Below are 45,845 nucleotides of genomic sequence, written 5' to 3'. Positions count from 1 at the left end.
TTTGTATGACTAAAGTAATAAATTATTTGTTACTTATCTCATCATCTTATTAGTTATTAGCTATTAATATTTTATTATGCAAAATATAAATTAAAAGGGATTTGTATATGAAAATTGAAAAAAAGATTATTTCTGTTTTTTGTTATCTTTAGTTTTAGTAATTTCAATAAGTTGTGTTACAGCTGATGATGAAAATGAAACTACAAAAGAAGAAATTAGTAAAGACCAAGGACAAATGTGGTCATCTAATTATGATTTGGTAACAGAAGAAGGCTCTGTAGCTAATGAAATTGATACAGCTTTTGGTGTAGGTGAGACAACTGGACATATAAAAGGTTATCCATCAGAAATTGAAGGTCCTATGACAAAGCATTTAAGAGCTGTTTCAGGGTATACATATGGTAGTGAATATACTTTTACTATTTCAGAAGATGGAGAAATGGATAATCAGAAAATAACAGCTACAATCAATAATACACTAATTGATAATGGAACTGTAACAGATTCATCAACAAGATTAATGTGGATGGCAGATGATGCTACTTATGCAATGGAATGGAAAGATGCTTTAGCTTATTGTGAAATTTTAGAATATGCTGGTTATGATGATTGGAAGTTGCCAGACATAAAAGAGCTTCAAAGTATAGTAGATTATACTGGAGTTTATCCTACAATTGATCATTCTTATTTTAATACAACTCAATTAGAAGAAAAAAACCCTAATTATTATTATTGGTCTAGTACCTCTGCATATTTTAGTACTGAAAATCCATTATATGGCTATGCTTGGTATGTTGCTTTTGGTTTTGCTATAGGGGATACAACAGATTCTCATGGAGCAGGAGCGGTTAGATTTTCTCCAAAAAGTTTAGATAGTAAATTTGTTGGAGAAGGTGGAGATAATGTTACTAATAGTGTTAGAGCTTGTAGAATTGATGAAAATTATTATGATGCAGCATTAAGCAAAGTAACAACAACAGCTCAAAAGTATTCATATAATGATGATGGAGAAATAATATATCCTAAAGAAGGCGAAGAATATTATGGTCAAGATGCAGTTTGTGATACACAAGAATTTAGTTTTACTGATAATGGAGATGGGACTATTACAGATAATGTTACAGGTTTAGTATGGCAACAAACTCCAACTGATGATCATTATTCTATTACTAGTGCATTAGAATTTTGCGAAAATTTAGAAATTGGGAATGTTAGTGATTGGAGACTTCCAACTTTAGAAGAACTATATACTATACAAGACTTTAGTGAAGGTTGGCCTTACGTAGATCAAACCTATTTTAATTTTCCATCAGCTCAATCAATGCCACCTCAAATGGATGGAAAAGGTGGCCCTCAAGGCTTAGATAAAATGGCTTCAACTTCTAATATAAATAAATATAAAAAAATATTTATAAAATTTATTTTCTTCTAAAGTAATTAATAAAGACTCTATATTCTTAATACTTTAGGAGTTTTTTTTATTAATAATCAAAAATATCTTGACAAAAAGTATAAATGGTTTAATACTTACTTAAGCGTTTAAGTAGGAGGTGCTAAATGATTTATGATTCATTCTTTTCAACTGGTAATGAATATATTTCATTAGATCATATAAATAAAAAAGATGCCTCGATTAATAATTTTACTTTATTGCATATGAACTCTAAAGGTTTGTTAGATTTTCGTGGCGAAAAAAAGCCTTTATTAGAAATCTTAATAAAATCTAATGATAAAATAATAGAAATAAATAATATAAAATGGGATATAATTAATTTTTGGATTCCCAAAGGCCTAATTGAAACTGACGAAGAAATAATTGAATTAACAATTTTAACTCCATTAAAACAAAAAGGTTTTGTATATAATATATCGATATATAATAAAACTGATAAAAATAAAGAATATGAAATTAGTTTTAGGGGTGAGTTAAGTTCAGTATATCATTGTGTTAATGAAGAAAAAGAATTTGATGGTAAATATGATGTAAAATATAGTGAATGGAATAAAGGTCCTGTTTTTTCAATTAGTAATGGGTTACCAATACTATCATATGCTCCTATTATAGATATAGCATCTAGCTGGGAATATAATAATGAATTACCAATAGGATATAACTCTGATTCAAAAATAATTATTGAGCCTATAAATAATAAATCTATTTCTTGTTTTATAGGGGTAGGTTTTGAAGAGGTTTCGTCAATAACTTCTGCGATACACATGAATAGACTTGGATTTAATTTCTTGTATGAAGAGATGATTGAATATTTAAATCAATTATTAGTTAAAACAAAAGATAATAAATTCAATAAAGTATTAAATAAGAATTTGATATATACTTTATTCTTTTCTACAGGTTTAACAATTGATACTGAAGAGAGAGTAATAGTAACAAGTAGATCACCAAAGTATTATGTATCTGCAGCTTATTGGGATAGAGATAGTTTATTATGGGCATTCCCTGCTATTGTGAAAGCAGATAAAGAAGTTGCAAGAGAAATAATAGAATATATAGTAACTGTTCAGTCTAAAAATATAGGTATACATAGTAGATTTATTGATGGTACAGTTTTAGAACCTGGGTTTGAATTAGATGAATTATGTTCTTTTATAATAGCCTTAGAGATATATATTGATGAAACAAAGGATTTAACAGTTATACAAGATTATAATGTAATTAAGTTGATTCAAAAAATTTTAAATATATTAGAAACTAAAAAATCTAAATATTTAGGATTGTATGAAACTTTTTTGCAACCTACAGATGATATGAGGGTATATCCTTATTTGACCTATAATAATGTTCTAGTTTATAAATGTTTTAAAATACTGGATAAGATTAAATTTAAAGAAAAAGATTATGATTTTAATATAATGTCAAAAGAATTATATTATTCTATATATAAGCATTGTGTTAAAACTGTAAATGGAGTAAAACAATTTGTTTGGTCTGTTGACGACAGTGCTAATTTTGATATATATGATGAGCCCCCTGGTAGTTTAATTTTATTGCCAATATTTGATTTTGTTTCAGTTGATGATGTAATATATCAGAATACAGTAAATGTAATTAAAGATGAGTCATATGAATATTCTTTTTCTAATAAACCTTTTGGAGCAATAGGTTGTCCACACGCACCTCATCCTTGGGTATTGAGTTTAGCTAATAATTTAAGAGTCTTTCACGATAAGGATTCATTAAATAAGTTGTTAAAAGCAAAAATGGACAATGGTATAGCATGTGAAAGTATTGATGAGGTAACAGGAGAATGTACAACTGGTGAAGCTTTTGCAACATGTGCAGGTTATTTAGCATATTCACTAATATTAGAAACAGATAGATTAAATTAAAGTAAGACATTTTTCTTGACAAGATGAAGAAAGAATAGTTACAATTACTTAAACGCTTAAGTTAAAGGTAGGATTTATGCCAAAAAGACGAATTAATATGAAAGATATAGCAATCGAAGCTAATGTATCAGTAGCAACGGTCTCTTATGTAATTAACAAAAGAAAAGATCAAACAATTGCTCCTTCTACAATAAAACGAGTAGAAGATGCTGTTAAAAAATTAGGTTATGTTCCTAATATGGCAGCAAAATCATTAGTGGAAAATAAATCTTATCTAATTGGCGTTGTCATTCCTCAAACAGAACCTGGAAAGCAATTTATGTTTTCTAATCCATTTTACGGTGAATTGTTATCGAGTATAGAATTTAGTGCTAGAGAAAAAGGATATCATGTATTAATTAGTGGTACTGACATAGATCAAAGTTATCTAGAAATAGCAAATAAAAGAAGTTTAGATGGAATAATAATTGTAGGAATTCATCCTGATGATTATTATGAAAATTTAAAAAATACATCAATTCCTGTGGTTTTAATTGATAGTTATTGTAATAATCTTCCATTTAACTCAATTTCTATAAAAGATAGAGAAAGTGCTAAGTTAGCTATTAAGTATTTCATTAAAAAGGGCCATAAAAAGATTGCTTTTGCTTCAGGCGTTATTAGTGATAATGGAGTTACTTATGAAAGATTTTTAGGTTACAAGGATGCACTAAAAGAAGCAAATATAAAATACAATGAAAATTATGTTTTTTCAGGAACTGTATCTCAAGAATATGGTAAAGAATTAGGTATTTCAATTTCTAGTTTAGAGGATAGACCAACGGCAATTTTTTCAACTGCAGATATTATTGCTTTTGGTTTAATTAATGGATTAAAAAAAGCAAAAGTTAATGTACCAGAAGATGTTTCAATTATCGGGTTTGATGATACTTGGATAGCTAGAGATTGTGATCCTTTACTAACAACTATTAAACAAGATGTTTTTACTAAGGGCAAGAAAGCCGTTGAATTAATTCTAAATAATGATGGAAATAATAAAGAAAATATCGTTTTAGATATTCAACTAATTGAAAGAGAGTCTGTTTTTGAAATAAGGAGGGATAATAAATAAGAAAAATCCCAGATTAGTTTTGAATGGTTTATCTGGGATTGTAGTTGTAAAATATTACTTTACTTATTTAAGTATAGTAAATTCGCTTTTATTTGTATATGGGAAAAAACTAAAAACAAAGAGGATGGTATGAAAAAAAATCGTATTTACAAAATTATAATAACAAGTTTTGTTGTGTTACTATTTAGTTCAATAGTATTTGCACAAGGAACAACAGAGAAAGATGATACAATCATTTTAAAAATGGAACAATATTCAGCTACAAATAGCAATGATTCAGGGCCTGCTTTAGATAAAATGATTGCTGAATTTGAAAAACAAAATCCTAATATTAAAGTTGAATTACAAACTATAGGCTATAATGACTATTTTACTCAGTTACAAAGTAAAGTTGTAGGTGGAAATGCTGCTGATGTGTTTGAGTTAAATTTTGAAAATTTTGTATCATATGCTTCGCAAGATACTTTAGCTGTTTTAGATGGTAAAATAGGGGATACTTCTGGATTTAATAAAACAGCATTAAATGCTTTTGTTTATGATGGTAAACAATATGGAATTCCTAATTCATTTTCTAATGTCTTATTATTCTACAATGAAGAATTGTTTGATAAAGCAAAAATTGAATATCCAAATTCTTCTTGGACCTGGGATGATATAGAAAAAGCTGGTGCAAAAATTTCTTCTTTAGATAAAAATACTTTTGGATTTTATAGACCACTAACTTTTCATGAATTCTATAAAGCTGCTGCTCAAAGTGGTAGTAGTTTGATGAATGAAGATTATACTAAATTTACTGTTTATACTTCTACAAATGTTCAAGTAGCTAAAAGAATGGCTGCTTGGCAAAATGAAAGCAATATCATGCCAACAGATGCACAAATGGGAGGTATGGGTGATTGGGATTTATTTAAAAGCGGTAGATTAGGTATGTTAGTTACTGGAATATGGGCATTCAATGACTTTAGTAATAATTGTTCATTCCCTTGGGATGTAGTTGTAGAACCAGGAAATACTCAAAAAGCTTCACACTTCTTCTCTAATGCATATGTTGTAAGTGAAAATAGTGAAAAAAAAGAGGCTGCTGCTAAGTTAGCATCTTTCTTAGCTGGATCAAAAGAAGCTGCACAAATAAGAGTAGAAGCTGCTTGGGAATTACCACCAGTAGAATATAGTGATGTATTAACACAATATTTAAATGCTACTCCACCTAATAACAAACAAGCCGTATTTGATAGTTTAAATTATTTAGTTACACCTCCTGTTGTTCAACAACAAGCTGAAATGACAGCAATTATTGGAGATTATTTAACTAAAATTGTTTATCAAAAAATGGATGCGAATACTGCATTAATGGAATGTCAAAAAGAATTAGAAGAAAAAATTTCTCTTCAATAAAATTTAATGCCGTTTCTGTTATTGGAAACGGCATTCTTAGGAGTTTATATGTTAACTAATGGAAGATCTGGATGGAAAAAGGCTTTGCCTTTTTTACTGCCAAGTCTTATAGGCCTTATATTATTTTCATTTTTGCCAATATTGATTTCTTTTTTGATAAGTTTGACTAATTGGACAGGCATGTCGAGGGTTAGTTTGACTAGTGGTTTTTTTTCCTTTATTAAAAATAATTTTATAGGATTAAGTAATTTTAAATCTATTGTGACTGATGATGAAGTTTGGAAAGTTATTTCACATAATTTCTACTTTATTATATTATATTTGCCTTTTATGTTGATTTTTTCACTCGGTGAGGCCTTAATAATTAATTCAAAATTTAAGGGTAGTAACACCTATAGAGTTATATTTTATATACCTGTATTAACTAGTTGGGTTGCAGGTTCACTCATTTGGAAATGGCTATTAAGTCCAACTTATGGTCCTATAAATAACGCTTTATTGGCTATAGGTTTGAAAGGATCTTTATGGTTACAAAGTGAAACTATGGCAATGCCTTCAATTGCTTTAGCTTCTATTTGGAAGGACTTAGGCTTTTATGCAATGATTTTTTTAGGTGGATTAAAATCCATTAATCATTCCTATTATGAAGCTGCAAATATAGATGGAGCTTCTGCTTTTCAGCGATTTAGAAAAATCACTTTACCTATGATCTCGCCAATTACTTTTTATGTAGTTATGCTTTCTTTAATAAATGCTTTTCAGTTATTTCCTCAAGTTATGGTAATGACTAAAAATGGTGATGCTGGTCCTAATGGGGCAACAATGGTAATGGTTGAAAGGATATATAAATATGCTTTTAGGTATGGAAAAATGGGATATGCAGCAGCTTTTTCTTGGATATTATTTGTAATTATTTTCATATTTACATATGTACAAAGAAGAGTTGAAAAGAAGTGGGTGAATTATGATGTCTAAAAATAATCGTGTAAATAAAATATTTTATCATATAATAGCAATTTTATTTTCATTTATTGCTTTACTTCCTTTTGTTTGGATGTTATCAACTTCTTTTAAAACTAGTGGTGCTTTATTAGCTATTCCAATTGAGTGGATTCCAAAGAAACCAACTTTTGATGCCTATTTTAGATTGTTCTCTAATGAAGGTATTTTAAGAGCAATGATTAATTCTATTTTAGTAACAGCTGGATCAATATGTGTTAGTCTTTTATCTTCTTCTATGGCAGCTTTTGCTTTTTCAAAGATTAAATTTAGAGGAAGTAATTTATTGTTTTTGATATTTTTATCATCAATGATGATTCCTTCTCAAGTAATATTTATTCCATTATATTTAATCATGAATGAAATTCATCTTACTAATACTTTATTTGCAGTAATCTTACCCTGTGTATTTCAAGCTTTTGCTGTATTTATGTTAAAACAACAAATGATGAGTATTAGTGATACCTATTTGGATGCAGCTTCTATTGATGGAGCAAGTTTAATGAAAATGTTCTTCAATATAATTTTACCAATGTGTAATACTGCATTAGTAACACTTGCAATAATTGTTGGTATGGGTGCATGGAATGATTATTTGCTTCCATTAGTCTTATTAACAACAAAAGATAATTACACTTTGCCAATAATATTGAATTCATTAAATGGACAGTTTTCAACTGAATATAATTTGTTAATGGCAGGAGCTTTAGTTACAATGTTACCTTTGTTAATTTTTTATGCAGTTGCACAAAAATATTTTTCTACTGGTTTACAAATGGGAGGAATAAAAGGTTAATGTTATATTTAGAAAAATCTATAGTCTCAAAAGAGACAGTTAATAGTCTCCAAATCTTAAAATTAGATATTTATGAGAAAAGCATAGCCTTTACAATAAATAAGGAAAAAGGATTATGGGGATTTGGGGAGAGATTTGATAAGCTTAATCAAAAAGGGCTTAATAGATCAAATCATGTATATGAAAAATTTACAAATCAAGGTGAAGAAACTTATTTGCCAATTCCTTTTTTTCTAACAAATGACTTTGGTGTTTTTATTAATACCGATAAAGTGTTTGAAATAGAATCTAAGTTATATGAAGGTTTTAATACAATAAATATCTTTATTAATATTAATCAAGAAGATGTATATATTCTTTTGGGAGACCCTAAAAAACAGCTTAATAAATTTCTTTCATTAAATGAAGAAGTAATATTGCCTCCTAAATGGAGTTTTGGGCCTTGGATGAGTGCAAATAGATGGAACTCACAAGATATTGTATTAGAAATGGCAAAAAAGAATAAAGAGCTTGGTTTCAATCATTCAGTTATTGTAGTAGAAGCTTGGAGTGATGAAGCTACTTTTTACAAGTTTAATGATAAAGAATTATGGCCGAATCCAAAAGAAATGATTAATAGTTTAAACAAAATGGGTTTAAATCTTGTTTTATGGCAAATCCCCGTATTGAAGAAATTAGAAAAAGGTCGTAAAAACTTTATACATGAAAAAGATTGTAAATATGCAATTGAAAATAATCTTGTTGTTAAAAATAATGATGGAACCCCTTATACTATCCCTAATGATAGATGGTTTGAAGGGAGTATGATTCCTGATTTTACAAATCCTAAAACTCAAAAATGGTGGTTTAAAAACAGACAATATTTATTGGATATGGGTGTAAAAGGTTTTAAAACTGATGGTGGTGAATTTATTTATAAAGATGATGTAGTTTTCTTTGATGGGTCAACTGGTAATGAAATGAAAAATAAATATCCATTATCTTATACAAAAGCGTATTATGATAATTTAGGAGAAGATAGGATATTGTTTTCACGGGCTGGATATACTAATTCATGGAGTACTCCACTATATTGGGGTGGCGATCAACTTTCTAAATGGTCTGAATTAAAGCATCAATTAATTGCAGGGTTAAATGCTAGTGTTTCTGGAATTTTTTATTGGGGATTTGATATAGCAGGATTTGCAGGAGAGATGCCTTCAAAAGATCTTTATTTAAGAGCTTTCTTGCTTGGGACTTTTTCTCCAGTAATGCAATGGCATTCAGAGCCGATAGGTGGTCAATTTTCAAAAATTATGAAAAGTAAAGATTCTGTAAATGATAGAAGCCCCTGGAATATAGCAGATTTATATAATGATGATTCAATTTTAACAATTACTAAAAATTGTTGTAATTTAAGAAATAAAATGCTTGATTATATTTATAGCGAAGCAGAATTTTCTAAAAAACATAAAGAACCATTAATGAGACCTTTGTTTTTTGAACATTCAAATGATAAGAAAGTGTTTGATATAGATGATGAATATTATTTTGGTAGGAGTTTGTTAGTGGCTCCAATTGTAGAAAAAGATATTTATAAAAGAAAAATATATTTACCTAAAGGAAATTGGTTCGATTGTCAGTTGAAAAAAGAAATAAAGGGTAATATATATATTGAAAGAGAATACAGTCTTTCTGAAATAGGGCTTTTTGTTAATCTTGATAGTGATTATTCAAAACTAAAGAATATTTTAATTAACTAACTCAAATTTTAGAAATCACAGATTGTCTTTCAATTAAATCAACATCAATTAAAATTTTATTTGGCAATTCATTTATTTTTTCAATTTTATCTAAAAGTAAAGTGATTGCCATTTCTCCTTTTTTAGCAATATTTTGGTTAATTGTAGTTAATTTTGGATAGCAGTAATTAGAAATAGTTAAATTATCAAACCCAATTAATGATATATCTTCAGGTATCCGAAGACCTGATAAACGAGTTCCCTCTATTATTCCGATTGCTACAATATCTGCTGTAGTGATTGCCGCTGTAATATTGTTGTGTTCGCTAATTTGTTTGCCAATATCTATTCCATCTACAAAAGAGATTTTCGTTTCAAAAATGTTAGATTTATTTAAAGTTAATCCATTTTCTAACATTGCATCTTTATAACCATTATATCTTAATTGAATTAATTTTGTATCTTTGCTAGCTGATACAAATGCTATTTCTTTATGACCTTTATTTATTAAGTATTTAGTTGCTAAATATGTTCCTTTGTAATCATTTATATTTATCATTAAGGCTTTTTCACAGGATTGATATGAATCAAAAAATACTATTTCGGTAGTAACTTTATCAAGAAGTTTATTAATATCTATATCTGATTTTGGAAAAATAAAAATAGCACCATCAACATTCCAACTATTTAAAAAATTAATAGTGTCCTCTATGGTATTAATACTTCTAATCATTGCATAGTAACCTTTTTTTCTTAAATTATTTTCTAAAATACCTACTAATTGAGCTGTATATGGATCAGAAAAAAAGCTTTCATTGTTATAAACTAAAGGAACAATTATTGCGATAATTTTAGATGATTGTGCGCTTAAATTTCTTGCTATCCTGTTTGGTATGTAATTTGTTTCTTTAATTATTTTATTAACTTTTTCTATAGTTTGCTTAGAAACTTTTGAATATCTTTTGTTAATTACATTAGATACCGTCATTTGACTTACGTTTGCTATTTTTGCTATTTCTTTTATAGTCATGATTGCCTCGTTTATCGATAATCTAATTATTTCTATAAATATTACATTTTGTCAATATTATAATATTTATAACTTTTTCTTGACGTTTATCGATAAACTAATTAGTATTAAAAAGAGGTATTATTATGGAAACACTAGTAAAGAAAGAGCGTAATTCAATTTATTATAAGAAGCAAAGAATTACTTTTTTAACAGATTCTTTAGTTAGAATTGAGTATTCTCCAAAAGCTGAATTTATAGATGAGAAAACTCAAATGGTTATAAATAGAGATTTTGATTTAGTTGATATTTCTATAATTGAAAAAAATGGGTATTTAGAGCTTTATTCATCATCTCTATTAGTAGAAACTAATGGCCTTGAATTTACTAATATTGGATTAAAAATATCATTAGTTCAATCTGAGGACCTATATTATAATTCTTACCGCTATGGAGATGAAATTGATAATCTAAAAGGTACAGCAAGAACGCTTGATGAAGCTGATGGCCGGATTGAACTTGAAGATGGTTTGTTATCAAAAAGAGGATTCTCATTAATTGATGATTCTTCTAGCATGTTATTTATAGATGAGTTTTATTCACCTAGGGATAAAACACACAAAGATATATACTTTTTTGGTTATAATCATAGATATTTACAATGTTTAAAGGACTTTTATAAATTATGTGGAAAGCAACCAATGATTCCTCGTTATGCACTAGGTAATTGGTGGAGTCGATATTATAAATATACAACTAAAAGTTATATTGATTTATTAAATCGATTTGAAAAAGAAGGTATTCCATTTTCTGTAGCTGTAATAGATATGGATTGGCACTTAGTCGATATTGATAAGAAATATGGGAGTGGATGGACAGGTTATACTTGGAATAAAGAACTGTTTCCAAATCCAAAAGCTTTTTTAGATGAATTACATAAAAGATCTTTAAAAGTAACATTAAATGACCATCCTGCAGATGGGGTTAGAGCTTTTGAAGATAATTATAACCAGATAGCTAAATCTCTAAATGTTAATAATGGACAAAATGTGTTATTTGATGCAAGTAATCCAAATTATTTGAAATCACTTCAAACTTTTATTCTCGAGCCCTTAGAGAATGAAGGTGTAGATTTTTGGTGGATAGATTGGCAACAAGGAAATGCTTCAAGAATTGAAGGCTTAGATCCTCTTTGGATATTAAATTATACAAGATTCATCGCAAATAAAAAAGATAATAAAAGGCCATTAATTTTTTCTCGTTATGGTGGAGTTGGTTCACACAGATATCCAATTGGTTTTTCTGGCGATACTCATATTACTTGGGAATCATTAGCCTTTCAACCTGAATTTAGTGCTTCTGCTTCAAATATCGGATATGGTTGGTGGTCTCATGATATTGGTGGACATATGCAAGGATACAAGGATAATGAGTTAATGGCTAGATGGACTCAATTTGGTGTATTTTCACCAATAATGAGATTACATAGTAGTAATGAAATGTTCAATGGAAAAGAGCCTTGGAGATATAATGCAGAAACACATAAAGTTATGAATTATTTCTTAAAACTAAGGCATCAATTAATTCCTTATTTATATACTATGAATTATATTGCTCATGAGCAGGATATTCCATTAATAAGACCGATGTATTATTTTAATAGTGAGGATGAAGGAGCTTATATTAATAAGAATCAATATTATTTTGGATCTTCAATGATTGTATCTCCAATTGTAAGTAAGCTTATTAAAAACTTATTAATGAGTGAAGTTGATATATGGTTACCTAAAGGGAAATATTATGATTTTTTTACAAATAGAAGATATAAAGGTGAAAGAAATATAAAAATGTATAGGCCTTTATCCTCTATTCCTGTGATGGTAAATGAAGGTTCTATCATTCCATTAACTGAAAATAAAAATGCTCTTCATAATCCTAGTTCTATATACTTAAAATGTTATATGGGCGCAAATGGATCTTTTACACTTTATGAAGACGATAATATCAGTGAAAAATATAAAATAGGAGATAATGTTTTTACTGAGTTTATTAATGATTTTGATAATAAAGAATTTAAAATTGGACAAAGCATCGGTAATTTATCATTAATTCCTAATCTAAGAGATTATAAAATTGAGTTTATAGGAATAGAAGATACTGATATCAACGTTTATAATGATAATTTAGAAATTGATTATATAAAAACGTATGATGAAATAAATAAAATAATTACTATTGAACTTAATAATGTAAATGTTTCATCAATGACAAAAATAGTATTTGAAAAAAATAAATTAGTTTCTATTTCTAAAAGAGAAACTTATATAGAAATTATTGATAGATTAGAAATTGAAATGAGAAAAAAAGATAAAATATTTAATATTCTTCAAAGTAAAGACAACAGTGAAATTATTTCTAATCTTATTTCCTTAGATTTGGATAAAGCTTTATTGAATTCATTACTTGAAATCATTCTCTCAGAATAGATTATACTAATTCCTTTATGTGTCTTAATTTATAATATAAAATATATTTTAAGACACATATCTAAACAAAATTTAATTACAATATTTTAAGTTAAATAAATTTAAGATATTTTAATCTTATTTTCTTAAAAAGTGAAAAATAAATAATAAATATGTTTATCGGTTGACATATATTTGAAATATGCTATTATCTATATATGTCAATCGGTTAACATATTGATGACATTTTGTAATTGTAAATAAAATAAAGGAGTCAATAATGAAAAAAATCTTATCATTATTTTTAGTCATTTCACTTGTAACAGCAAGTGTATTCGCAGGTGGACAGAGTGAAAGTGAATCTTCACAAAGTGATGTTACTGCAACGGGATCAAAAATTACTTTTTTAAATAGTAAAGGTGAAATTCAAGTAGCTTTAGAAGATATGGCAGTTGCTTATAAAGCTGAAACTGGAAATGAAGTTGAAATTTTAGCTTGTGGAGCAGGCGAAGTTCCATATACAAAAGTAACTACATTATATAATGCTGGTAATGCACCAACATTATCTATGTTAGACTCAACTGATGTTTATGCTTTATATGATACATATGCATTAAATTTAAGTGAAGAAAAATGGGTTAGTGAAGTTGGATCTAATGCACTTTCAATCGATGGTGAAGTATATGCTTATCCTTTCTGTGTAGAAGGTCGTGGTATTATTTATAATGGTGATGCAATAGATTCAGCATTAGGTAGACATGTTGATATGTCAACAATTAATTCAACTGAAATATTTGAAGCTTTATTATCTGAATTAAGAGATAATGGTATGGAGTATCCTGTATTCTTAGCAAAAGAAGACTGGTCTCTAGGTGCTCACCAATTAGGGTACTTGTATGATGCTTATGAAGGTGATGTAGATACATTGAATAAAGAATTAAGAGCTGGTTTTAATGCTAATGATAATGAAATGTTTAATCAATTAATTGATACTTTAGACTTATTAATTGAATTTAACTATTTCCACAATGATCCTCTTGGAGCAGATTATGATGAAGGCGCTATGTTATTAGCTGATGGAACAGTAGCTTTCTGGGCAAATGGTTCATGGGCATGGCCTAATATGGCAGAAGGTGGAGCTGAAGCAGACGATAATTTTGGGTTCTTACCTTTCTTCTTAGGAAATGATTCTTCATACTTTGCTAATACTAAAATGCAAGCATCTCCATCAAAATTTGTTATTATTGATGGTGCACAAGCAACAGCAGAAGACCAACAAGCAGCAAAAGATTTCTTAAATTGGTTAGTTTATAGTGAAACTGGACAAGAAATGTTTGTAAATGATGCAGCTCTTATCTCAGCAGCAAAAAATAATTCAGTTCCTCAATCAAATCCTTTAAGCCAAGATATTGTTGAAAAATTAGCAGAAAATAATACTTATTATATTGCAGGATTTGCAGCACCATCTGATCACTGGAGTGTTATGGGTGCAGCAATGCAAAAATATGTTGCTGGTTTATCTACAAGAGAAGAATTAGCATCTTCATTTGATGAATATTGGGTTAAACAACAATAGTTGAAATTATTGTTAATTCAAATATAGCGGAGGAGGTAACTCCTCCCTAATATTTAAGGGATATTTAATATGATAGAAAATAAAAGAGAACATATAAAAGCAGGCTTTATGTTTGCATCTCCTGGATTATTCTTCTTCGCTATGGTTGTACTTATTCCATTTATTTATGGATTCTATTTAACACTTACAAACTGGAATGGTGTAACTGCAGTTAAAACTTTTGTTGGTTTATCTAATTATAAAACAACAATTACAGATCCAGAATTCTGGAATTCAATGGTATTAACTCTCAAATATGTTTTTTGGGTAGTTGTATTAGTAAATGTATTAGGTTTTATATTAGGCTATTTATTAACTAATGGATTAAAAGGTCAAAATTTCTTTAGGTCTGGATTCTTTACTCCAAATTTAATTGGTGGAATAGTTTTAGGATTTATATGGGAGTTTTTATTCTCAAGAGTATTTGTTGCAATAGGAAGAACTACAGGTTTTCAAAATTTAGCAAGCTCTTGGTTATCTTCACCAAATACAGCATTTTGGGCTTTAGTTATAGTTACTGTATGGCAATTAGTAGGATATATGATGTTGATTTATATTTCAGGTTTCACATCGATGAGTCGTGATGTGTTAGAAGCTGCAAGTATAGATGGTGCAACAGGTCTTACTAGAGTAAAAAATATCATCTTTCCACTAATGATGCCATCAGTTGTAATTTGTACATTTTTAACTTTGTCTAGAGCATTTATGGTATATGATATTAACTTAACTTTGACTGATGGTGGACCTTTTATGAGTACTGTTTTAGTTGCAATGCATGTATATAATAAAGCATTTACAGAACGTTTATATGGAGTAGGGCAGGCGGAAGCATTATTCTTATTCTTAATTGTAGCGATTATATCAGTAATCCAAGTTAGAGCGGGACGCTCTAGGGAGGTAGAAGCATAATGGCAAAATCAAATCAAGTAAAAAGTACTAAAGAGAAAACTATATCAATAATCTCATCAATTATAGTTATAATATTATTTATAGGTGTTCTATTCCCCTTTATTATGGTAATTTTAAACTCATTTAAAGCTAAAATAGATATTATTAAAGCACCTTTATCTCTTTCTCCTACAAAAGGATATTCTCTTCAAAATTATATAGACGCTTTTGTTGGTATGCATTACATAAGATCTTTTGGTAATTCCTTATTTGTAACAGGGTTAGCTACAACTATTTCAGTATTATTTTCAAGTATGTTAGCTTATTATCTTGTAAGATATGTAAATCCTTTTAGTAAATTTATGTCTAACTGGATTGTTGCATCTATGATTATACCCTTTCAAGCTTTAATGATTCCTCTTGTTTCTATATATGGAGCTAGATTTGGAATTCTAAATAGTAGAGTTACTTTGATATTAATGCATGTAGGGTTTACAATGGCTTTAGGTACCTTTATTTATCAAGGTTTTATTAAATCTAATATTCCAAAAGCTTTAGAAGAAGCTGCATTAATAGATGGAGCTTCAAAATATGGAATATTTTTTAGAATAGTGTTTCCTCTTTTAGGACCCACTACCGCCACTTTAGTTATATTAAATGTATTAGCATTTTGGAACGATTATTTATTACCTTCCTTAGTCCTATCTAAAAAAGAATTATTAACATTGCCTTTAACCACTTATACCTTTTATGGAACTTATAGTGCTAATTATGGGGTTATTATGGCTGCATTAGTATTAACTGTACTACCTATATTAATTCTATACTTTATATTACAGAGAAAAATTATCGACGGTGTTGTAGCTGGTGCGGTAAAATAAAATAAAAAACAGAAGACAAACAAATTATTACAATAGGGGATATCTCCTATTGTAATTTATTAACAGAAAAATAATAAAGGGAAAGACAATTATGGAAAATCAAACTTGGTGGAAAGAGAGTGTTGTATATCAAATCTATCCAAAAAGTTTTCAAGATTCTACAGGAAATGGAATTGGTGATATTAGAGGAATTATTTCTAGATTAGATTACTTAGTTGATCTTGGGATTGATATTATTTGGTTATCACCAGTATATGAAAGTCCTCAAGATGATAACGGCTATGATATTTCTGATTACAAGAAAATATATAGTGTCTTTGGTAGTATGAAGGATTTTGATTCATTATTAGCTGAATGTCATAAAAGAAATATCAAATTAATTATGGATCTTGTTGTAAATCATACTAGTGATGAACATCCTTGGTTTATTGAAAGTAGAAAATCAAAAGATAATAAATACCGTGACTATTATATATGGAAAGAAAATAAAGGTAGTATTCCAAATAATTGGAGATCTTGTTTTTCAGGTAGTGCTTGGCAATATGATGAAAAAACAGATTCTTATTATTTGCATTTTTTCTCTCCAAAACAATGTGATTTAAATTGGAAAAATAAGAGTTTACGTGAAGATATATATGATATGATGAAATATTGGGGGGAAAAAGGCATCGATGGATTTAGAATGGATGTTATTACTCTTATAGGTAAAGAAAGTTATGAAAGTATAGATCAAATAGGATTAGATGGTTTTTCTGATGGAATTGGATTAACTGCTAATTCAAATAGCACTCATGAATATCTAAAAGAAATGCATCAAGAAGTTATTTCAAAATATGATTGGTTGATGGTGGGAGAAGCAGTAGCTGCGAATATTGAAGATGCTAAAAAATATGTAAGTCCAGATAGAAATGAGCTAAATATGATATTTCAATTTGAGCATGTTGATATGGGATGTGTAACTCCGTCAATAAAATGGGATAGATTACCTTTAGATTTAGTGGAATTCAAAACAATCTTTAATAATTGGATTGTAGGATTAGAAAAAAGTGGTTGGAATAGTTTATTTTTAAACAATCATGATCAACCTCGTTGTGTTTCTCGTTTTGGCAATGATAGTGATAAATATAGAATAAGTAGTGCTAAAATGTTAGCTTTAATTTTGCATATGATGAAAGGTACTCCTTTTATTTATCAAGGTGAAGAAATTGGTATGACTAATAATTATAATTTTAGTGATCTTTCACAATTTAGAGATGTAGAAACTTTAAAAGCTTATGATGATTTATTAAAAATGGGATATGGGCATGATCAAATTATGACTTTTTTTAATAATATCTCAAGAGATAATGCTAGAACCCCTATGCAATGGAATGATAGTGTAAATGCAGGTTTCTGTATGAAAGATATTAATCCATGGTTAGAAGTAAATCCCAATTATAAATTTATTAACGTTGAATCACAAATATATAATGAGGACTCAATTTATTCTTTTTATAAAAAATTAATTAAACTTAGACATGAAATAGAATGCATTGTTTACGGTGATTTTAAGATGATAGATATTAAAAATAAATCAATTTTTTCATATGAAAGAAAACTCAATGATACTTCAATATTAGTTGTTGGAAATTTTTTTGATAAACCTTTAAAATATAATATTCCTAAAAATTATTTAACTGATAAAACAATTGAACTGATTGCAAATATGTCTCATAAAAAGGGCGAATTGCAACCTTACGAAGCTTTTGCATTATTAAACAAATAGTGGTAGAATAAAATATAATTTGTTAAGGATAAAATAAATGGCAACAATAAAAGATATTGCAAAGAAATCTGGATTAGCTGTTGGGACAGTTTCTAGAATTTTAAACAATAGAGGTTATATTAGTGAAGCTAGTAAACAAAAAGTAGAAAAAGCAATGAAAGAGTTGAATTATCAACCTAATATCATGGCTCAAAATCTATCAAAGACTAGTAGTAACTTAATAGGTGTAATTGTTCCAAATATTGAGCATCCTTATTTTTCAACAATTGTAGCAGAAATAGAAAAACAATTTAGACTAAAAGGTTTTCAAACTATTGTTATGATTTCATATGAAGATGAAACTAATGAAGAAGAATTGATTATACAATGTCTTAAAAATAGGGTATTTGCAATAATCTTATGTAGTGGAAATGTGTCTTCAAAAACTTTTGAAACTAATAATATACCTGTAATTAGTATTGAAAGACATCATACTAATGGCATAGCTTCAATCGTTTGTGATAACTATTTAGGTGGAAAACTAGCTACAGAGCATTTAATTGATCAAGGTTGCAAAAATCTTTTATGCCTAAGTGGTCAAGGAAAAATTAATATGCCCGCAGATGATCGTGTAAATGGATTTAAAGATGTTGCTAAGAAAAATAATGTAAAGTTTTCTGTGGAAATTGCTGAATATAGTATTTTTCAAAATATGGATTATAATGATTTGATTAAAACATTATATGAAAAACATAAAGATATTGATGGTGTATTTTGCACATCTGATGTTCAAGCAATTCAATTTGTATCTTATTTATCTAGAGCTAAAGTACTTGTTCCAAAAGATATAAAAGTTATTGGTTATGATGATACATTTGTTTGCAATTGGGGAAATCCTAAAATTAGTTCTATTCGACAACCTTTAGATAAAATGGTTGAAGCAACGGTAAATAGCTTAATAGATTATAAAAATGGTGAGATAGTTAAAGAAACTCAAGTATTCCCTGTTAGTTTAATTAAAAGAGAAAGCACAAATTAATTTTATACTCTAATTTATAAAATTAGAAAAATAGCTACTAATCAAGAAGGTTATAATGTTATATCAAGAAAGAAAAAATAAATATAGAACTGAAATATATGAATTACTATATTCTTTATATGGTAGAACAGATCTTTATTCTGATTTAGAAAAGATAATAGATAATAGATATAAAGAAAGAGATTTATCATTAAAAGAATTAGATCTTCAAAGAGAGAAAACTCCAAATTGGTATATCGATAAGAATATGTTGGGCATTACTATGTATGCAGATTTATTTGCGGGGTCTTTACTAAATATTATAAATAAAATTCCTTATTTAAAGGAAATTGGAATTACTTATTTACATTTAATGCCTATCTTAAAAATGCCAAAGAATAATAATGATGGGGGATATGCTGTTGATAGCCTTCATGATATTGATCCAAAATTTGGTAGTAACGAAGATTTAGCAAAACTCTCAAAAGAATTAAGAGAGAATGATATCAGTTTATGTTTAGATTTTGTATTAAATCATACATCATCAACACATCCTTGGGCAATAAAAGCTAAAAATGGAGATCAAGAGGCAAAAGAGAGATATGTTTTTTATAATGATAGAAAAATACCTGATTATTATGATTCAATAGTTCCTGATGTATTTCCATCATCAGCACCTGGTAATTTCACTTACGTAGAAGATTTAAATGAGTGGGTATTAACTTCTTTTTATCCTTTTCAATGGGATTTAAATTATAAAAATCCAAAAGTATTATTTGATGTAATTGATAGTATGTTAATTTTAGCAAACCTTGGAAATGAAATATTTAGACTAGATGCAGTTCCTTATATTTGGAAAAAATTAGGTACTAAATGTCGTAATTTAGAAGAGGTTCATAAAATAGTTCGATTGATTCATATTGTTATGGATATAGTATGTCCTTCGATAATATTAAAAGGTGAAGTTGTAATGGCACCTAATGAATTAGCTGCATATTTTGGTACAAAAGAAAAACCAGAGTGTCATTTATTATATAATGCAGCTATCATGGCGAATTTATGGGATAGTTTGGCATCCCAAGATACTCGATTACTAGTAGAACAATTAAATAGTATTTTATCTTTGCCATCTCATTGTCATTTTGTAAATTATATAAGATGTCATGATGATATAGGTTGGGCTCTTGATATGAATTCACAATATAAAATTGGTCAAGATCCAATAGAACATAAAAAGTTTGTTTATAATTTTTTTAGTGGTAATTTTCCTTTTTCTTATAGTAAAGGAGAATTATATAATTATGATCCAATTACTCAAGATGCTAGAAGCTGTGGTACTGCTGCAAGTTTTTGTGGTATAGAAAAAGCCTTAAATAATGACAATATAGATGAAATGAATAAAGCTATAAATAGAGATTTATTAATGCATGCCATAATGTTTAGTATTGAAGGCTTTCCTCTTTTATCGAGTGGTGATGAAATTGGTCAACTAAATGATTATTCATATAAAGACAATATTTTAAAAGTAGAAGATCAAAGGAATTTGCACCGATCTAATTTTGATTGGGAGAAAGCTAAACTAAGAAATATTGAGGGAAGTTATCAACAAAGACTTTTTGATGGCATTAAACAGTTGGGTGAGTTAAAAAAATCTAATAATTGTTTTAGTAATGGTGCTACTGTTACTACTTGGGATTCTCATAATGATAAAGTATTAATTATTAGAAGGACTTTTGAAAATGAAGAATTGCTTTGTATTTTTTCCTATAGCGATGAAATTGAACAGTTTTATACTAATAATTTAGTAGGTGATTATATTGATTTATTTACTAATGAAAGACTAACTCCTGGTTGGGGGTACTCTATTAATTCGCATCAATATATTTGGGCTAAAAAAATAAAATAATCAAATTTTATAGTTTGTATAATTTATTTATGGTATATGTCAGTTATTTGTTCTATACTCTGTAGCTAGAGGAGTGGGGAATGAAAAATCGAAATTATATGGGCTTTTTATGGCATGCTATTTTTCTGTCATTGACAACAACATTTACTGAAGTAAATACTATTATTCCATCATTAATTCTCAAAATAGGTGGTAGTTCAATTCATGTGGGTATTGTTTCAGCTATTTTAATAGGATTACCTATGGTAACAAAGCTCTTTTTTTCAGGCTTTCTTTCTTCTCGTGAATCTAAAAAACCATATTTACTGTTGGGTATATATTTAAGAATCTTAGCCTTAGTTAGTATTGCAATAACTCTAGTTTGGTATGAAAATTTTGGTTTTTTTGCTTTAATTATTTTATTATATTTAGAATTATTATTATTTTCTGTTGGTGGTGCTTTTGCAAGTTTGCCTTATGTATATTTAGTTGGCGGTTCCTTAGAAAAAAATATAAGAATTCTATTTTTTACAAGAAAACAAATGATTTCAAGCATTGGAATGCTTCTTTCTGTAATTATTGCAAGGTATATATTGAAAACTTTTGAATATCCTAATCAATATATAATATTATTTTCCCTTTCTTCTATTTCTTTATTTATAGCATCTTTCGGTTTTGTAGCAATAAAGGAAAAGCCTGTTGAAATTAAAAATAAAGTATTAATAAGAGATGTATTTAAAGATATTCCATCTTTATATAAAGATGATAGAAATTTTTTCAAATTCTTAATTTATACAAATATAATGGGAGCAGCATTAGCTATTGTTCCATTTTATATAGGTTATGCCCAAAAATCTTTTGTAATTGATAGTAACTTATTAGGATATGTTTTAATTATTCAGATTTGTGGGATGTTTATTTCATCTTTAGTCTTTCCTAAAATTATAAAATCAAAAGGTTTTAAGGGAATTTTAAAATTAAGAATATATCTACATATTTCCTTATCTCTTTTAGCTATTATTTTTGTAAGAATGAACTCATTATATGGATATTTATTCTTATTCTTTATAATTGGTATTGCTCTTGGTGCAAGAGCTGTAAGTGAAGATGCTGCATTAATTGAGTTAACTAATTCAGAAAATAGAGTAATTTATTCAGCATTAGCAGGAACATTAAATATTGCTATTGTAATTTTCCCACTAATACTTGGATCTCTTATTTCTGTATTTGGATATGCTATTATTTTTAGTATTTCTGCATTTTTTACATTATTTGCATTCCCTGTTTTAAATTCATTAGTTTGTCCAATAGATATGGAAAAATAAAATAATTAATAATTAGGAATATTAATTGTAAAAATAATTGTGTTATTTATATCATCTAATTTAGAAGATATTTTCCATCCATGACTTGCTACTATAGATTTAACTGTTGCAAGTCCTAAGCCAAAACCATTACCTTTTCTGCTATTATCACCTCTATAAAAAGGTTCAAATAGATGAGAAATAGTGTCTTTAGAGATATTATTCTTATTAGAGTTAATTAAAGATATAAATATACCATCATAATTTTGTGTTGCATTTAATATTATAGGTTTTGTTGTATCTCCATATTTAGTAGCATTTTCTACCAAGTTTTCAAATATTCTATTTACTAATACTTTATCAAACTTTGTTTGATATTTTCTATTAAATTTAAGTTTATATGAAAAGTCGATGTTACGCAGACTTAATTCAGCTTCAGTTTGTTTACATAAATTATCAATAAAAGGATATAATTCCTTTTCTTCTAAATTTGTTACAAATTCTTGATTGTTTATTTTTATATAGTTGATTAAAGATGAGATCCTCTCTTCTAATACAGCACTCTTATTATAAATTATATCTAAGTATTTATCTTGATCTTCTTTGGTTTCAGCAAGTCCATCTTTTAATGCTTGTGAATATCCCATAATAGAGGATAAAGGTGTTTTTAAATCATGTGAAACACCAGCAAAAAATCTTGAGATTTGGTTGCGATCTTCTTTGATTTGTATTCGCATATTTTCTAATGATTCATCTAGAAATAAAAAGCTGTCTTTTTTGTTTGCTTTAATTGGAGTTTCATAATCACCTGAAGCTATATTTTCAGTAGCATCTCTTAAGTGAATTATATGTTTTCTAAGTCTGTTGATTGCAACAAATGATATAATACAAATCGCAAGTAATAAATATCTCATAATTAATACAAAATATACGATTTTATAAGTAAGTATTGGAGTTGAAATAGCTAGTTTATAATTTTCTTCTCCATTTATAGTAATTGTTTTTTCAATTGTTTTACTTGGTACGTTTTCAATTTCAATTTTATTGTAAATTAGATAATTATCTTTTATTAGAATAATATTTTTCTTAGTATCAAAAGAGTTCAAATCGTTAATTAATTGATCTTCACTATCTATAGCCTCTAAGTCATTTACATATTCAAATAAATCATTATGAAACATCTTTGTGAAATTGGTATTAAAGGTATTTGATGGAAATATATCACTTGAATAAGTTATGATAGGGATAATTACAAGTAAAATAAAAGCTAATAAAAGAGGGGTTAGTAATAAAAAAAAGAAATGGTTAGATTTTTTACATTTTTGATTACTTTTCATTTATTTTTTCCTTATTAAAGTAATAACCTTTACTTCTTATTGTTTTTATATATTGTGGATTACTATAATCAACTTCAATTTTCTTTCTTATTCTTTGGATATATACAGTAACTGCATTAATATCACCAAATTCTTGTTTCCATATGTTAGTATATAATTCTTGAGTTGAATAAACAGTTCCAGCATTTATAGCTAAAAAAGATAATATTTCAAATTCTTTTATAGGCAAGGCAATGATTTCGCCATTTTTTTTCAAACAATAATTATCATTTATTATTTCATAATCATCAAAGAAAATTGAATCATAATTTGATTTAGTGTCTTGTTTTTGACGTCTTAATATAGCTCTAACTCTTGCAACTAATACTTTTGGAGCAAATGGTTTTACTACAAACTCATCTGCTCCAATTCCAAGTCCCATAATAATGTCTTCATCCGCTTCACGTGCTGAGACAATTATTACAGGAATTTGAGAATCTCTTCTTATATTAGTTAAAAATTCAAAACCATCAATGCCAGGTAAGTTAATGTCTAATAAGATCAAGTCGAAGTTATTTTTTTTAAGTTGTTCTAATCCTTCTTCTGCAGATTCAACACTTATTGTTTCAATACCTTCTTTATTTAGATATAAAGTTTCAAGTTGTGAAAGTTCAACTTCATCTTCTATAATTAACACCTTTGCTTGCATTAAAAGTCTCCTTGTCCTAATGTGAATCCAATATATGGTTTAATAGTATTCATTAATCCATATATATATTGAGCTCCAAAATCTATAGAGATATCATCACTTACATCATAACCTATATTTCCAATTAAGAAACCTGTTGATTCATCTAATAAATTAATTGAAGTAATAGAAAAACTTAAATCATAAGCAGTGCTAAGTGATAATACAGCAGCAATTTGTTGGGTAGAATTTAATGTAACAAAATTGTCATCTATTTTGAAATAAGTTTCTCCATCTTGAGCATAATAATATTGTGCAATAAATGAGAGAGAAGTATCAGATAAATCTTCAAATTCTTTTAGAACAGAGATACCTGCGGTTCCTTCAAAAGTAAAGTCAGTTCCATCATAGGATTCTACTACTTCAGCAATTAAATCTATATCAGTAAAGAGTGGAGATGACATGGTAAAAGCAACTTTTGTTGGGTCTTCATCTATATCATAATTATAATAACCACTAAGTGTATATTCTGCACCACCAACTACTGTTTCATATCTAGCAGCATAACTGATATCTGATGGTGAATAATTTGTTTCTTCGGGTAATGTTACATATGCATATAAATTATCATTTCCTAATGGTTTGTTAACTTTTATAGCTAATGGGCCTTCTTGATCTGCTTCTGCATCTAATGGGTTTATAGTTGAAATATTTAATAAATTTGCTGGGCTATAGAAATATCCAACACCCATGTTTAGAGTTTGTTTACCAACTCTTACAAAGTAATCATCAATTACAAAATCATAGAATAATTCATTAATATTAATATTGTTATAAGTATCAACAATACTAACAGTTTCACTGTTTGAAGTTGTATATGTTGTTGTTTCTTCTACACTAAAAGGATATGTTATTGTTGCTTCAGCATAAAATCTAGTATCTGTTGATGGTCTAGCACTTAGTTGAATATCCGCTGATACATCAGAGGCTGAATAATAAGTTGGATCTGCTTGTGTGTCAAAATTATAATTTAAACCAGTTTCGAAATTAAAGTAGTAGGACCCTGTAATTTCAACATCACTAGTTAATAAATCATCAAAAAGAGAAACACTAGAAGTAGAGGTTTCACTAGATGATTCACTTGAGAAAACTGAATCATCTGAGAATAAATCATCACTACCGAATAAATCATCATCATTTGAGAATAATGAATCATCTTCTATTACGCTTGAATCTTCAAATAAAGAATCAAAATTATCTGCAAAAACAAAAGTAGGAACTAATGTAAAGATTAATAATAAAGTTAATATTTTTTTCATAAATTGCTTCCTCCTTAGTTATTTACTCTTTCAATATATGATTTAGTAAATATACTGTCTGGAATATCCTCAGTTGAGATATCACTTAATTGGATTGTTGTTTTTTTATCTGCAATCAATTCATCTTGGAAGATCATATATGTTGATACATATTGATTGTTCACAACTTTATATTTTGTATAATAGCTACTTCTTAATAATGTGTTAGATTTACTGTATTCTTCACTCTTTAAAATAACATTTGCATTTTTTTCTACATAAATAGTTTGGTAAGGATAAGTTACTTCATTATTTAATGCTTCAAGATATAAAATATTAACACTGTAGCTTCCAAGTTTACTTTCTTCTACTTTTACAACTTCATAATCTTCTGATAAATCAGATGCACCAAAGTCGGAGTTATTAGCGTCAGAATCATTAAATTGTTCTTTCATTGAAGTGTGTGAAAATTTTCTACTATCTGGATCATAGAACCATAAGTTATCATCTATTAATAAATAACCTTGTCCTTTATTAATAGTTGGTTCTTTAATTAATAATAAGAATTTATCATCATCGTCATCTCTAAATTGATATATAACATTTTTTTCAATCCCATCTTCAGGGTCTTCACTAATCATTGTTAGTGTTGCACTGAAATCAGAACCTTCAAAAGTAGACTGATTGTCTATAATTTTAAGTATTTCATTTCCTTCTTCAACGGTGGTTGCAAAAGCAGAAGTTAGTGCTATTGCAGTTATTAATAATATTGTTGTTATTTTTTTCATCTTTTTATTTCTCCTAACGTAACTCTTCAGCTACTGATTTCTTTAATGCTGCTTTTACAGGTCTTGATACTGCAAATAAACTAATTAATGTTACTAGTATTGCTACAAATATTATGAATCCTATATTAATTGGGAAGTAAACTTTATTATTTCTTAATAATAAAGATAATGCTGTTTGTTCAGGATTTAATGTGATTAGTCCTACTATTCTTGTAATTACTAATTCTGCAATTAATCCATATGGAACACCTTTTAATGCTATTAAAATACCTTCTAATTGGAAGAGCTTTTTAACGTTTTTCTTTTGAAGTCCCATAGCTCTCATTGTGCCAATTTCTAATACCCTTTCATTCATGATTAATCTGAAAGTGTTAATCAATCCAATCATTGTTATTAATAACATGATAAAGAATATTACATATGCTATTACATTAATAATATTTATTATTGTAAGAACAGCTGATGTGTAGTCAGTAAGATTTGTTATATTAAATCTTGTACCTTCCCATTCTTGTTCTGAATCAGAGCTGAACATACTCATTCTCATAGCCATGAAGTCGCCATCATCTTCTTCAGGCGTAGGCAGTGTTCCTCCATAAGCAGTTATAGATTCTTCTAAACTTGCTTGAACCATATTAATGTTATTGCCATCATTTAGTTCTAGAGTAAGGGATTGATATTCATCTTCATCTAAGCCAACAGCTTTATTTAATGCTTCTATAGAAACATAGTTTGAAGATAACCCTATTAAGCTATTACTTTGACCAACTCCAATAACAGTGAAGTATGCAACATTTTCTTGACCAGATACAGTTTGGAAACTATAGATTATTTCATCTCCAATATTAAGATTTAAATCTTCATATGCTTCTTCACTTAAAATAATACTGTTAGGATCGTCTATACCTTCAATAGAGCCTTCAAGAATTACTAAATCATTAATTAAATCTTGCTCACTTTTCCAATCAACACCAACAATTGAACCTGTTGAAGTTTGACTATGGAAAATTAATGTTCCTTGTGAATTTGTTCTTTTATGATAGTTGTTTATTAATTCAGGATCGATATCATCAATAGCTTTTTGTAAAACCTCTGTATCGGAAATCCTAGAAACTATTTTTCCACTTTCTAATAATTCATCACCACTTATATAAATATGTCCACCAAGTGAGGAGGTTATACCGTTTTCTATATTTATCATTAATCCTGAAGTTAAACTTTGAATTAATATAATAACCATTGTTCCAAAAGCAATAGCAAAGGTGAGCATATTACTTTTCTTTTTTTGTCTTTTTACATTTCTATTTGCTATTTTGTAATAATTCATTTTTAACTCCTACTTACTCATTGCTTCACGAGGTGATATTCTTAGAGCGACTGCTACAGGATATAAACTTGCTACTACTGAAATGATTGAAATTGAAATTATTGAAAGCAGAATTGAAGTGCCGCTAATTTTTGGAATAAATATATCACCACCAAGAATTATTTTTGTAAATGTTCCAGTAGCTTGTATTCCTATTTGACCTGCTATGGCTAATGCGCTAACTCCTATAATAATTCCAATTATTCCAAAGACAATTGTTATAAAAATTGTTTCTAAGCTAATCATATTTCTAATATAATTTTTCTTAGCACCTAAAGCTCTCATCGTACCAATTTCATTTGTTCTTTCAGATATTGAAACAACAAGTGTGTTCATAATTACGATTATTACAACTATTGCAACAATAATTAAAATTGTATAAAAGACTATTGCAATGACATCTGCTAACTGAGCTGACATTCCAGCTCCTTTAGTCCAATCATAAGCTGTTAATTCCCAACCATTTTCTTCAAACATCATGTTTAAATCATTTATTACAGTTTTAGAATTAGCATTATCATCTATTTGAACTAACATATAGCTATATGCATCATTATTTAGTGTATTTAATTCATCTCTTAATGAAGTGTCCCCTAAAATATTATAAATATCATCTGATGGGTTGCTGCTAGTTAGAGAAGTGTCGTCATCAATAAATAAACTATCTTCTTCGGATGCAAATAAGCTGTTATCATCAGTGAATAAGCTATCACCTTCGGATGCGAATAAGTCATCTTCATTAAAATTACCTAAATTAGAGATTTCCTCATCATTAAGATTCAAGTCAGTTTCTGTATTTAATAATATACCATTTAAAGATCTGATATTTTCTAAATCTAAGAAACAAACAAGTGAAACATCAGCTGAATCATCATCATATTCGTGAATACCTTTAATTTCTACTTCTCTAATTTTTGTACCAGAAGTATCATTTATTGTAGTTAATAAAACACTATCGCCAATCTTTAGTTCATTTTCATAAGAATCTTGAATCATATCAAAAACAAATTGAGATAATATAATTCCTTCTTCGTTAGGTTTTAATAATTCACCTTCGACCATGTTTATTCCACCTGGGAACATTTCTTCATAGTCATAAGGGTCTATCCCTTTTAAAACTGAAAAACCAGATCCATTTTCACCAATTTGAATTAGGGACGCAGAATTTATTTGTCCTGTAGTATCTGTGACATTTTTTACATTAACTACAGCTTCTTCTATTTCGCTGTAATTAGAAATAACGGCATCAGCGCCTTCAGTATCATAAGATGGAAAAATTAAGGACGGCTCTAGATTTTTGCTAGGAGCAATGAAAATGCTTCCTGTATATTTATTTACATAATTATCTTCAATACCAAGTTCAACTGTTCTTAAAATACTTGACCCTATAATAAGTATAGCTACACTTATTGTTACAAGAACTCCAATTATTAGTGTTTTTGATTTATGAAGTTTTAAATTTCTATAAGCAAGTTTTGCTGTTGAAAAAGTCATAAAATCTCCTATTGTTGTCTAACGTTTGATTCAATTTCACCGTCTTTTAATGTGATAACATGATCAGCAATTTCAACAATAGCAGGGTCATGAGTAGAGAATACAAATGTAGTACCTAAGTTTTTATTCATTTTTTTCATTAAGCGAATAATATTATCACTGCTAACTGAGTCTAAGTTTGCTGTTGGTTCATCTGCTAAAACAATCGCTGGTTTAGTAACTAAAGCTCTTGCTACAGCAACTCTTTGTCTTTGCCCACCTGATAATTCATTTGGCTTGTGATCTTTCCATTCTTCAAGTCCAACTGTTTTTATTAAGTAGTTTATCCATTCTTTGTTTTCTGCTTTTTCTTTGTCACTTTGTTTCCCAAAAAGGAGAGGAAATTCAATGTTTTCATATATGTTTAAAACAGGGATTAGGTTAAAAGATTGGAAAATAAATCCTAAAGTTTCATGTCTTAATTTTGTTATTTCTTCTTCTTTTAGACCTTCTGTTGTTTTGTTATTGATTATAACAGAACCATTATCAGCACTATCTATACATCCTATCATATTAAGAATAGTAGATTTACCACTTCCTGATGGTCCAGAGAAAGATACAAAGTCACCTTTAGTAAGTGTAAATGATACATTTTTTACAGCGTGTACTTTTGTTTTTCCTAATGAATAATATTTATCTACATTATCAAATTGAATAATAGTTGATTCGTCTAAACTCATAATTATTGCTCCTATGCGATTTTATATTCTAAATATACTAAAATATATTTGTGAAATAAATAGCGAAAAGATTAATGGTTAATAACAAATTGTTATTTAACAATATAAGATAGGTAAATAGTGTTTATAAAAGCTTATAAACAAAGAAATAATATAATATATTTTAAAGTTTGAAAGTTTTGAAAAATATTTTATTTTAGTTATTTTTCAAAGTTGTTTAAAGAAAAATATAATCAAACACCATGCATTATAGGGTTAAAAATAATAAATGATTCTACTTACCTTTGTATCCTTTTAATAAATATTTAAGAGTTTCTTTTGATAATGATAAGGGATTTGAAACATATCGTGTTATCATTCAAATACATACTAAATATTGTGCAAGACCTCATTTAAAAGGTTTATAAAAGTATTTAACTTTATTTGAGCAAAAAGCTGTGATTAATGTTGATGTCTTTGATTTTGAATTATTTGATAAAGATATGTTTAGATTTAAAGCTGACAAATCCATTCATATGAGAATTTGAGGAATAAAGAAATTAAATTATCTTTAGTTATTTATTACAAAAAAAAATAATTGCTTTTTAATAAAGCAATTATTTAGAAGAGCGAAAGACGGGACTTGAACCCGCGACATCCACCTTGGCAAGGTGGAGCTCTACCACTGAGCTACTTTCGCAAAATTTATTTTATCTCTCAACTCGATTTAATATGCCAAAAAATAAAAATTTTGTCTAGTGGTTTTTAAAAATATTTTTATTTTACTTTTTGATTAGTTAAAATCCATTTATCGTGGGCTCTTTTATCGAATGTAGAATTTAATTTTATTTCTTCTTTTGTTATCTTAATTATAACTACATTATGAAACCAATTAACACTTTTATTACCTAATTCATCACAGATGAGTTTTATTAAGTCGTTTTTGTTAAATTTGATTTTTAGCTTTTCAAGTGTAGGTGCATATGATTTATTTACCCATCTTTCAATATCTTGGTTGTTAATAAATCTCATTTCTTTTTGTTTGAGAGTTGTAATATCGTAATTATAATTTTTTTCTTTTATATATGTTATTAAATCTTCACTAATCCATCCACAGATCCCTTTTTTATTATGAGTGTAAATATACTTTTCGCTTTCCTCTATAAGGTGTTTAGCTTCTGAATTATTTATGAAATTAGATAATCTAGATCCTTCACTTGCAACTGTCTGAATTATTGATATATCTGCTTTATTTGCTAATTTTGTTTCTATTAACTTTATTTTATTTTCAATATTTGTAAAATTAGATAAGTGATTCCTTACAATTATATGTTCGAATAATAATCCTTTTTCCAAGTTATTAATAAAATCTTCATATGTTGAATATTTAACATATGGTTTGTTAATGTTGTCTATATTAGCTCCATAATGGGTAATATAATCATATTCTTGTTGTTTGTTTACTTGTGCACAAACATATCCTTCTGGCGTTTTTCGAAAAGCTTCCCATAATAATAATCCATGACCTGCACCTAGTATTAATACTCTATCTGATCTAATGATATTTAATTTTTTGTATAAGGTTTTTTTAATCTTTTCAAGTAATAAACCTCTTTCACTTGTAGTTCTAATGAGCCATTTTTCTCTTTCTTTATCATTTTTAGAATATGTTAAATTTTCAATAAAAGCATCATCAAGACTAGCTTCGAGCTGTGCTTCTCTCTTTGTAAGAACTTTTTCTCTAATTTCATTTTCATAACCTAGTTCACCCGGGTTATAGAAAATTTTTCCTTTTAGGGACGATGGTAAATATTGTTGAGCAACGAAATGGTCTTTATATGCATGAGGATATAAATATCCTTCCCCGTGGCCAAAACCTTCTTTATCTCTAGATCCATCTTTTAAATGATTTGGGACTTCTGCATCTTGTTTTTCTTGTTCAACAACTTTTAAAGCATCAAAGAAAGAAAGTGTTGTGTTACTTTTTTCGCATGTTGATAAATAAAGTGCTGCATGTGTTAAATGAAATCTTCCTTCTGGAAGTCCAATTCTATCAAAGGCTTGAGCATCAGAGGTAACAATAGAAACAGCATTTGGATCTGCAAGTCCAACATCTTCAGCTGCACTAATTATCATTCTTCTAAATATAAATTTAGGATCTTCGCCTGCGCTTACCATTTTTGCAAGCCAATATAGAGTTGCATCAGGATCACTTCCTCTAATACTTTTTATAAAAGCTGAAATAACATCATAATGATAATCACCTTCTTTATCATATAGTACAGCTTTTTGTTGTATACTCTCTTCTGCAGCATCAGCTGAAATGAAAATTTCTGATCCAATTTCTGGTGGATATTTATCAACAGAAGTTTCTATAGCTAATTGTAATGCATTAAGTAAAGATCTAGCATCTCCCTTTGCAACATCAATTAAATGTTCTAAAGCACCTTCTTCAAAAGCTATTTTATAATTACCATAACCTCTTTCAGTATCGTTTATTGCTTGTTTAGCTATTAGAAGTAAGTCGTTATCAGTTAATCTTTTTAATTGAAAAATTCTAGATCTGCTAACTAAAGCTGCATTAACTTCAAAAAAAGGATTCTCAGTTGTAGCTCCTATTAATATAAATGTACCGTTTTCAACCCATGGAAGTAGGGCATCTTGTTGGCTTTTATTCCATCTATGAACTTCATCAACAAAAAGTATTGTTCTAGTTTGATAGAAATCTCTTCTATCTTTTGCAAGTTTTATTTCTTCTCTTAATTCTTTTACGCCTGATAAAACTGCATTTAATGTTGTAAAATGACTTTTTGTTGTGTTTGCAATTACCCTTGCTAATGTTGTTTTTCCTGTTCCTGGTGGACCATAGAAAATAACTGAAGATAATTGGTCAGCTTGAATTGCTCTTCTTAATAATCTACCTTTTCCAATTATATGATCTTGCCCAATATATTCTTCTAAATTTCTAGGGCGCATTCTTGCTGCTAAAGGTTGGGTATTATGTTCAATATTGTTAAATAATGTATTTTCTTGCATGCTAATCTCTAATTATGGTAATAGTTGTAGGGTCTAATTGTTTATAAAGTAATCCAATATCATTTTCATTATTTGATAAATCACTTAGTAATTGTTTTATGAATAAAGTTTTTAATCTAACCATAATGTTTGTTGATATAGTAGGTAAGCTTTTCCTATTTAGATTGTCTAAACCTTTATTATATATATTGTATTCTATAGCAGTTGATGTATAGATAGAAGAAACTTCTTCTAAGTTATTATTTAAAACATTTTCGATTTCCAAATATATTTCATCTCTATACTGATTGAAAAGAACTGTTGAACTCTTAGTGTTAATAATATATTTATTTTCAACATTAGGATAAATAAGAGGGTAATCAACTTTATTACTATATGTTAATAATATTTGTTGAATTTCTAATAATGATTTTTTATATGATAAGTGGATTTGTTTTTCAAATTTTACTAAATTATTATTTAAATAAGGAATTTCATTTCTGAGAAGATCTAAATAATCATAGGATTCACCAATTATATCAATAAGCTCTAAACTGTTATAAGTAGTTAAATCTAAGTTATATATACTTTGCTTTAATATATAGTCTCTAATTTCTGAAATTTGAGTTTGTTTTTGGGTAATAGAAATTACCTCTACATTTTTACATGAGAATAGAGTTGTTAATATAATTAATAGATATATATATTTAAATTTATGTTTCATTTAGTTTATTATAACATTGAAAGTTATTTTATTAAATAAATGGAATTAGTTTTTTCTTTAATGATTCATATAAAATACATAAATTGTATTTTATTATAAAGTAAGGAAATATGTTGATATAAATCAAATAAGTATGCAATTATGATTATATATCTTGACGATTTAACTATAGTGAATTAAATTTTATACATAGATATTAAGGAGGCCAAAATGGCAAATAATATTAATATTGCATCATCAAGTGATGTAAAACTCCGAGAAAGAAGCATGATAAAAAATGTTTATGCATGGATGAGTGCTGGTTTAGGACTTACTGCATTAACAGCTTATGGAGTTGCATCAAACCCAAGTATAATGAGGACATTACTATCTAGTAACATATCTTTCATTATGTTATTTGTAGTTCAAATTGGGCTTGTAATGTATCTATCAAGTAGAATTCAAGATTTAAGTAAGAATGCTTCAACTTTAGCATTTTTAGCATATGCATTTGTTACTGGTATTACTTTTAGTACTATCTTTTATGCTTTTCAAATTCAAACCATTTTCTTAGCGTTTTTGACTGCTGCTTTGATGTTTGTAGGTATGGCGGCATATGCTCAATTTACTAATAAAGATTTATCAGGTGTTGGTTATTATTCAAGAATGGCTTTATGGGGAATAGTTATTACTATGTTATTAAACTTCTTCTTTAAATCAGCAGCTCTTGATTATTTTATTTCATTAATTGGTGTTGCTGTATTCTTAGGATTAACAGCTTGGGATGTTCAAAAAATTAAGAGAACAAATGATCAATATTTATCATCAATGACAGAGCTTGATTATCATAGAGCAAGTATTTATGGAGCTTTAACACTTTATCTAGACTTTATTAATTTATTCTTATTCTTGTTAAGAATTTTTGGTAGAGACAATTAAGATAATAAAATTAAGATGATTAAAGCCTTCATTTGATGAAGGCTTTTTTTTAACTCATATAGCTTACTTTTCCATCAATTAAGCCTTGCTTTAGGCCTTCATAAGAAACTTCATTAACCTCTAGATAGCAAGATCTTCTTCCTATATGTTCTAAATAATGAGCATCTGAGCCTTGAATTACAGTTTTATTATACGTTTCTTTTAAATCAAAAGGTCTAATAGCTTCAAGAGCTGAATAGTTTAAGTCTGGAAGAAACCCTAAGTTTGATAAAACACTGTTAGCTTTTTTATCAATATGGGCTGGTATAACTAAACCATCTCTAGATAAACATTCATTAACGACGTCTTCTAGTGAAATACCACAAGTTGTTAATAAAGATTTTTCAAAGGTTGAAATTATATTTCCTTGAATATCAACTATATTTTGATTTCCAAAAAGTTTAGGATCATTTTTTATATCAGGTAATAATGCTTCAATAAAAAAACCAAATTCTTTAGCATCTTCTATATTTTTAAATAAAGCTAAAACATGTACATCTTCGATTGTGTTCACTTCCATTCCAAAAATAGGAATTATTTCACACAATTCACATGCCTCTTTAAATGGCTCAAGGTTCCTTGAGCAATTATGATCTGTTAAAGCTAAAATATCAATTTGTTTTTCCATAGCTTCAAATGCTATTAATGATGGAAGCATATCATCACTTCCACATGGAGATAAGCAACTATGATTGTGAAGATCTATTTTAATTTTCATAAAAATTATAGATTTAAGGCTTTAGCTATTTTTACGCTTGCTAAAAATTGAGTATCCTCTGTTGTAAAAATTGAAATATCATTATCTTCTGCAGCACTTATCATATCAGGAGGGCAACTTCTTCCATTACATATAATAATTGCTGGCATATTTGATAAAGAGCAAACCGCAATAGTATTTTTATGAGCTTGTACAGTAATTAGTACAGCATCTTCATCAACGTTAGCTATTACATCACTTAATAAATCTCCTGTATATGCTATTTTAACTTCTTGAGATTCATCATTTAATGAAACTGTTGTAAATCCTTCTATTTTTGTTATATCTTGGACTGTCATTTATTTATCCTCATCTTTTTTTTGTAAATTTATGGTCGATGTGACGGTAGTCCCCTTTGAGCTACTTTCTATTGAAAAATCATCACTTACATTTTTAACATTAGGCAATCCCATTCCAGCACCAAAACCTAAAGATCTTATCCAATCATTTGCTGTGGACCATCCAGGGGTTAGTGCTTCTTCAATGTTTTTAATACCAGGGCCTCTATCTTGTGCACTTATAATTACTTTATCAGGTGTATAAGTTGCTATTAGTTGACCACCATTAGAGTGTACAACTATATTCATTTCCATTTCATATGAAGCTATTGCTGCTCTTCGAATAATAGCAGTAGCAACACCACCTTTCTTTAATTTTTTCTTTATTTGAGTACTAGCATATCCAGCATTCTCAAAATCATGTTTAATAATATTATAGCTGTGAATTTCTCCATTAATGTTATTAGGGTTTGTAGGTTGGTTATTAGCTTGCATCTTTTCTAGATTTTCCATCTCTCTATTTATTTCAACTAATAAAGTTGCAGTAATATCACGAGAGGTTATCATTCCTATTAACTCTTTTTGTTTGTTTAAAACAGGAAATCTATGGAAAGAAAATTTATCAAAATAATTGATTGCAAAAGAAATAGGCATATCATCCTCTAATACAATGATATTTCTACTCATATGAGTTTTACAAGGTTCTTCAATATAGCCTTTATCTAGGGCTTGGATAATATCATCCATAGATACAAGGCCTATTAGTCTTTTCCCTTGTACAATGGGAACACCTGTAATCTTTTTTTCTTTCATGAGATGTTGAATTTCACGTAAAGACGAATTCATGTTTGCACAGATTAATTCAGTATGCATAACATCTTTTACTTTTAATCGATAGATTAAATCTAGAACAACAGTTGGGGACGAATATGTGTTTATTGGTATTTCTTGCATGAAATTATTATACAATAGAATAAGGGTTTTGTGAAAAGAATTTTGAATTACAAAAAAAATAAGTGATTATTTAAAATCTAAATAATAGTATAAGTGAATTAAATCAAAAATAATTATTATTTTTGACGTGTTTTCATTATTTTTTGTGCTAAAGTCCAAAAAATTATAGTCAATTATTTTCTTGTATATTGGGGTACTATGATTTATAATGATGAAAGTTATATTTGAGAGAAAATTTGTGGAATATAGTATAAAAGATAATATTATATATGAAGATGAAAATTTGATAGTAGTAAATAAAATATCATATTTGCCTACAGTTCCTTTGAAACACGGTAATGATAAATATACTTTATTAGATGCTATAAGTGAATATTGTAAAGACGTTAAAAGCTTTAGTGGTTATAATTCTCATGAAGGTGGAATATTACATAGATTAGATACACCCACAAGTGGTTTAGTTTTAGCTGCAAAAAATAAGGAAACTTTCGAATTTTTATATTCTGAACAAAAGAAGAATAATTTTAAGAAAACGTATTTAGTTAAATCTAGTAAGAGTCCAAAACTTTTAGAAGGTTTCTTTGAATTTCCTTATAAAAATGTAATTAAAAATGAAAATGTAATAATAGAATCTTTATTTAGACATTATGGGAAAGGCCGAAAATGTGTAAGACCTGTGATGGATAGTTATTCAAGAAAAATAATCGATAAAGCTTCTAAAACAAAATATAAAACAACTGTGAATTTTATAAAAAAATCAGAAGACTTCTATTATTTTAGTTGTTCTTTAACTAATGGATTTAGACACCAAATTCGATGTCATTTAGCTTGGAGTGGATATCCTTTAGTTGGCGATGAACTTTATGGTGGAACTGAATCTGACCAATTTGGATTGAAATGTAATTCAATAACATTTATAAATCCTTTAACTAATAAAATTCAAACAGTAAGTATAGAGGATGAAATATAATGAATGTTTTAATTTCAAGATGTTTACTTGGCTTTCCGTGCAGATATGATGGAAAAGCTTTTAAGAAAGACTCATTATTCGAGTTAATTAATACATATAAACATGTTCATAATTTTATCGCAACTTGCCCTGAAGTAGAATCTGGATTAGAAATACCAAGAGTACCTTGTGAAATTGTGGGAAAGAAGGTGTTAAATCGTGATGGTGAAGATTTAACAGACTATTTTAGAAAAGGTGCTCAAATTGCTTGTAATAAGGTTAAAGCAAATAATATAAGCTTTGCTATATTAAAAAGTAATTCTCCTTCTTGTGGTGTAAGAAATGTTTATGATGGTACTTTCAATAATAATATTGTATCGGGTGTAGGAATTACTACGCAAGAGTTAATTAAATTAGGAGTTTTTGTTGTTAATGAAAATGATTTAGATTTAATTGATGAAATATTAAAAAGTGGGTTATCAAAATAAAAAAAAACTGAATCCTAATTGAATTCAGTTTTATTACTTTTCTTAGTGTTTTGCATTAAACACAACTGTTCTATTTTTATAGATTAATATTCGAGTTTCTAGATGTGCTTGTACAGCTTTTGCTAAAGCTCTTGTTTCTGCATCTCTTCCAACTTCTTTTAACCCCTTAGGAGTTAATTCGTGTCCAACTCTCATAACTTCTTGTTCAATAATAGGTCCTTGATCTAAATCTGCAGTTGCATAATGTGCAGTTGCACCAATCATTTTAACACCTCTTTCATATGCTTTTTGATAAGGATTCGCTCCTTGGAAAGCTGGTAAAAAAGCATGGTGAATATTGATTATTTTTCCAGACCATTCTTTAGTGAAATCAGCACTTAAAATTTGCATATATCTAGCTAAAACAACTAAATCGATATCAAACTGTTTTAATAAGCCTCTAATTTTCTCTTCTTGTTGGCTTTTTGTATCTTTAGAAACAGGTAAATAGTGGAAAGGTATTCTAAAGCTATTTGCTATTTTTTCTAAATTAGGATGATTAGAAATAATTAATGGTATTTCACAATGTAGTTGACCTTGATTTTTTCTTGCAATTAAATCATAGAGACAGTGACTTGTTTTACTAACTAAAATAGCTACTCTTGGATTATAGTCACTGTAGTGGCAAGACCATTTTAATTCATTTTGAATTGCAAAGTTATCAAAATCTTCTTCAAGTTTTTGTCTAGATGTCTTTAAATCAGACATATCTAATTCCATTCTCATAAAATACATACCTTCATAGCTATCAGTATGTTGTTGACAGTGTAAGATATTAAAATTCTTATCAGTAAAGAAATTTACACATTTTTGCATAATCCCTTTTTTATCTTTACACTGTATTAAAAAACTAATTTTTTTAGTTTCCTCTTTTTTAATCATTATAAATCTCCAAAAGTTTCACTTTCAACTTCATTTTCATTTTTTATATTTACTATTTTTATTTCGCGTTTTACGTCGTCTAGTTTTTTTTCTAATTCTTTAGAAAGTATCATACCTTCTTGATATAATTCAATACTTTTTTCTAAAGGTGTATCATTATTTCTTAGTGCAGAAGCTATTTCTTCCATTCTTTCTAATTTTTTTTCAAAATTCATTATTCGCCTACCTTTGCTTTTAAATTACCATCACTTAAGACTATATTAATTATGTCATCTTTATTTACATCATTTTTAGATTTAATTATTTTATTGTTTTTATCTTTAATAATAGAATAACCTTTATCCAAAATAGCATTTGGATTTAAAGTGCTTATTTCTAATTTTGCTAAATTCAGTTTGTTTTCATAAATTTGTATTTTGTTTATTATTGTAGTTTCAATATCCTTAGTTGCGTTGATACTTCTATAATAAATATTATCGATTTTAGAATTTAAAAAAGAATTTAAATTTTCAATATTGTTTTTATTAACTTTTTCTTCAATGTATTGAATCTTATTAATCATTGAATGTTCAATAGATTTTTGAAGTTCAATATATTTGTTTTTAAGTTCAACAAAAGCTGAGCTTACTAGTTCAGCAGCTGCAGAAGGGGTTGGAGCTCTTAAATCGCTAACAAAATCACAAAGTGCAAAATCAATTTCATGTCCAACACCAGTTATTATTGGTATATCGCTGTTTAAAATAGATTTTAGAACTATTTCTTCACTGAAAGGTAGTAAATCCTCAATAGATCCACCACCTCTTGTAACAATTAATTGATCACATAAATCAAATTTATTTGCAATATCTATAGCTTCAGAAATAGTTTTTGCAGCTGATGCTCCTTGTACTGTACATGGTATTATCAAAACATTAAGATTTGGAGCTCTTCTTTCTAATACTTGAAGAACATCTTGCAATGCCGCTGTTGTAGGGCTTGTTATAACACCTAATGTTTTTGGGAATTTAGTAATCGGTTTTTTTAAATTTTCATCAAACCAACCTGCTTTTTTATATGCTATTTTTCGCTCTTCTAATTTTGCTAAGATATCACCTGTTCCAATAAAAGTTAGACTATCACATTTTATAGAATAAGTTCCTCTTGGTGCATAAACGTCTAGATTGCCAAAAACCTGGATTTTATCTCCTTCTTTAAGAATTCTTGATACTTTCCAAGTATTGCTTTTGAACATTACAGCAGAAATAGATGCTGATTCATCTTTTAGTGAAAAATACCAATGCCCAGTTGAAGATGGGCGGAAATTTGAAACTTCACCAATTAAGTTAATATAAGGAAAATCTTCATTTAATTTATCTTTTATTAATGAGGTCAAAGTGCTAACGCTTAGTATTGGAACATTATTATTATTCAATTGAATCTCCTAATTATTATTATAATATAATTCAATTTAAATTTTGTCATCTGCTAAAGACATTATGAAATAAAAAGACTTTAATTGTGTAAAGCATAGCTAACTTTAAGAAATAAGTTTATTAATTTATCTAAAATTAAAAAAAATAATATTTTTGTATTTTTTTTAAATTTTAAGTTATATTTTTATTAATCTTGAATATAGATTCTAATAATAAATGAAAAGATATAAAAAAATAGAACTGAAAATTCAGTTCTATTTAAATAATTATTATAATAATAATTTACTAGTCAGCAATGATTGCACCTGTAGGACAAGCTTCAGCACAAGCTCCACAACTAATACAAGTATCTGCATCAATTACGTAGATATCGCCTTCTGAAATAGCTTCTACTGGACATTCGCCAATACAACTTCCGCATGCTACACAATCGTCTGTAATTTTATAAGCCATTATTTTCTCCTTATTACATATGTAATTTATACAATATTTTTAACATCTCAACGCATAGTAGTCAAGTGGATATAATAGTTTATTTCCGGTTTTTGTCAGAAACTCATTGAGATATTCACATATTTATCATGAATATAATGAATATGTTTTTATTTTTAATTGATAATGTTAGAGGCTTAGAACAAAGTACTTATATTATTAATTATTCATTTTGATAAAAATATTGTAAAATATTTAAAAATAAATTAACGTTTTTATATAATAAAAAAAGGATAGGATTTAATTCCAAAAATATAGATATGAAAGTAGTTTTAGCAGAAAAACCTAGTGTTGCGAGATCTTTAGCAAAAGTTTTAGGTTGTTATAAAAGAGAAGACGGATATTTAGCTAGTAATGAATATATTGTTACTTGGGCTTTAGGGCATTTAGTGGAATTAGCACAACCTGCTGATTATTCGAAAGATTATAAGAGATGGAGTTTTGCATCTTTACCAATTTTACCTAAAGATTTAAAACAAGTTCCGATAGAAAGGACTAAAGATCAGTTTAAAGTGGTTAAATCTTTAATTGAAAGGGATGATGTCGATACATTTATTATAGCAACTGATGCAGGAAGAGAAGGTGAATTGGTTGCAAGATGGATTTTAGAATTAACAAAATATAATAAGAGTGTGAAAAGACTTTGGATAAGTAGTCAAACAGATCAAGCTATAAAAGAAGGCTTTTCTAATTTAAAAGAAGGTGATGAGTATTTAGATTTATATAATGCTGCATCTTCAAGAGCTGCTGCAGATTGGTATGTAGGTATGAATGTTACTAGAGCGTTAACAACTCATTATGATGCAAAGATTTCAGCAGGAAGAGTTCAAACTCCAACATTATATTTAATTTGTGAAAGAGAAGAAGAAATAGAAAAATTTAAGGGAAAATTTTATTGGACAATAAAAGGTGATTTTTCCTATTTTAATGCTTCTTTTTATCCAACAAATGATTCTATTAGAATAAATAATGAAGCACAAAAAGATAGAGTAGTTGAAGTTTTAAAAAATAATAGAAATGCTAAAGTTGTAAATGTTGAAAAAAGTGAAAAAGTAGAAATGACTCCTTTAGCATATGATTTAACTGAATTACAAAGAGATGCTAATTTAAAATTATCTTTTAGTGCAAAGAAAACTTTAGATGTTTTACAACGTTTATATGAGTATCATAAGATAGTTACTTATCCTAGAACAGATAGTAAATATATAACACAAGATATAGTTCCTACCTTAATTGATAGATTAAAAGTTCTACAATCAACTCCATTTGGTACTGAATCTAATTTATTACAAAAGAATGGATTAAATATTAGTGAAAGATTTGTAAAAGATGAATTAGTAAGTGATCATCATGCTATTATTCCTACAGAACAAAGAGTTAATCTTGATAGATTAAGTGAAGATGAGAGAGCTTTATGGAATCTAATCGTTATTAGATTTTTAGAAGTTTTATCTCCTAATTATATATATGATTCAACAACAATTCATTTAGCAATAAATGATTACACATTTAAAACTAGGACAACAAAAGTAAAACAGCTAGGTTTTAAGAGTATTAATAGAAAAGAATTTATTGAAGATACTAATAATATATTAAATGAAATCAAAGTAAATGATCAAATTAAATTAGTGGATTATAAGGTGAATAAATCAATTACGGATACTCCAAAAAGATATAATGATGCAACCTTATTATCTGCGATGGAGCATGCAGGAAGATACGTTGAAGATTCTACTCTTAAAAAGAATTTAACCGCTGGTCTTGGTACCCCTGCGACAAGAGCAGATATTATTGAAAAATTAATTCGAAATAATTATATGATTAGAAATGATAATAATGAATTTGTCCCAACAGCATATGCAAGAGAAATAATTAGACTAGTTCCTTCTTTATTAAAAAGTCCAGCCTTAACAGGAGAGTGGGAAGAACGTTTAAAGAAAATTTCTAAAGGAAAAGAAGATAGTAAAGAATTTATATATGATATCAAAGAATTAACTAGAGAATTAGTTAAAAATATAAAAAATAGTTATGAATCATTTGTTCCAAATTATAAAGAAAGTAAAACTTGTCCATATTGTAATAGTTTAATGATGAAAGTTGAGGATGAATTAAATAGAACTCATTTTGTTTGTCAAAAACTTTCTTGCTCATATGAGGAAATGATTGTCGAAAAAAGAGTGTTATTGAGCGAAGAGGAGAAACAGCAACAAAAGAAAGTTGTAAAAAAAGTTAAAAAGGTTAAAGTTGTTGCTAAAGAAAATCCATCTATCAATAAAGCTGCGAAAGTATCTTCTTCAGCTGCATATTTTCAAAAATTAAGTACTAAAGTAAAAGTTAATGAAACTCCAATAAAAACAACATCTAATAAACAATATAAAATTGAGAAAGTTGTTGAAGTTGTAAGAGATAGTAAATTAAATAGAGATAAATATCGTGATAATTATAAAAAAAGTTCTAATAATTTTGTTGATAAGAAGTATAAATATGATTCTTCCTCATCAGGTGGTAGTTTTGCAGACTTTATAAAAGCAAGTGAAAATAGGCATAAAAAACATAGAAAATAGTATTTAAGAGCTACTTTATAGTTAATTTTATAAAGTAGCTTTATCCTTTATATAGGAATCAACTTTGTTGATTAATTTTATATCAATATCAATATCCTCTTCAAAAAATCTTGCTACAGTAAGAGCGTTTTCTTTATATTCTTCATTTTTATTAATTCTAAAATAGTAAGCAAGGAGTTTGTAAAATAGCATATACTGTTCTTTAGTAGAGCAAGAATATAATGCTAAAATAGCATTATTATAAAAATCAGTATTTTCAAAAGAAAGTGCCATTTTTGTAATTTGTGGGAATACTGATTCTTTAAATGCTCTCTTATTTAATTGATTTATTAATAAATCTTTATTACTTTGTTTTTCATTAATTCTTAAATAATTAAATCCTTTTAATACATATCTAGCTTGAATTGGTAAAGGAGCTTCTTTATTTTTTTTGTTTTTGATGTTTTCTTCTGTTTGAGCACTTTCAAATTCATCAATTAGTATATCATCTTTATTTAATATTTCTTTTATTTTTGTTTCATTTTTTTCATATAGAGCTTTAATTAATTCTCCATTTTCTTCTAAGATATTTTCAACTTGTTTGTGAGATAAATAATATCCATTGAATATTCTATATTCAGGTGAATAATCAAAAGATATAAACTGCTTTGAAAAGTCTTCTATTATTTTATATATATGAAAAGATTGTCTAATATTCATTATTTTTTTCCCTATATTTTTTCTATATATTTATGCAAATTTAAAAAAAATTCAATAATTTGTAAAAAGATGATTTTTACCCTTTTCATATTTTTTAAATTATGTTATAAGTTGAATTGTGATGTTAAAATAAAAACATTATTGTTATTATATAGACAATGATATTTTATTTTAATAGGATTTTGTTAGAGGTGAAACATGAATATTGCATTAGTTGGTTTTGGTAAAATGGGTAAAATGATTTACTCTTTAGTGGAAGAAAATGATAATGTCGTTGCAATAATTGATCCATTTAGTAAAGATACTTTAGTAAGTGCAAAAAGCTTAACTAAGGATAATTTAAATAAAGCAGATGTAGTTATTGATTTTTCTCATCCTTCAACTATATTAGAAAATATTAAATTTTATATTAAGAACTCAATTCCTTGTGTTATTGGTACTACTGGTTGGTATGATGATATTGATGAATTAAAACAATTAACAAAAGAATATAGTGGTAGTAGTTTAATATACAGTGGTAATTTTTCACTAGGAGTTGCAGTATTTAGAGAAATTGTAAAATTTGCATCTTCTATTCTTTCAAAAACTTCAATTTATGATGTATTTTTAAATGAAATTCATCATAAAGATAAGGCTGATTCCCCATCAGGTACAAGTCTATTATTAGCAGAAGCTGTAAGAGATAATTTTGATGGTAAAGATACTATTGTAAGTGAAGAATTAAAGAGAAAAATTGAAAAAAATGAAATTCATTGTTCTTCAACTAGAGGTGGTTATATTACTGGCACACATAGTGTAGTATATGATTCACAAGTTGATAGTATTGAATTAGTTCATAGAGCAAAAAGTAGAGAGGGGTTTGCTAAGGGTGCATTGATAGCAGCTTCTTGGGTTAAAGATAGAACAGGGTTTTATAATCTAGATGATTTAGTAAGTGCCTTGATTAATTAATGGAGATAAAAAAATGAGTTTAAGTAGATTTAATGGTGTACATACTGCTTTAGTTACCCCTTTTACAAAGAAGGATAATTTAGATACTGAAGCTTTTAGAGAATTAATTGAATTCCAAATTGAAAATGGAGTAAGTGGATTAGTTCCTTGTGGAACTACAGGAGAAAGTCCTACTTTATCGCACGATGAACATGATAGAGTTATTCAATTAACTGTAGAATATTCTAATGGTAGAGTTCCAGTTATTGCTGGTACAGGTAGTAATGCTACCTCAGAAGCAATTAGATTATCAAAACATGCTCAATGTGTAGGGGCTGATGCAGTTTTATTAGTTAATCCATATTATAATAAGCCAACTCAAAAAGGTTTATATCTTCATTTTAAAGCAATTGCTGATAGCGTAGATATTCCTTGTATTGTTTATAATATCAAAGGACGTACTGGTGTTAATGTAGAAACTGAAACTTTAGTTGCATTAGCAAATGATTGTGCAAACATTAATGCTGTTAAAGAAGCTAGTGGAAATATTGTACAAATGGAAGAAGTTGTAAAAAGGGCTCCAAAAGACTTTATCGTATTAAGTGGTGATGATAATATGTCTTTAGATTTAATTGAGAGAGGTGGTAATGGTGTTATATCAGTAGCATCAAACTTATTCCCAAAACAAATGAGTACAATGGTAGATTTAGCATTAAATAATAGAATGGCAGAAGCTAGAGAAATAGAAAAAACTTTATCACAATTTTTTAGAACTTGTTTCTTAGAAACAAATCCTATTCCAATAAAGACAGCATTAGCCCGTTATGGTTATTGTAATGAAAGCTTTAGATTACCAATGTGTACAATTGAGAATGAAG

39 protein-coding genes and 1 tRNA gene (1 of these 40 only partly in view) are annotated in these 45,845 nt (G+C 27.7%); 21 read left to right on the top strand and 19 right to left on the bottom strand.

All coding sequences use genetic code 11. The features are described 5' to 3' along the window. The first annotated feature begins 139 nt into the window (after window positions 1–139). The 7 genes from ACPKM0_RS08660 (at window position 140) to ACPKM0_RS08630 (ending at window position 9,391) form a co-directional block, all read left to right on the top strand. Window positions 140–1,432 carry an Lcl C-terminal domain-containing protein gene (locus ACPKM0_RS08660; RefSeq protein ID WP_472475173.1) on the top strand — a complete coding sequence of 431 codons (1,293 nt, stop codon included), beginning with the start codon at window positions 140–142 and terminating at the stop codon, window positions 1,430–1,432. Window positions 1,433–1,557: 125 nt separating this feature from the next. Further along, window positions 1,558–3,348 carry a glycoside hydrolase family 125 protein gene (locus ACPKM0_RS08655; protein ID WP_472475171.1) on the top strand — a complete coding sequence of 597 codons (1,791 nt, stop codon included), beginning with the start codon at window positions 1,558–1,560 and terminating at the stop codon, window positions 3,346–3,348. Between the two features lie 76 nt (window positions 3,349–3,424). Continuing rightward, complete coding sequence (locus ACPKM0_RS08650; RefSeq protein WP_472475169.1) at window positions 3,425–4,459, top strand: LacI family DNA-binding transcriptional regulator; 1,035 nt, start codon at window positions 3,425–3,427, stop codon at window positions 4,457–4,459. Between the two features lie 129 nt (window positions 4,460–4,588). After that, window positions 4,589–5,854 carry an ABC transporter substrate-binding protein gene (locus ACPKM0_RS08645; RefSeq protein WP_472475168.1) on the top strand — a complete coding sequence of 422 codons (1,266 nt, stop codon included), beginning with the start codon at window positions 4,589–4,591 and terminating at the stop codon, window positions 5,852–5,854. A gap of 48 nt (window positions 5,855–5,902) precedes the next feature. Continuing rightward, window positions 5,903–6,829, top strand: coding sequence for a carbohydrate ABC transporter permease (locus ACPKM0_RS08640; protein WP_472475166.1), 927 nt, complete (start codon window positions 5,903–5,905; stop codon window positions 6,827–6,829). Beyond that, complete coding sequence (locus tag ACPKM0_RS08635) at window positions 6,822–7,649, top strand: carbohydrate ABC transporter permease (protein ID WP_472475164.1); 828 nt, start codon at window positions 6,822–6,824, stop codon at window positions 7,647–7,649. Before ACPKM0_RS08640 ends, ACPKM0_RS08635 begins: the two co-directional genes overlap by 8 nt. Then, window positions 7,649–9,391 carry a glycoside hydrolase family 31 protein gene (locus tag ACPKM0_RS08630; RefSeq protein WP_472475162.1) on the top strand — a complete coding sequence of 581 codons (1,743 nt, stop codon included), beginning with the start codon at window positions 7,649–7,651 and terminating at the stop codon, window positions 9,389–9,391. The genes ACPKM0_RS08635 and ACPKM0_RS08630 overlap by 1 nt, the downstream gene beginning before the upstream one ends. A gap of 1 nt (window position 9,392) precedes the next feature. Here the strand turns inward: ACPKM0_RS08630 and ACPKM0_RS08625 are convergent, their stop codons facing one another. Continuing rightward, window positions 9,393–10,400, bottom strand: coding sequence for a LacI family DNA-binding transcriptional regulator (locus ACPKM0_RS08625; RefSeq protein WP_472475160.1), 1,008 nt, complete (start codon window positions 10,398–10,400; stop codon window positions 9,393–9,395). 125 nt (window positions 10,401–10,525) lie between these two features. Between ACPKM0_RS08625 and ACPKM0_RS08620 the strand changes: the two genes are divergently transcribed. The 8 genes from ACPKM0_RS08620 to ACPKM0_RS08585 all read left to right on the top strand — a co-directional run bounded on the left by ACPKM0_RS08620 (window position 10,526) and on the right by ACPKM0_RS08585 (window position 22,200). Continuing rightward, window positions 10,526–12,865 carry a glycoside hydrolase family 31 protein gene (locus ACPKM0_RS08620; protein ID WP_472475158.1) on the top strand — a complete coding sequence of 780 codons (2,340 nt, stop codon included), beginning with the start codon at window positions 10,526–10,528 and terminating at the stop codon, window positions 12,863–12,865. 259 nt (window positions 12,866–13,124) lie between these two features. After that, window positions 13,125–14,420 (top strand): ABC transporter substrate-binding protein, encoded by a 1,296-nt coding sequence (locus ACPKM0_RS08615; protein ID WP_472475157.1) that lies wholly within the window; start codon window positions 13,125–13,127, stop codon window positions 14,418–14,420. Between the two features lie 69 nt (window positions 14,421–14,489). Further along, the gene (locus ACPKM0_RS08610; protein ID WP_472475156.1) at window positions 14,490–15,368 is read left to right on the top strand and encodes a carbohydrate ABC transporter permease; all 879 of its coding nucleotides are present in this window, start codon (window positions 14,490–14,492) and stop codon (window positions 15,366–15,368) included. Next, window positions 15,368–16,228: a carbohydrate ABC transporter permease gene (locus tag ACPKM0_RS08605; RefSeq protein ID WP_472475154.1), complete on the top strand. Its 861-nt coding sequence runs from the start codon at window positions 15,368–15,370 to the stop codon at window positions 16,226–16,228. The genes ACPKM0_RS08610 and ACPKM0_RS08605 overlap by 1 nt, the downstream gene beginning before the upstream one ends. A gap of 91 nt (window positions 16,229–16,319) precedes the next feature. After that, a complete protein-coding gene (locus ACPKM0_RS08600) occupies window positions 16,320–17,993 on the top strand; it encodes a glycoside hydrolase family 13 protein (RefSeq protein WP_472475153.1) in 1,674 nt (557 codons plus the stop codon). A 37-nt stretch (window positions 17,994–18,030) separates the two neighbouring features. After that, window positions 18,031–19,011, top strand: coding sequence for a LacI family DNA-binding transcriptional regulator (locus tag ACPKM0_RS08595; RefSeq protein WP_472475151.1), 981 nt, complete (start codon window positions 18,031–18,033; stop codon window positions 19,009–19,011). A gap of 55 nt (window positions 19,012–19,066) precedes the next feature. Further along, complete coding sequence (locus ACPKM0_RS08590; RefSeq protein WP_472475150.1) at window positions 19,067–20,896, top strand: amylosucrase; 1,830 nt, start codon at window positions 19,067–19,069, stop codon at window positions 20,894–20,896. Window positions 20,897–20,976: 80 nt separating this feature from the next. Next, on the top strand, window positions 20,977–22,200 hold the full coding sequence (locus ACPKM0_RS08585) for an MFS transporter (RefSeq protein ID WP_472475148.1): 1,224 nt from the start codon (window positions 20,977–20,979) through the stop codon (window positions 22,198–22,200). A 5-nt stretch (window positions 22,201–22,205) separates the two neighbouring features. On the opposite strand, the gene ACPKM0_RS08580 is transcribed toward ACPKM0_RS08585, so the two are convergent. The 10 genes from ACPKM0_RS08580 to ACPKM0_RS08535 form a co-directional block, all read right to left on the bottom strand. After that, window positions 22,206–23,516, bottom strand: coding sequence for a sensor histidine kinase (locus ACPKM0_RS08580; protein ID WP_472475146.1), 1,311 nt, complete (start codon window positions 23,514–23,516; stop codon window positions 22,206–22,208). After that, window positions 23,506–24,204 carry a response regulator transcription factor gene (locus ACPKM0_RS08575; RefSeq protein ID WP_472475144.1) on the bottom strand — a complete coding sequence of 233 codons (699 nt, stop codon included), beginning with the start codon at window positions 24,202–24,204 and terminating at the stop codon, window positions 23,506–23,508. Before ACPKM0_RS08575 ends, ACPKM0_RS08580 begins: the two co-directional genes overlap by 11 nt. Beyond that, complete coding sequence (locus ACPKM0_RS08570) at window positions 24,204–25,502, bottom strand: hypothetical protein (RefSeq protein WP_472475142.1); 1,299 nt, start codon at window positions 25,500–25,502, stop codon at window positions 24,204–24,206. Before ACPKM0_RS08570 ends, ACPKM0_RS08575 begins: the two co-directional genes overlap by 1 nt. Before the next feature lie 14 nt (window positions 25,503–25,516). Further along, window positions 25,517–26,269 (bottom strand): outer membrane lipoprotein-sorting protein, encoded by a 753-nt coding sequence (locus ACPKM0_RS08565; RefSeq protein WP_472475140.1) that lies wholly within the window; start codon window positions 26,267–26,269, stop codon window positions 25,517–25,519. Window positions 26,270–26,282: 13 nt separating this feature from the next. After that, window positions 26,283–27,596, bottom strand: coding sequence for an ABC transporter permease (locus ACPKM0_RS08560; RefSeq protein WP_472475138.1), 1,314 nt, complete (start codon window positions 27,594–27,596; stop codon window positions 26,283–26,285). Window positions 27,597–27,605: 9 nt separating this feature from the next. Next, window positions 27,606–29,129, bottom strand: coding sequence for an ABC transporter permease (locus ACPKM0_RS08555; RefSeq protein WP_472475136.1), 1,524 nt, complete (start codon window positions 29,127–29,129; stop codon window positions 27,606–27,608). Window positions 29,130–29,137: 8 nt separating this feature from the next. After that, complete coding sequence (locus tag ACPKM0_RS08550) at window positions 29,138–29,848, bottom strand: ABC transporter ATP-binding protein (RefSeq protein ID WP_472475135.1); 711 nt, start codon at window positions 29,846–29,848, stop codon at window positions 29,138–29,140. A 607-nt stretch (window positions 29,849–30,455) separates the two neighbouring features. Beyond that, window positions 30,456–30,527: transfer RNA gene (locus tag ACPKM0_RS08545), tRNA-Gly, on the bottom strand. A 77-nt stretch (window positions 30,528–30,604) separates the two neighbouring features. Beyond that, window positions 30,605–32,863, bottom strand: coding sequence for an AAA family ATPase (locus ACPKM0_RS08540; RefSeq protein ID WP_472475133.1), 2,259 nt, complete (start codon window positions 32,861–32,863; stop codon window positions 30,605–30,607). Window position 32,864: 1 nt separating this feature from the next. Continuing rightward, window positions 32,865–33,566 (bottom strand): hypothetical protein, encoded by a 702-nt coding sequence (locus ACPKM0_RS08535; protein ID WP_472475132.1) that lies wholly within the window; start codon window positions 33,564–33,566, stop codon window positions 32,865–32,867. A gap of 210 nt (window positions 33,567–33,776) precedes the next feature. Here ACPKM0_RS08535 and ACPKM0_RS08530 point away from each other — a divergent pair, with 210 nt between their 5' ends. After that, entirely contained in the window at window positions 33,777–34,484 is a 708-nt protein-coding gene (locus tag ACPKM0_RS08530; protein WP_472475131.1) for a Bax inhibitor-1/YccA family protein, read from the top strand. A 49-nt stretch (window positions 34,485–34,533) separates the two neighbouring features. On the opposite strand, the gene ACPKM0_RS08525 is transcribed toward ACPKM0_RS08530, so the two are convergent. Genes ACPKM0_RS08525 through ACPKM0_RS08515 form a run of 3 tightly spaced genes read right to left on the bottom strand, consistent with a single transcriptional unit; the run spans window position 34,534 to window position 36,512 of the window. After that, the gene (locus ACPKM0_RS08525) at window positions 34,534–35,241 is read right to left on the bottom strand and encodes a PHP domain-containing protein (RefSeq protein WP_472475129.1); all 708 of its coding nucleotides are present in this window, start codon (window positions 35,239–35,241) and stop codon (window positions 34,534–34,536) included. A gap of 5 nt (window positions 35,242–35,246) precedes the next feature. After that, entirely contained in the window at window positions 35,247–35,579 is a 333-nt protein-coding gene (locus ACPKM0_RS08520) for an iron-sulfur binding hydrogenase (RefSeq protein ID WP_472475128.1), read from the bottom strand. Further along, window positions 35,580–36,512, bottom strand: coding sequence for a CBS domain-containing protein (locus tag ACPKM0_RS08515; RefSeq protein ID WP_472475126.1), 933 nt, complete (start codon window positions 36,510–36,512; stop codon window positions 35,580–35,582). 238 nt (window positions 36,513–36,750) lie between these two features. Between ACPKM0_RS08515 and ACPKM0_RS08510 the strand changes: the two genes are divergently transcribed. Both ACPKM0_RS08510 and ACPKM0_RS08505 read left to right on the top strand, forming a co-directional pair. Then, window positions 36,751–37,482 (top strand): RluA family pseudouridine synthase, encoded by a 732-nt coding sequence (locus ACPKM0_RS08510; RefSeq protein ID WP_472475125.1) that lies wholly within the window; start codon window positions 36,751–36,753, stop codon window positions 37,480–37,482. Next, window positions 37,482–37,949: a 2-thiouracil desulfurase family protein gene (locus ACPKM0_RS08505; RefSeq protein WP_472475123.1), complete on the top strand. Its 468-nt coding sequence runs from the start codon at window positions 37,482–37,484 to the stop codon at window positions 37,947–37,949. Before ACPKM0_RS08510 ends, ACPKM0_RS08505 begins: the two co-directional genes overlap by 1 nt. Window positions 37,950–37,991: 42 nt before the next feature. Here the strand turns inward: ACPKM0_RS08505 and purU are convergent, their stop codons facing one another. The 4 genes from purU to ACPKM0_RS08485 form a co-directional block, all read right to left on the bottom strand. Then, window positions 37,992–38,870, bottom strand: a complete 879-nt coding sequence (gene purU / locus ACPKM0_RS08500; protein ID WP_472475121.1) for a formyltetrahydrofolate deformylase — start codon at window positions 38,868–38,870, stop codon at window positions 37,992–37,994. Further along, the gene (gene xseB, locus ACPKM0_RS08495) at window positions 38,870–39,085 is read right to left on the bottom strand and encodes an exodeoxyribonuclease VII small subunit (RefSeq protein WP_472475119.1); all 216 of its coding nucleotides are present in this window, start codon (window positions 39,083–39,085) and stop codon (window positions 38,870–38,872) included. Before xseB ends, purU begins: the two co-directional genes overlap by 1 nt. Beyond that, window positions 39,085–40,281 (bottom strand): exodeoxyribonuclease VII large subunit, encoded by a 1,197-nt coding sequence (xseA, locus tag ACPKM0_RS08490; RefSeq protein ID WP_472475117.1) that lies wholly within the window; start codon window positions 40,279–40,281, stop codon window positions 39,085–39,087. The genes xseB and xseA overlap by 1 nt, the downstream gene beginning before the upstream one ends. A 286-nt stretch (window positions 40,282–40,567) precedes the next feature. After that, entirely contained in the window at window positions 40,568–40,735 is a 168-nt protein-coding gene (locus ACPKM0_RS08485) for a DUF362 domain-containing protein (protein ID WP_472475115.1), read from the bottom strand. A gap of 299 nt (window positions 40,736–41,034) precedes the next feature. Between ACPKM0_RS08485 and ACPKM0_RS08480 the strand changes: the two genes are divergently transcribed. After that, window positions 41,035–43,338, top strand: coding sequence for a DNA topoisomerase 3 (locus ACPKM0_RS08480; RefSeq protein ID WP_472475113.1), 2,304 nt, complete (start codon window positions 41,035–41,037; stop codon window positions 43,336–43,338). Window positions 43,339–43,365: 27 nt separating this feature from the next. On the opposite strand, the gene ACPKM0_RS08475 is transcribed toward ACPKM0_RS08480, so the two are convergent. Further along, window positions 43,366–44,037, bottom strand: a complete 672-nt coding sequence (locus ACPKM0_RS08475; protein ID WP_472475111.1) for a hypothetical protein — start codon at window positions 44,035–44,037, stop codon at window positions 43,366–43,368. Between the two features lie 198 nt (window positions 44,038–44,235). Here ACPKM0_RS08475 and dapB point away from each other — a divergent pair, with 198 nt between their 5' ends. Both dapB and dapA read left to right on the top strand, forming a co-directional pair. Then, window positions 44,236–44,988, top strand: coding sequence for a 4-hydroxy-tetrahydrodipicolinate reductase (dapB, locus tag ACPKM0_RS08470; protein WP_472475110.1), 753 nt, complete (start codon window positions 44,236–44,238; stop codon window positions 44,986–44,988). A gap of 13 nt (window positions 44,989–45,001) precedes the next feature. Then, a protein-coding gene (gene dapA, locus ACPKM0_RS08465) for a 4-hydroxy-tetrahydrodipicolinate synthase (protein WP_472475108.1) crosses the window boundary here: on the top strand, window positions 45,002–45,845 show its 5' portion. It continues 80 nt past the right edge of the window; only the first 844 of its 924 coding nucleotides appear in the window; the start codon lies at window positions 45,002–45,004; the stop codon falls past the right edge of the window.

The organism is Pleomorphochaeta sp. (genome assembly GCF_050031695.1).
Classification (GTDB): domain Bacteria; phylum Spirochaetota; class Spirochaetia; order Sphaerochaetales; family Sphaerochaetaceae; genus Pleomorphochaeta.
The sequence above is the reverse complement of the archived record's forward strand: the minus strand, read 5'-3'. Positions and strand labels throughout refer to the sequence as shown.

Coding starts and splice junctions, on each gene's coding strand:
- ACPKM0_RS08650 (WP_472475169.1), top strand. CDS start 3,425: ATGCCAAAAAGACGAATTAATATGAAAGATATAGCAATCGAAGCTAAT.
- ACPKM0_RS08555 (WP_472475136.1), bottom strand. CDS start 29,129: ATGACTTTTTCAACAGCAAAACTTGCTTATAGAAATTTAAAACTTCAT.
- ACPKM0_RS08655 (WP_472475171.1), top strand. CDS start 1,558: ATGATTTATGATTCATTCTTTTCAACTGGTAATGAATATATTTCATTA.
- ACPKM0_RS08640 (WP_472475166.1), top strand. CDS start 5,903: ATGTTAACTAATGGAAGATCTGGATGGAAAAAGGCTTTGCCTTTTTTA.
- ACPKM0_RS08590 (WP_472475150.1), top strand. CDS start 19,067: ATGTTATATCAAGAAAGAAAAAATAAATATAGAACTGAAATATATGAA.
- ACPKM0_RS08485 (WP_472475115.1), bottom strand. CDS start 40,735: ATGGCTTATAAAATTACAGACGATTGTGTAGCATGCGGAAGTTGTATT.
- ACPKM0_RS08615 (WP_472475157.1), top strand. CDS start 13,125: ATGAAAAAAATCTTATCATTATTTTTAGTCATTTCACTTGTAACAGCA.
- ACPKM0_RS08635 (WP_472475164.1), top strand. CDS start 6,822: ATGTCTAAAAATAATCGTGTAAATAAAATATTTTATCATATAATAGCA.
- ACPKM0_RS08535 (WP_472475132.1), bottom strand. CDS start 33,566: ATGAAACATAAATTTAAATATATATATCTATTAATTATATTAACAACT.
- ACPKM0_RS08595 (WP_472475151.1), top strand. CDS start 18,031: ATGGCAACAATAAAAGATATTGCAAAGAAATCTGGATTAGCTGTTGGG.
- ACPKM0_RS08570 (WP_472475142.1), bottom strand. CDS start 25,502: ATGAAAAAAATATTAACTTTATTATTAATCTTTACATTAGTTCCTACT.
- ACPKM0_RS08605 (WP_472475154.1), top strand. CDS start 15,368: ATGGCAAAATCAAATCAAGTAAAAAGTACTAAAGAGAAAACTATATCA.
- ACPKM0_RS08625 (WP_472475160.1), bottom strand. CDS start 10,400: ATGACTATAAAAGAAATAGCAAAAATAGCAAACGTAAGTCAAATGACG.
- ACPKM0_RS08580 (WP_472475146.1), bottom strand. CDS start 23,516: ATGAAAAGTAATCAAAAATGTAAAAAATCTAACCATTTCTTTTTTTTA.
- ACPKM0_RS08530 (WP_472475131.1), top strand. CDS start 33,777: ATGGCAAATAATATTAATATTGCATCATCAAGTGATGTAAAACTCCGA.
- ACPKM0_RS08520 (WP_472475128.1), bottom strand. CDS start 35,579: ATGACAGTCCAAGATATAACAAAAATAGAAGGATTTACAACAGTTTCA.
- xseB (WP_472475119.1), bottom strand. CDS start 39,085: ATGAATTTTGAAAAAAAATTAGAAAGAATGGAAGAAATAGCTTCTGCA.
- purU (WP_472475121.1), bottom strand. CDS start 38,870: ATGATTAAAAAAGAGGAAACTAAAAAAATTAGTTTTTTAATACAGTGT.
- ACPKM0_RS08505 (WP_472475123.1), top strand. CDS start 37,482: ATGAATGTTTTAATTTCAAGATGTTTACTTGGCTTTCCGTGCAGATAT.
- dapB (WP_472475110.1), top strand. CDS start 44,236: ATGAATATTGCATTAGTTGGTTTTGGTAAAATGGGTAAAATGATTTAC.
- ACPKM0_RS08525 (WP_472475129.1), bottom strand. CDS start 35,241: ATGAAAATTAAAATAGATCTTCACAATCATAGTTGCTTATCTCCATGT.
- ACPKM0_RS08540 (WP_472475133.1), bottom strand. CDS start 32,863: ATGCAAGAAAATACATTATTTAACAATATTGAACATAATACCCAACCT.
- ACPKM0_RS08610 (WP_472475156.1), top strand. CDS start 14,490: ATGATAGAAAATAAAAGAGAACATATAAAAGCAGGCTTTATGTTTGCA.
- ACPKM0_RS08560 (WP_472475138.1), bottom strand. CDS start 27,596: ATGAATTATTACAAAATAGCAAATAGAAATGTAAAAAGACAAAAAAAG.
- ACPKM0_RS08630 (WP_472475162.1), top strand. CDS start 7,649: ATGTTATATTTAGAAAAATCTATAGTCTCAAAAGAGACAGTTAATAGT.
- ACPKM0_RS08480 (WP_472475113.1), top strand. CDS start 41,035: ATGAAAGTAGTTTTAGCAGAAAAACCTAGTGTTGCGAGATCTTTAGCA.
- ACPKM0_RS08585 (WP_472475148.1), top strand. CDS start 20,977: ATGAAAAATCGAAATTATATGGGCTTTTTATGGCATGCTATTTTTCTG.
- ACPKM0_RS08550 (WP_472475135.1), bottom strand. CDS start 29,848: ATGAGTTTAGACGAATCAACTATTATTCAATTTGATAATGTAGATAAA.
- ACPKM0_RS08565 (WP_472475140.1), bottom strand. CDS start 26,269: ATGAAAAAAATAACAACAATATTATTAATAACTGCAATAGCACTAACT.
- ACPKM0_RS08475 (WP_472475111.1), bottom strand. CDS start 44,037: ATGAATATTAGACAATCTTTTCATATATATAAAATAATAGAAGACTTT.
- ACPKM0_RS08620 (WP_472475158.1), top strand. CDS start 10,526: ATGGAAACACTAGTAAAGAAAGAGCGTAATTCAATTTATTATAAGAAG.
- ACPKM0_RS08515 (WP_472475126.1), bottom strand. CDS start 36,512: ATGCAAGAAATACCAATAAACACATATTCGTCCCCAACTGTTGTTCTA.
- ACPKM0_RS08600 (WP_472475153.1), top strand. CDS start 16,320: ATGGAAAATCAAACTTGGTGGAAAGAGAGTGTTGTATATCAAATCTAT.
- ACPKM0_RS08645 (WP_472475168.1), top strand. CDS start 4,589: ATGAAAAAAAATCGTATTTACAAAATTATAATAACAAGTTTTGTTGTG.
- ACPKM0_RS08575 (WP_472475144.1), bottom strand. CDS start 24,204: ATGCAAGCAAAGGTGTTAATTATAGAAGATGAAGTTGAACTTTCACAA.